A 54,471-nucleotide genomic window follows, 5' to 3' on the forward strand; every position below is an offset into this window, starting at 1 on the left:
ACCGCGGCCGGGAAGGCATGTGGTCATGGGTGGCTCACCGAGTCACCGGTGTCCTCATTTTCTTCTTCCTGTTCGTGCATGTCCTCGACACCGCTCTCGTCCGCGTCTCCCCGGAGGCGTACGACGATGTCGTGGCTACCTACAAGACACCGATCGTCGCGCTCCTCGAGTACGGCCTGGTCGCCGCCATCCTCTTCCACGCGCTCAACGGCCTGCGCGTCATCGCCGTGGACTTCTGGTCGAAGGGTCCCCGCTACCAGAAGCAGATGCTCTGGACCGTCGTCGGCGTCTGGGTCGTCCTGATGGTCGGGGCGCTCTACCCGGTCCTCGGCCACGCCGTCCGTGAACTGTTCGGGAGCTGACGCCAGACATGTCTGACACCACGCTTGAGAAGTCCGGAACGTCCGGTGTGGGCCCCGTCGAGGGCGTGTCGCTCTACGACGCCGACAACCCCGCCCCGGTCATCGAGGCCCCGCGCAAGCGGACCTCCAAGACCCCGCGCTCGACCCGCGGCAACTTCGAGATGGCCGCATGGCTCTTCATGCGCCTGTCCGGTGTCGTCCTCGTGGTCCTCGTCCTCGGTCACCTGCTGATCCAGCTGGTGCTCGACGGCGGTGTCTCGAAGATCGGCTTCGCGTTCGTCGCCGGCCGCTGGGCCTCGCCGTTCTGGCAGGTCTGGGACCTGCTGATGCTGTGGCTCGCGATGCTGCACGGCGCCAACGGCCTGCGCACGGTCATCAACGACTACGCCGAGCGCCCGAACACGCGTCTGTGGCTCAAGGGCCTGCTGTACACCGCCACGGTGTTCACCATCCTTCTGGGCACGCTGGTGATCTTCACCTTCGACCCGAACATCCGCTAAAGCCGAGGCGACCCACGTGAAGATTCACAAGTACGACACCGTCATCGTCGGCGCGGGCGGCGCCGGCATGCGCGCGGCCATCGAGTCGACGAAGCGCAGCCGCACCGCCGTGCTCACCAAGCTCTACCCCACGCGTTCCCACACGGGCGCCGCGCAGGGCGGCATGGCCGCCGCGCTCGCCAACGTGGAGGAGGACAACTGGGAGTGGCACACCTTCGACACCATCAAGGGCGGTGACTACCTGGTCGACCAGGACGCCGCCGAGATCCTGGCGAAGGAGGCCATCGACGCAGTCCTCGACCTGGAGAAGATGGGCCTGCCGTTCAACCGCACGCCGGACGGCACCATCGACCAGCGCCGCTTCGGCGGTCACTCGCGCAACCACGGCGAGGCGCCGGTCCGCCGGTCCTGCTACGCCGCGGACCGCACGGGCCACATGATCCTCCAGACCCTCTACCAGAACTGCGTCAAGGAGGGTGTGGAGTTCTTCAACGAGTTCTACGTCCTCGACCAGATCATCGTCGAGGAAGACGGGGTCAAGAAGAGCGCGGGCGTCGTCGCCTACGAGCTGGCGACCGGCGAGATCCACATCTTCCAGGCGAAGGCCGTGGTCTACGCGTCCGGCGGCACCGGCAAGTTCTTCAAGGTGACCTCGAACGCGCACACGCTCACCGGTGACGGCCAGGCGGCCTGCTACCGGCGCGGTCTGCCGCTCGAGGACATGGAGTTCTTCCAGTTCCACCCGACCGGCATCTGGCGCATGGGCATCCTTCTCACGGAGGGCGCCCGCGGTGAGGGCGGCATCCTCCGCAACAAGGACGGCGAGCGCTTCATGGAGAAGTACGCGCCGGTCATGAAGGACCTCGCGTCCCGTGACGTCGTCTCCCGCTCCATCTACACGGAGATCCGTGAGGGCCGCGGCTGCGGTCCCGAGGGCGACCACGTCTACCTCGACCTCACGCACCTGCCGCCGGAGCAGCTGGACGCCAAGCTCCCGGACATCACCGAGTTCGCGCGCACCTACCTCGGCATCGAGCCCTACACGGACCCGATCCCGATCCAGCCGACCGCGCACTACGCCATGGGCGGCATCCCGACGAACGTCGAGGGCGAGGTCCTCGCGGACAACTCGACCGTCGTTCCCGGTCTGTACGCGGCGGGCGAGGTGGCCTGCGTGTCCGTGCACGGCGCCAACCGCCTCGGCACGAACTCGCTCCTGGACATCAACGTGTTCGGCCGCCGCGCGGGCATCGCCGCCGCCGAGTACTCCGCGAAGAACGACTTCGTCGAGCTCCCGGAGAACCCGGAGGAGCTGGTCGTCGGCCTCGTCGAGCAGCTGCGCGACGCCACCGGCACCGAGCGGGTCGCCGAGCTCCGCAAGGAGCTGCAGGAGACCATGGACGCCAACGTCATGGTGTTCCGCACGGAGCAGACGATCAAGACGGCGGTCGAGAAGATCGCCGAGCTGCGCGAGCGCTACAAGAACGTGTCCATCCAGGACAAGGGCAAGCGGTTCAACACCGACCTCCTGGAGGCCATCGAGCTGGGCAACCTGCTCGACCTGGCCGAGGTCATGGCGCAGTCCGCGCTCGCCCGCAAGGAGTCCCGCGGCGGTCACTACCGCGAGGACTACCCGAACCGCGACGACGTCAACTTCATGCGCCACACCATGGCGTACCGCGAGGTCGCCGACGACGGCACGGACTCGATCCGGCTCGACTACAAGCCGGTCGTCCAGACCCGCTACCAGCCGATGGAGCGTAAGTACTGATGGCTACCCCGACGATGGACAAGCTGGAGGCCCTCGAGGCCGACTCCACGTCCTCCCACCTGATCACGGTCACGTTCCGGATCCGCCGCTTCAACCCCGAGGTCTCGGCGGACGCCACGTGGGAAGACTTCCAGCTGGAGATCGACCCCAAGGAGCGCGTCCTCGACGGTCTCCACAAGATCAAGTGGGACCTGGACGGCTCGCTCACGTTCCGCCGTTCCTGCGCACACGGCATCTGCGGCTCGGACGCCATGCGCATCAACGGCAAGAACCGCCTTGCCTGCAAGACCCTGATCAAGGACGTCAACCCGGCCAAGCCGATCACGGTCGAGCCCATCAAGGGCCTGACGGTCCTGAAGGACCTGGTCGTCGACATGGACCCGTTCTTCCAGGCGTACCGCGACGTGATGCCGTTCCTGGTCACCAAGGGCAACGAGCCGACGCGCGAGCGTCTGCAGTCCGCCGAGGACCGCGAGCGCTTCGACGACACGACCAAGTGCATCCTGTGCGCCGCCTGCACGTCCTCGTGCCCGGTGTTCTGGAACGACGGCCAGTACTTCGGCCCGGCCGCGATCGTCAACGCGCACCGCTTCATCTTCGACTCGCGTGACGAGGCGGGCGAGCAGCGCCTGGAGATCCTCAACGACAAGGACGGCGTGTGGCGTTGCCGCACCACGTTCAACTGCACGGACGCCTGCCCGCGCGGCATCGAGGTCACCAAGGCGATCCAGGAGGTCAAGCGCGCGCTGATCACGCGTCGCTTCTGATCGCGCCGTAGTTCGTACGACACCGTGGGCCCCCGGACGGCCGAAGAAGTGACCGTCCGGGGGCCCACGCATGCGCGCCTGCGCCCGCCCGGGGACCGCCGACCTAAGCTGACGGAATGTCAGACAACCAGTCGGTCGGCCTGTCCGTTGACCAGCCCGTCGCCCCCTTCACCGCCCCGTCCACCGGGCACTCGACCGAGGTGCTCGGCTTCGACCACGTCCTCTTCCCCGTCGGCGAACTCGCCGAGGCCGTCGGCTTCTACGAACGCGCCGGGTTCCCCGTGGCGTTCCGCCTCGACGAGATCGGCCTGGCGATCCTGAAGGCCGGCAAGGAGACCCCCGGCGTACTGCTGCGCGTCGAGGACGGCATCGGGCACCGCCCGCCGCCGTGGCCCACGCCGCGGGTGTGGCTGGAGGTCCCGGACGCCCGCGAGAAGGGCAGGGCCCTCACGGCCGTGGGCATCGAGCCGCTCACCGGACCGTTCTCCGTCGCCACGGGGTGGACCGTGGAGATCGCCGACCCGTGGGGGAACGTCGTCGGCTTCACGGACTATCGCAAGCGGCCCGAACTGGCGCGGGCGTAGCGGCACCGGCTCGGCTCACCGCGTCCACCACGTGGCGGGCGCACGAGGCGTGGCCGGGCGCCGTGGTCGCGGGGAGCGTCAGCGCCGTATCAGCGCCCAGACCGTCTTGCCCTGACTGCCGCGCCGCCACACGCCCCACGCGTCCGCGAGCGTGTCGAGCAGGCGCAGGCCGCGGCCGCCCTCGTCGTCCTTGCCGACGTCCGCACGCATCTCGGGTCCCGCCGGGCCCTCGTCGGTCACCTCGATGAAGCACGCCCCGTCGGCGAGCACCGTCACCGCGACCTCGAACTCCCGCTCCACGGAAGGACCGTGGAGGATCGCGTTCGTCGCGAGCTCCGACACGAGGAGCACGGTGTCGTCGAACGCCCCGCGCTCCGCCGTGTGCCCCCAGGCCGACAGATGCTCGCGCACCCGGGTCCGGGCGAGCGGCACGGACGCCGGGTGCGGTGGCAGCCGGAAGGCATCACGTCGCAGCAATCCTCGTTCCCCCTCCGGCACGGCACGCGTCAAGAACCGCACATGCATCCGACATCAAATGCTGCGCAGAGAAACCGAACAGTGTCACTGCGTCACCCCTCGGCCCGCCCGTATCCGGCCAGGTCCGAACCAACTGCCCCCGGAGGAGCGGCATTTCGCAGGTCCGGCCTGGTGGGAGCGGGCGCGGGTCCCGGAGCCGGGCGCTCAGGCCCGGCGGGACGCCAGTTCCACGACCGTGATGTCCGACGGCGCCCCGACCCGCACCGGCGGCCCCCAGGCACCCGCGCCGCGCGTCACATAGAGCTGGGTGTCGCCGTACCGCTCAAGACCCGCGAGCGTCGGATTGGCCAGGTCCGCGATGAAGTTGCCCGGCCACAGCTGGCCGCCGTGGGTGTGGCCGGAGAGCTGCAGGTCGACCCCGTGCTCGACGGCGTCATGGATGACGACGGGCTGGTGGGCGAGGAGCACGGAGGCCCGTGAGCGGTCCCGGTCGCCGAGCGCCTTGGCGAAGTCGGGCCCCTTCCCCTCGCTCTCGCCCGCCACGTCGTCGACCCCGGCGAGATCGAAGCCGGGCAGTTCGGTGCGGGCGTTCTGCAGCGGCCGCAGACCGAGCTCACGCACATGCTCGACCCACTGCTCGGCCCCGGAGAAGTACTCGTGGTTGCCGGTGACGAAGAACGCCCCGTGCCGCGCCCGCAGCCCGGCGAGCGGCGCGGCGGCCGGACGGAGGTCCTCGACGCTGCCGTCCACCAGATCGCCCACGACGGCGATCAGGTCGGGCTGCGTGGAGTTGATCGTGTCGACCACGCGCCGGGTGAAACCGCTGCCGAGGATCGGCCCGAGGTGGATGTCGCTGACCACGGCGATCCGGAACCCGTGCGCCGCACGCGGCAGTTTGGCCAGCGGCACGGTGACCCGCTTCACCTTGGGGCCGCGCAGCACGCCGTACGCCCCGTAGCCGACGGTCCCCGCCGCGACGGCCGCGGCGGTCCCGCCGACGACACGGGACACGAAGAGCCGCCGCGAGGGCGCGGGACGCACGACGGGGGCGGGCTCTTCGGGAACGGGGTCTTGGGAGACGCCCTCTGCGGAGACGTCCTCTACGGAGGCGGCGTCTTCGGAAGTGCCCTCTACGGAGACGTCGTCCTTGGAGGTGCCCTCTACGGAGACGTCCTCAGCCCGGGCGACCCACCGCCGCACCAAGGGACGCACCGCCTCCCCCACGACCAGTGCGAGCACCAGGTAGAGGAAGAGCGCCATCCACAGGAAGCCGGGCCAGGCGAGCACCCGCTGGAGCCAGAACGGCGCGCCGGCCCGCTCCGTCACGAGCGCCGCGAACATCACGACCGGCGCGGCCACGACGACCACCGTCCCCAGGCGCCGCGCGAAGGAGCCGGGGGTGGTGGTGTCCCGCACGAGGCGACGCCACACGTACCAGTGAAGTCCCGCGAAAGCGGCGAGGACGGCGAGGCCCGCGAGGACCATGAGGGCGATCACGGCTATGACGTTCTGCGCAAGGCACGCACTCCACGGAACCCGATGGTCCCCACCACCGTCCCCAAGACAAAGGAGACAACGGCGAGCGTCAGGTGCACCCAGAAGTACCCGGTCGGGTTGTCCGCATCATCGAAGGCCAGCCCACTGCCGTCCTTCCAGAGGTTCTTGACGAAAGTGATCCAGATGAACCAGCTCCACACCCCGAAGGCGAGCAGGAACCAGGAGACCGGTCGGCTGAGCTTCATGCGTTCAGTATCGCGAGGCTTCTCCGCGCACCGCCGCCGGGGTGGGGCGGACGGGACACAGCGCACCTCGGCGACGACTTCCACAGCGGCGCCATGTACGTTCTCGTCCGTGCCTGCCTTGAAAAAGACCACCTTCTTGGTCGCTTCCGCCGCATTGTTGTCCATGTCGACCGCGGCGCCCGCGCTCGCGGACGGTAAGCCGGGAGAGGACAAGGGCCAACCGAAGCCCCCCGCCAAGATGTCCACCGTCGGCGGTGCCCAGCTGGGCCGGCCGGGCACCCAGGTGAAGCTCAGGGCGGGCGCGCCGGTGCTGCCCAAGAAGCTGTCGGGGCGCTCCTGGATCGTCTCGGACGCGGAGTCCGGCGAGGTCCTTGCCTCGCACAACGCGCACTGGCGGCTCCCCCCGGCGAGCACCCTCAAGATGCTCTTCGCAGATACGGTTCTCCCGAAGTTCCCGAAGACGCAGAAGCACAAGGTCGAGCTCTCCGACCTGGCGGGCATCGGCGCGGGCAGCAGCATGGTCGGCGTCAAGGAGAACGAGACGTACTCCGTTCACGACCTGTGGCTCGGCGTCTTCCTCCGCTCGGGCAACGACGCGGTGCACGTCCTGTCCGCGATGAACGACGGCGTCCCGCAGACCGTCAAGGACATGCAGGAGCACGCCGAGGACCTCCAGGCGCTCGACACCCACGTGGTCTCCCCGGACGGCTACGACGCCAAGGGCCAGGTCTCCTCCGCGTACGACCTGACGCTGTTCGCCCGCTCCGGGCTGCAGAAGAAGGACTTCCGCGAGTACTGCTCGACGGCCACCGCCAAGTTCCCCGGCGAGACCAAGAAGGTCACGAAGGGCAAGGACAAGGGCAAGAACAAGCGCGAGTCCTTCGAGATCCAGAACACCAACAAGCTGCTCACCGGCGCCATGGGCGTCAGCCCCTACAAGGGCATCGCGGGCGTCAAGAACGGCAGCACCACGAACGCGGGAAACACCTTCACCGGTGTTGCCGAGCGCAACGGCAAGGTGCTGCTCGTCACCGTCATGAACCCCTCCTCCGGAGAGCCGCACGCGGTCTACCAGGAGACCGCGCGGCTCTTCGACTGGGGCTTCGCGGCCGCGGGCAAGGTCGACCCGGTGGGTGAGCTCGTCGCGCCGAAGGGCGCGGGCGGCGGCTCGGGCAAGGGCGCTCCCGGCAGCGGCGGCGCGGGCAAGGGGGCCGCGGCCGAGAACGCGGCGCACTCCTCCGACGACGGTTCGAGCGGCATGGGCGTCGCGCTCGGCGTGACGGGCGGCGTGCTCGCGGTGCTGGCCGCGGGCGTCTTCGTGATCAGGCGTCGGCTGCCGCTGCCCGGCCAGGCGGGTCGCCGCGCTTCACGGGACTGACACCGACCTCTCCGGAGGGTGTTCCTTCAGAGGCCGTCTCTACGGAGGCGGCCTCTTCGGTTTCCTCGCCCGATGCCTCTTCCTTGTCCGACTTGTCCGATGCCTTGCTCGTCGCCTTGCTCGTCGCCGTCCAGGCGGCGCAGAACAGCAGCAGCTTCGCGGTGAAGTTGATCCACAGGAGCAGTGCGACGGGCACTCCGAAGGCGCCGTACATGCTCTTCGCCGCGACCCCCTTCATATAGCCGCCGAGCAGCAGCTTGAGCAGCTCGAACCCGGCCGCGCCGATCAGCCCCGCGGTGAGGAGATCGCGCCGGTGCGGCTGGACCCCGGGCAGCAGCGTCAGGACGTAGAGCAGCAGCAGGAAGTCCGCGAGGACGGCGATCGCGAAGGCGACGACCTGGAGCAGCACCGCGCCCCAGCCCCGCTCGTCGATGCCGAGCTGGTCGGCGGTCCAGCCGACGGCGGTCGACGCGAGCGCGGAGGCCACGACCGACGCGAGGCCCGCGCCGCCGAGCCCGATGAGCACCCCGGCGTCCTTGAGCTTGCGCAGGAACGGGTTCTCCTCCTTGTCCGCCAGCTCCCAGACGGCCCGCAGGCACTCCCTTATCGAGCCGACCCAGCCGATGCCGGTGACGAGCAGCAGGGCGCCCGCGACGAGTCCGACGGTGCCCGCGTTGGCGACGAGGGCGTCCAGGTCCAGCTGGTCGGAGATGCCGGGGACCTGCTCGGAGATCTTGTCCTCCAGCTTGTTCTGCTGCTGCTTGGAGAGCGTCGCCGCGGCGATCGCGGCGGCGACGGTGAGCAGCGGGAAGAGCGCGAGGAAGCTGATGAACGTCATGGCCGCGGCGAGGCGGGCCCAGTGCACGCGGTCGAGCCGCTCGTAGGAGCGCCACGCGTGCGTGCGCATGCCCCGCTCGACGAGCGGCCCGATCCCGGGCAGTTTCTTCAGCCAGTCCATGACGCCTCCCTGCCCGCAGTCCTGCCCGATGTCCGGAAGACCAAAGTCCGGGTACCCCAAAACCGCAGAACAGTGGCGAATGCCATACCGACTCCCGCTCCGGAGACGGTGTCCGCGCGCGGCGATGTGAAGCCGAGTCCGTAGTGGGACACGGCGATGCACAGGAGCTGCACCAGGGCTCCCGCGATGTTGACGGCGAAGAAGACCCCGTACTGGCGCAGCCGCGACACCTCCGCGGTCCTGCGCCGGTAGGTGCCGAGCGCGTTGCCCGCGTACGCCACCGAGCAGCCCGCCACGAAGGACAGCGCCTTGGCGGTCAGCGGGTCCATGCCGACGGGTCCGCGCAGCCATACGAAGAGGCCGAGATCGGCGGCGTACGCGCAGATCCCGGCGGCGGCGAAGCCGAGCAGTTCGGGCCCGAGCGCCCGCAGCCGTTCCCGCAGGGCGGTCCATGGGGTTCTCAAACTCACCAGTCCGCGACGGCGAGGCCGTACATCGCGAGCCACACCAGGCCGATCACGGCGAGCGCCCGGTCGCGCAGCACGACGTCCTCGGGCTCGCCCGCCGTGCCCCGGTCGGCGAAGACGGCGTAGCGCAGGATCGCGAGGATGAAGGCCGCCATGGACAGCTGACGCCAGGGCAGCAGGCTGCCGTTGGCGGTGCCGCCGCTCTCCATGGCCCACAGGCAGTACGCGAGGACGGCGACCCCGGCGGCCAGCTGCCACACGAAGCGGAGGTAGCCGGTGGTGTACTCGGTGAGCAACGCGCGCGTGGCACCCAGTTTTTCGGAGCTCGCGGCCATCTGGACGGCTTCGGAGTAGCGCTTGGCGGAGACCATGAAGAGCGCGCCGAAGCCCGTGGTGATGAGGAACCAGCGCGAGAGCGGAATGCCGAGCGCGAGGCCGCCGATCATGGCGCGCATCAGGAAGCCGGTCGTCACGATCGTCAGGTCGACGACCAGGACGTGCTTGAGGCTGACGCAGTAGGCGAGTTGCATGCCGACGTACGCGGCGAGGAGCGCGGCCGTCAGCGGGGTGCACAGCGCGGCCGCCACGACGGGCGCGAGGACCGCAAGGAGCCCTCCTACGGCGTACGCGACGGACACCGGCACCTGTCCGGCCGCGACCGGCCTGCGGCACTTGGTGGGGTGCGCGCGGTCGGCGTCGGCGTCGCGCGCGTCGTTGATCAGGTAGACGGCGGACGCGGCGGCCGTGAACAGCACGAAGACGATCGCGAGTTGGCTGAGCGCATGGCGCGAGAAGAGCTCACCGGCGGCCGCGGGAGCCGCGACGACCAGGACGTTCTTCACCCACTGGCGGGGCCGTGCGGTCTTCAGGAGGCCGAGCGGCAGGCTGACGGGTCCCGGCTTCGGCTGCTGGGGCGGACGGGGTCGTTCCAGGACGGCGGAACGTTCAGGCATCGGTACGTCCTCCGTTCATCCAGACGGCTCCCGCGCGCGCGGTCAGCGCTCCGAGCGCCGCGCCCGCGGCCACGTCCGTCGGGTAGTGGACGCCGACGACCATCCGGGAGACGCACATGGCGGCGGCCAGCGGCGGGACGAGGTGGGCGCCGACCGGGCGCAGCGCGCCGTACGCGACGGCTGCGGCGGCCGCCGAAGTGGCGTGCGAACTGGGGAAGGAGTGCCGGCCCGAGGTGCGCACCAGGGGCACGACACCGTGCCGGCTGACCGGTCGCGGGCGGCGGACGATCTGCTTGACGCCCATGCTGGCCAGATGGGCGGCGACGGTCAGTGCCGTGCCGCGGAGCCAGGCGCCGCGCCGCTCGCGGTCCACGTAGGCGCCCGCGAGCCCGGCGGCGATCCAGAGTGCGCCGTGCTCGCCGCTCCAGGACAGGGCGCGCGCGGCGGCCGCCACGCGCGGATTCGCACCGCAGTCGCGCAGGGCCGACAGCAACCTGTGGTCCATGTCGTGCATGTGGCCTCTTTTTCGAAGACATGTCGAGAGCTGGGCATCTCGACTCTTCTAGGCAACCCCCCAATATTTACGGCAATGTTGGGTGACACTCCATCAATCACCCATTTCGGTGAGGAGATTGACGATTAGGAGCAAAGCTCCCCAGTACGGGCGATACTGTCGCTTTCATGCCTGTCGACTCCCCCACCGACTCCCTCGCCGCCCCCCTGACCAACTCCCCTGCCGCCCCCGCCCCCGCGGCCGCGTCCGACACCGTGTCCGTGTCCGGCTGGGGCCGCACCGCCCCGACCACCGCCCGGCTCGTCCGACCGCGCACACAGGACGAGGCCGTCGCCGCGGTGCGCGACTGCGGGGAGCGGGGCGGCATCGCCCGGGGTCTCGGGCGTGCCTACGGAGACGCGGCACAGAACGCGGGCGGCGCCGTCTTCGACATGACGGGCCTGGACCGCGTGCACGCCATCGACGCCGACGCGGGCACGGTCGTCTGCGACTCCGGCGTCTCGCTGCACCGCCTGATGGAAGTCCTGCTCCCCCTCGGCTGGTTCGTGCCCGTGACACCGGGGACCCGCTATGTGACGGTCGGCGGGGCCATCGGCGCCGACATCCACGGCAAGAACCACCACGTGTCGGGGTCGTTCTCCCGCCATGTCCTGGCCATGGACCTGCTGACCGCCGACGGCACGGTCCACACGGTCACGCCCGGCACCCCCCTGTTCGACGCCACCGCGGGCGGCATGGGCCTGACCGGCATGATCCTTTCGGCGACCGTCCAACTCCAGCCGGTCGAGACGTCCTTGATGAGCGTCGACACGGAACGCGCCACCGATCTCGACGACTTGATGGCTCGCCTCACCGCCACCGACCACCGCTACCGCTACTCGGTGGCCTGGATCGACCTCCTCGCGCGCGGCACGGCCATGGGGCGCTCGGTCCTGACCCGCGGCGACCACGCGCCCCTTGACGCACTCCCGGACCGGGCACGCGCGCGTAGAGCCCCTCTTGCGTTCCGCCCCGGACAGCTGCCCGCCGCCCCCTCCTTCGTGCCCGAAGGCCTGCTCGGCAAGGCGTCGGTGGGCCTCTTCAACGAGCTCTGGTACCGCAAGGCGCCCCGCTCCCGCACCGGCGAGCTGCAGAAGATCTCCACGTTCTTCCACCCCTTGGACGGCGTCCCGCACTGGAACCGCATCTATGGACGCAGCGGCTTCGTGCAGTACCAATTCGTCGTCGGATACGGCAAGGAGGAGGCCCTGCGCCGCATCGTGCGGCGCATCTCGGAGCGCGGTTGCCCGTCCTTCCTCGCCGTGCTCAAGCGCTTCGGAGAGGGCGATCCGGGCTGGCTCTCCTTCCCGATGCCCGGCTGGACCCTCGCCCTCGACATCCCGGCGAACCTGCCGGGCCTCGGTTCCTTCCTCGACGAACTCGACGAGGAGGTGGCCACCGCCGACGGCCGCGTCTACCTCGCCAAGGACTCACGGATGCGGCCCGAGATGCTCGCCGCGATGTATCCGCGGCTCGACGACTTCCGCGCCCTGCGGGCCGATCTCGACCCGCGCGGCGTGTTCCGCTCGGACCTCTCCCGCCGCCTCGCCCTCTAGGAGACCGGTACTCATGAAAGACGCCTTCGGCACCCCCCAGTCCCTGCTCGTCCTCGGCGGCACCTCCGAGATCGGCCTCGCCACCGCGCGCCGCCTCGTGGCCCGCCGCACCCGCACGGTGTGGCTTGCCGGGCGGCCTTCGCCGGACCTGGAGAAGGCCGCTGCCGGGCTGCGCGACATGGGCGCGGACGTGCGCACCGTCGCCTTCGACGCCCTCGACTCCGAGTCCCACGAGGAGTCCCTCGGCAAGATCTTCACCGAGGGCGACATCGACATGGTGCTGCTCGCCTTCGGGATCCTCGGCGACCAGGCGCGCGACGAGGACGAGCCGCTCTCCGCGGTGCGGGTCGCGCAGACCAACTACACCGGCGCGGTCTCGGCAGGCCTTGTCTGCGCGCGGGCCCTGCAGTCCCAGGGACACGGCTCCCTGGTGGTGCTGTCCTCGGTGGCGGGCGAGCGGGCCCGCCGCTCGAACTTCATCTACGGCTCCAGCAAGGCCGGCCTCGACGCCTTCGCCCAGGGCCTCGGCGACGCGCTGCACGGCACCGGGGTGCACGTCATGGTCGTCCGCCCCGGCTTCGTGCGCTCCAAGATGACGGCGGGCCTCGCGGAGGCCCCCATGGCGACCACTCCGGACGCAGTGGCGGAAGCCATCGAGACGGGCCTGCGGCGGCGCTCGGAGACGGTGTGGGTGCCGGGGGCACTCCGGTTCGTCATGTCGGCGCTGCGACACGCACCGAGGCCGGTGTTCCGACGGCTGCCGGTCTAGGGGCTGCTCCGGAGGTCAGTTCTCCGGGGTCCGGCTCTTCGGCGACTCGTACGTGGCGATCGCGGGCAGAACCACGGCGGCGCATGGATTCCCCCCAGCACGATCTGCCGGGGGCGGCCCCCGTCAGCGAGCGGGCAGCGTACCCCGGGCCGCCGGGGCCGGGGCCTGAGGGGGCACGAGGGGGCCGCCGAAGACGAACTCGCGCAGCTTGCGCCAGACGCCGTCGGCGCCCTGCTCGTACAGGGCGAAACCGGTGCAGGGCCACTCGGCCTCGTACTCCGAGAGCTCCGCGTACGCCCGGTCCATCGCCTCTTCGGAGATGCCGTGCGCCACCGTGACGTGCGGGTGGTACGGGAACTGCAGCTCGCGCGCCATCGGTCCCGACGCGTCCCGCACCCGCTCCTGCAGCCAGGAGCAGGCCGAGCCGCCCGCCACGACCTGCACGAAGACGACGGGCGAGAGCGGCCGGAAGGTGCCCGTCCCCGAGAGCCGCATGGGGAAGGGCCGCCCGGCCGCCGCGACGGACACGAGATGCGCCTCAACCGCGGGCAGCGCGGCTGCGTCCACCTCAGTGGGCGGAAGCAGGGTCACGTGCGTGGGGATGCCGTGCGCCGCGGGGTCCCCGAAGCCCGCGCGCCGCTCCTGGAGCAGGCTGCCGTGTGGCTCCGGGACCGCGATCGACACACCGATCGTTACGGTCCCCACGTCGTACTCCTGTCGTCGTGTTGGTGGGCAGGGGTGCGCTGCCGGGCAGCGCGGGTGCGGTTGTCGTGCTCGGTCCGGTGGGGCTCAGTGCTTGGCGGGCAAAAAGCCCACCTTGTCGTACGCCTGCGCGAGCGTCTCCGCGGCGACGGCACGTGCCTTCTCCGCGCCCTTGGCCAGGATCGAGTCGAGCGTCTCCGGGTCGTCCAGGTAGGCCTGGGTGCGGTCCCGGAACGGGGTCACGAACTCGACCATGACCTCGGCGAGGTCGGTCTTGAGCGCACCGTAGCCCTTGCCGACGTACTTCTGCTCCAGTTCCGCGATACCGGTACCGGTGAGCGTGGAGTAGATGCTGAGGAGGTTGCTGACGCCGGGCTTCTCCGCCGCGTCGTAACGGATCACCGTGTCGGTGTCGGTGACGGCGCTCTTGACCTTCTTGGCCGTGGCCTTGGGCTCGTCGAGGAGGTTGATCAGGCCCTTCGGCGTGGACGCCGACTTGCTCATCTTGATCGACGGGTCCTGCAGGTCGTAGATCTTCGCCGTCTCCTTGAGGATGTACGGCGACGGCACCGTGAAGGTCTCGCCGAAGCGGCCGTTGAAGCGCTCGGCGAGGTCACGGGTGAGCTCGATGTGCTGGCGCTGGTCCTCGCCGACCGGGACCTCGTGGGCCTGGTACAGCAGGATGTCCGCGACCTGCAGGATCGGGTACGTGAACAGGCCGACGGAGGCGCGGTCGGCACCCTGCTTGGCGGACTTGTCCTTGAACTGCGTCATCCGGGAGGCCTCGCCGAAGCCGGTGAGGCAGTTCATCACCCAGGCGAGCTGGGCGTGCTCGGGGACATGGCTCTGTACGAAGAGCGTGCAGCGCTCCGGGTCGAGACCGGCGGCGAGCAGCTGGGCGGCCGCGAGCCGGGTGTTGGCGCGCAGCTCGGCGGGGTCCTGCGGAACCGTGATCGCGTGCAGGTCCACCACCATGTAGAAGGCGTCGTGGGACTCCTGCAGCGCCACCCACTGGCGGACCGCGCCGAGGTAGTTGCCGAGGTGGAACGAGCCTGCGGTGGGCTGGATTCCGGAGAGCACGCGGGGTCGATCAGAGGCCATGTCGCCCATTCTCTCAGGTGACTCTCATAGCTCGGAAACAGGTGGGTGACGGGTGGGAACCAACGCGTGACCCCAAGGCCGCCGCCCAGCGGGCGACGGCCTTGGGGTCCTTGGGGTCCTTGGGGTCCTTGGGGCGGGAGGTCAGTCCGTCGGCAGGCCGGGGGCCGGATGGGCGGCCATGAGTTCGGACACCTCGGACCTGATCTTCGTCAGGGCGGCCTCGTCCCCGGTGCCCGCCGCGGCGACGCCACGGTCGATCCAGTCGGCGACGGTCGCCATGTGCTCCGTGCCCAGGCCGCGCGAGGTGAGGGAAGGGGTGCCGATGCGGACGCCCGAGGGGTCGAAGGGCTTCCTCGGGTCGAACGGCACCGTGTTGTAGTTCACGACGATCCCGGCCCGGTCCAGGGCCTTGGCGGCGACCTTGCCCGGAACGTCCTTGGGGGTGAGGTCCATCAGGATCAGGTGGTTGTCGGTGCCGCCGGAGACCAGGTCGAAGCCGCGGGCGAGCAGGGCGTCGGCGAGGGCCTTGGCGTTGTCGACGACCGCGTGGGCGTAGTCACGGAAGGAGGGCTGGGACGCCTCGTGCAGGGCGACCGCGATGGCCGCGGTGGTCTGGTTGTGCGGGCCGCCCTGCAGACCGGGGAAGACCGCCTTGTCGATGGCCTTGGCGTGCTCCTCACGGGCCATGAGCATCGCGCCGCGCGGGCCGCGCAGGGTCTTGTGGGTGGTCGTGGAGATCACATCGGCGTGCGGCACCGGCGAGGGGTGGGCGCCACCCGCGATGAGTCCCGCGATGTGCGCGATGTCGGCGACGAGGACGGAGCCGATCTCGCGGGCGATCTCGGCGAACGCGGCGAAGTCGATGGTGCGGGGCAGCGCGGTGCCACCGCAGAAGATCAGCTTGGGGCGTTCCTTGAGGGCGAGGTCGCGGACCTCGTCGAGGTCGACGAGACCGGTGTCCTGGCGTACGCCGTACTGCACGCCGCGGAACCACTTGCCGGTGGCGGACACGCCCCAGCCGTGGGTGAGATGGCCGCCCATCGGCAGGGCCATGCCCATCACCGTGTCGCCGGGCTCGGCGAAGGCGAGGTAGACGGCGAGGTTGGCCGGGGAGCCGGAGTAGGGCTGGACGTTGGCGTGCTCGACGCCGAAGACGGCCTTGGCACGGGCGATGGCCAGGCGCTCGACGGGGTCGATGTTCTGCTGGCCCTCGTAGTAGCGGCGGCCCGGGTAGCCCTCGCTGTACTTGTTCTGCAGGACGGTGCCCGAGGCCTCGAGGACCGCGCTGGAGACGTAGTTCTCGCTGGGGATCAGCCGCAGGGTGTCGGCCTGGAGCTGTTCCTCGGCGTCGACGAGCGCGGCGAGTTCGGGGTCGGCGGCCGTCAGCGCGGGATGGCCCGGCCGAGGGGTGTTGCGGCGGGAAGAAGAGGGAGTCATGGCGTCCTTCCGGGGGCGAGCGGTGAGTGTCCGTCGTGGTCCCGGGGTGCCCAGGCGGTCGGCACCTCGAAGGTTCTGCCTCGCACGGCTTCCTCGGGGTCCGTTCCCCGTGCGCCAGTCGCCGTGCTGTAGGGGTCACGATAGCTGGCACGCCGACACGGCATGTTTCTTCGTCCAGGATGCGAGCGACGATAGAAATTGGGCGCCACACCCGCCTCACACCGCACGACGAACGGAGACCCCGTGTCGACCACGCAAGCTTCCTTCGCGTCATCGCCGTCGTCATCGACCACCGAGGAGCTCATCGCCTCGGCCGAGTCGCACAGCGCCCACAACTACCACCCGTTGCCCATCGTGGTCGCCTCGGCCGAGGGCGCCTGGATGACCGACGTCGAGGGGCGCCGCTACCTCGACATGCTCGCCGGTTACTCCGCGCTCAACTTCGGGCACGGCAACCGCCGTCTGATCGATGCCGCCAAGGCCCAGCTCGACCGCGTGACGCTCACCTCGCGGGCCTTTCACCACGACCGGTTCGCGGAGTTCTGCACGCGCCTGGCCGAGCTGTGCGGCAAGGAGATGGTGCTGCCGATGAACACCGGCGCGGAGGCGGTGGAGACCGCCGTGAAGACCGCCCGGAAGTGGGGGTACCGCGTCAAGGGCGTGCCGGACGGGCGGGCGAAGATCGTCGTGGCGGCCGACAACTTCCACGGCCGGACCACCACCATCGTCAGCTTCTCCACGGACGAGGACGCGCGGGCGGACTTCGGGCCGTACACCCCGGGATTCGAGATCGTGCCGTACGGCGATCTCGCGGCGCTGCGGGCCGCGGTCACGGACGACACCGTGGCGGTGCTCCTTGAGCCGATCCAGGGCGAGGCCGGAGTGCTCGTGCCGCCGCCCGGATATCTGGCGGGTGTCAGGGAGTTGACCCGCGAACGCGGCGTGCTGTTCATGGCGGACGAGATCCAGTCGGGGCTCGGCAGGACGGGGCGGACGTTCGCGTGCGAGCACGAGGGCGTGGTGCCGGACGTGTATGTGCTCGGCAAGGCGCTTGGCGGCGGGGTCGTGCCGGTGTCGGCGGTGGTCGCCGACGCCGATGTGCTCGGGGTGTTCAAGCCGGGCGAGCACGGGTCGACGTTCGGCGGCAATCCCCTTGCCTGTGCGGTGGCGTTGGAAGTGATCGATCTCCTCTCGACCGGCGAGTTCCAGCAGCGGGCCACGGAGCTGGGCGAGCATCTGCACGCCGAGCTGCGGCTGTTGACCGGCGCGGGCAAGGTCACGGAGGTACGCGGGCGCGGGCTGTGGGCGGGCGTCGACATCGCGCCGTCGTACGGCACGGGACGAGAGGTCTCGGAGAAGCTGATGGACCGCGGGGTGCTGGTCAAGGACACGCACGGGTCGACGATCCGGATCGCTCCGCCGTTGGTGATCAGCAAGGAGGACCTGGACTGGGGGCTCGACCAGTTGCGGGGAGTGCTGAGCTAGCACTGCTTCTGGGCGGTCAGCCTGTTTGGGGTGTTCCACCCGCTTAGGGGCTTTCTGGCCGCTTCGGGACCTTCGGCCCTGGCGTGCCGCTCCCCCTCCCCCTAGCTTTGCTTCTCTTTTGTCCGCATTGGTGAAGCTGTACGGGGTGGGGTTCTGTGGGGGTACGTCCGTGGCATTGGGTGGCGTTGGTGGCGGGGGCCTTGCTCCTCTTCGTCGGCTGCCAGTTCGTGTTCGATGACCAGGACAAGACGCCGCAGCGCATCAAGGACGGCACCGCCGATCTCGAACTGACCGTCACCGGGCGGCCGACCCCGGAGACGCTTGCCGTCATCGAGAAGGCCCTGGTGCGGCTGAAGGACCGCGACGCCGACGGTCTCGCCGATCTCGCCGAGGACGACGAAGGGGCCGCGAAGACGGCCGGGGGCTGGGTGGAGAAGTGGGGGGACGCCGCGCAGAAGCCGGTCGTCGTGGACTTCGACGACGACTCGATCGGCACCTGGATCACCGAGCTCAAGTTCGAGGGGGAGCGAAAGCCCCTGCTGATCGACCTCAAGCACAAGGGCGGGGGCAAGGGGGACCCCGACCGTGAGATCGGCGTCATCATGAGGCCCGGCTACTACGACCACGGCTGACCGGGGCCGTCGACCGCCTGCGGAACGGCGGTGGAGGCGGCCTCGAAGGCGGTGTCGAAAGCGGTGTCGAAAGCGGTGTCGAAGGCGGTGTCGAAGGCGGTGTCGAAGGCGGTGTCGCCCAGGGTCGTGCGGATGCGTCGCGTGGCGCGGTCGACGTCCTTGCGTTCCGCGGGCGGCAGGGGCGCGCCTTCCGCCGCGCGGATCGCGGCGGCGGTGCCGAGCAGTCCGGCGGCCTCGGTGTGGCCCGCGTGGTCGTCCGCCAGGGAGCGGGCGCCCGCGAGGCCCTCCAGGGCGAGGGCAACGGCGCGTCCGTCGCCCGTCGTGCGGGCCACGGCAAGGCCCTCGCGGTGGAGTTCCGCCGCGCGCGGGGCGTCGCCGCGCTGCTCGGCGACGTAGCCGAGCTGGGCCAGGACCAGGGCCGTGCCGGAGTCGACGCCGAAGCGGCGGTTGAACTCCAGCCACGGCAGCAGGAGTTCCTCGGCCGTGTCCAGGTCGCCGCGGTGGCGGGCGCCGATGGCGAGGCCCGTCTCCGCGAACTGCTGGGCGGGGCGGTGCGACTGGCGCTCGGCGAGCTCCGCGGCGCGCCGGTGGTGGTCCGTGGCGGCCCGGTCGTCGCCGGTCAGGAGCGCGAGCCTGCCCAGGCGGGAGAGGCGGAAGGAGAGGTCGGTCCAGAGTTCGAGTTCCTCGGCGCCGCGCAGACCGTCGCGCTGGAGCCGGGCCGCCCCGTCGTAGTCGGCGGCGATCTCGGCGAGCACGCCGAGCTGTTCGGACGCCTGCAACTGGCCCCAGCGGTCGCCGAGTTCGGCGAAGAGGGCGGCGCTGCGCGTGGCGTCGGCACGCAGCGCCACGAGGTCACCGCGGTAGAGGGCGCGGGTGGCCCGGGTGGACAGCGTGGCGGCCTCGCCCCAACGGTCGCCCGCGGCCCGGAACTCCGCGAGCAGCGCGTCGACACGGGCGGCCTCGCGCGGCGTGCGGTCGAACCCGCACCGCGCGAAAGCGAGCAGCCAGCGGGAGCGGGCGTCGGCGGGGGTGGTGGACTCGCGCTCACAGGTGTTGCCGTGCGCGCAGGCCTCCTCGCCGGTCAGCAGGGCGAAGGCGGCGTGGGCGGAGGCGGCGGCGGTGCGGGCCGGGGCCTCGGTGCCCGCGGCGCTCGGCTCCCCCTTCGGGGTCGGGGTCGGGGTCGGGGTCGGGGTCGGGGTCGGCGGCAGGCTCAAGGCCAGGCCCAAGGAACGCATGGCTTCACGGAGACGGCCGCGCAGGAACCAGTACCAGGTCTGGGCGTTGACGAGACGCAGGGCCGTCGCGGCGTCGGCGTCCGCGGCCGACCACTCCAGCGCGGCGCGCAGGTTCACCGCTTCGCGGTCGAGCCGCCGCAGCCAGCTCCGTTGCTCGGGGCCGTGCAGGGCGGCGGCGCCGCGTTCGGCGAGGTCGGCGAAGTGCTGGGCGTGGCGGCGGCGCAGCGCGGTGGTCTCGGCCGCCTTGTCGAGGCGTTCGAGGCTGTAGGCGGTGACGGATTCGAGCATGCGGTAGCGGATTTCGGGGGCGTCGCTCGGGGCGGTCGAGGTGGTCGGGGTGATCGGGGCGGTCGAGGTGGCCGGGACGCCTGGGGTGTTCGGGGTGCCCGGGGTGTTCGGGGTGCCCGGGGTGCCCGGGATCGTTGCCGGGGCGAGGAGGGAGCGGTCCACCAGGCGGGTGACGAGGTCGAGGATGTCGTCGTCTTCCGCAGACGTCTGCTCGTCTGACGTCTGCTCGTCTGACATCTGCTCGTCTGATGCCTGCCCGTCAGACGTCTGCTCGTCTGACGCCTGCCCGTCAGACGCCTGCTCGTCTGACGCCTGCTCGTCTGACGCCTGCTCATCTGACGCCTGCCCGTCAGACATCTGCCCGTCAGACAACTGGCCCTCAGACATCCGCCCCTCAGACGACTGCCCCTCAGGCAACCGCCCCGCAGACAACCACTCCGCAGACATCCGCCCCTCAGACAACCGCCCCTCAGACAACCACCCCTCCCCCCAAGCCCCCCGCAGCACCCCCTCCGCGCTGTCCAGCGTGAACCCGCCGTCGAATACGGCGAGTCGGCGCAGGGTCCGCCGTTCCGGTGGGGTGAGGAGTTCCCAGCTCCAGTCGATCATCGCGCGCAGGGTGCGCTGGCGGGCCGGGGCGTCGCGGCGGACCTGGTTGAGGAGGCGGAAGCGGTCGTGGAGGCGGTCGGCGAGGGCGTGCACGCCGAGGGCCCGTACGCGGGTGGCGGCGAGTTCGACGGCCAGGGGGATGCCGTCGAGGCGGCGGCAGATGAGGGCGGCGGCCTCGCGGTTTCCGTCGTCCAGGGCGAAGCCGGGCGCGGCGGCCGCGGCGCGGGCCGCGAAGAGCCGGAGCGCCTCGTCCTCGCCGAGCGGGGCGACGGCTTCCAGGGTTTCGCCGGAGAGGGCGAGCGGCTCCTGACTGGTGGCGATGACGCGTATGTGAGGTGTGTGGCGCAGGAGTTGGGCGGTCAGGTCGGCCGCGGCGCCCAGGACGTGTTCGCAGTTGTCGAGGACCAGGAGGAGCCGACGGCCCGCGAGGGCCCGCCCGAGCCGCTCGGCCGCGGCGTGCCCGGACGCCGCGGCCCCCGCCCCCGCTCCCGCCCCACGCCCGGTCGCCCCCGACGGATCCGCGGGCGCGTCGTCGCGGATGCCCAGCGCCGCAGCCACCACCGACGTGACCGCCGACGCCACCGCCGACACCTCCTCGCCCCGCGTCCCCGCGAGTTCCGCGAGCCAGATGCCGTCGGGGAAGTCGTCCGCCAGGCCCGCCGCCGACTCCAGGGCGAGGCGGGTCTTGCCGACGCCGCCGGGCCCGGTGAGGGTGACGAGGCGTCCGGATGAGATGAGGCCGCGTACGCGCGTGACTGCGTGTTCGCGGCCGACGAGGCCGGTGACCTGCGCGGGCAGGTTCGTGAGGGGCCGCCGTTCCGCGACGGGCGCGATCGGCGCGGCGGAGCCGCCCCCGCGCGGCGCCGCCAGCTCCGCGTCCTGGCGCAGTATCGCCTCGTGCAGCGCGGCGAGTTCGGGGCCCGGATCGATGCCGAGTTCGTCGGCGAGGCGCAGCCGCAGGTCGCGGTAGGAGTCCAGGGCCTCGGCCGGGCGGCCGGAACGGTACAGGGCGCGCAGGTGGCTGGCCCGCAGCCGTTCGCGGAGGGGCTCGCGGGCGACCAAGGGCGCCAACTCGTCGGCCAGCAACGCGTGTTCGCCGAATTCGAGGCGGAGTTCGGCCAGCACCTCCTGGGCGGTGAGCCGCTGCTCTTCGAGGCGCGAGGCCGCATCCCGTACGAACGCGGCGTCGCGGAAGTCGGCGTACGCGGGTCCGCGCCACAGCGCCAGCGCGTCGGTCAGGAGCGACGCCTTCGTACGAGGATCAGCGCCTGACCCGTACGTTCCGGCCCCGGCCGCGCCCGCCCCGTACGCACGCGAAGTCAGCGCCGTGAATCGCGCGGCGTCCACGTGGTCGTGCGGCACCCGCAGCTCGTACCCCGCGGGGCCGTACGCGACCAGGCCCCGGCCGCCCGGCTCCGCCGCTTCGAGGGTGCGGCGCAGCTGGGAGACCTTCGTCTGGAGGGAGTTGGCGGGCGAGGCCGGGGGCCTGTCGCCCCACAGGTCGTCGACCAGGGTGTCCACCGGGACCGGGCGGCCCGCCCGCACGAGGAGCGCGGCGAGCAGGGCGCGCACCTTGGGCTCCGGGGCGGGCGCGATCTCCCCGTCCTCCGTGCGCACCGTCAACGGGCCGAGCACCTCGAATCGCATGGGGCCACGTTAATCGCCTGGTCATCCGGTACGCCGTGCGGCCGGACGCTCCCGCTGACCAGCCGCCGTACGACCCCCCGCACGACCTCGTACGCCACCCGGCCGTCCCCCGTGCGTGGACCGTCAGCGTTCCGTGCGCGCCCCCGGGCACGGTGATCCCCGTGACGGCGCCCCCGCGGTCACGGAGCAGCACGCGAACAGCACCCGAACAGCAGAACACCAGAAGACGAGAACACGAGAACACGAGATTCAAGGAGTCATCATGACCATCTCCCGGGAGATCCGCCTCGCCGCCCGCCCCACCGGCGAACCCACCGCCGCCGACTTCGAGTTGGCCACCGCCGAGGTCCCCGAGCGGCTCGGTGCGGGGCAGCTGCTCGTGCGCAACACCTGGATGTCGGTCGACCCGTACATGCGGGGCCGCATGGACGACGCGCCGTCGTACATCGCGCCGTTCCAGCTGGGCGCCCCGCTGGAGGGCAGTGCGATCGGTGAGGTCGTCGCGTCCGCCTCCCCCGACGTTCCGGTCGGCGCGACGGTCACGCACTTTCTCGGCTGGCGGGAGTACTCCGTGGTCGACGCCGCCGTCGCGACGGTCGTCGACACCTCGCTCGCCCCCGCCGACGCCTATCTCGGCCCGCTCGGCGCCACGGGCCTGACCGCGTACGCCGCGCTGACCCGCACCGCCCCGGTGCGCGAGGGAGACGTCGTCCTCGTCTCCGCCGCGGCCGGCGCGGTCGGCAGCGTCGCCGGGCAGATCGCCCGTGAGCTGGGCGCGTCCCGGGTGATCGGCTCGGCGGGCGGCCCGGCGAAGACGAAGAAGCTCCTCGACTCCTTCGGGTACGACGCGGCCGTCGACCACCGCGCGGGCGGCCTGTCCGAGCAGCTCGCGCAGGCCGCACCCGACGGCGTCGACGTCTATCTCGACTCGGTCGGCGGCGACCACCTGGAGGCCGCGATCGACGCGATCCGCCCCGGCGGCCGCATCGCCCTGGTCGGCGCCATCAGCACCTACAACGCGACCGCTCCGGCGCCCGGGCCCCGCAACCTCTTTCACGCCGCCAAGCAGGAGGCGACGCTGCGCGGCATGCTCGTCACCAGCCATCTCGGCCTGTTCCCCGAGTGGATCGGCCGGGCGGCCCCCCTGCTCGCCGACGGCACCCTGCGCACCGAGCAGACCGTCGTCGACGGCATCGAGCGGGCGCCGGAGGCCTTCATCGGGGTGCTGCGCGGGGCGAACACCGGCAAGATGCTGGTGCGCATCGATGCCGGTGCCGCCGACGCCTGAGCGGTCAGCTCACCGCGACCTTGGTGACGCGGTACGTGACCTTGTACTTCCACTTGCCCATCCACGTCCCGCCCTCGAAGTCCCACGGCTTGTCACCGTTGCGGAGATCCGAGACGGGCAGGCTGAAGGTGAGCTGGCCCAGTTCGTCGTCCGGGTCGATCTTCTTCAGGACTTCCTGCGCCGCGGTGCTCGTCGTGTCGATGATCTGTTGACCGACCTGCCCCGGAGTGGGCTTGAGGTTGTTGATGGCGTTGGTCATCTCCTTGAGCGCCTGGCCGTACCTGGCCCAGTCCGCCGAGAAGTCCTCGTCGAACGCCGCGATCCCGAGGTGCACGGTTTCCGAGAGCGAGATCTCGCCCTCGAACATCACGGCCTCGCTGGGGTTGAAGGGCTTCGTCTGGTTGTCGTTGATGTCGATCGGCTTGGTGAGCACGACCTGGCGCTGCTCACCGCCGATGACACCACCCACGATGTAGAACTCGTCGCCGCCGAGGTTGTCCTCGGTGTCGTAACAGTGCACGTTGACCAGCTCGATGCGGATGCGCGCCTTGTCACTCGCCATGAATCCGGTTTCCTTCCGGTACGAATGAGCGAACGGATGGGCAATGCGCCATCAGTCTGCGGATCCGCGTACAGGGCGAACAGAATTGATTCCGGCCAGCGGGACACCGACCGGTTTATGTACAGAGAACTGAGGGGGCCGGGAAACGGCATGGCACGAGTGACACACGTGGCGCCGGGCAGAGCCGAATTCCTTTACTGGAAAGGCGGCTTCGGACGTCCTTCGGAATTCACAGAATTACATGAGGGATAAACCTTGCGTACTCGTCCGTGACGAGGCCCGACGATTCCCTGATCCCGAGCCCCGCCGCCTCGTCCTCGACGACCCACGCGCCGAGGACGACCCGGTTGCCGTCGAAGTCGGGCAGGGGCGCCAACTCCTGGTAGCAGCAGGCCTCTTCACGGACGACGGCCGGGTCTCCCGGCTCGTGCACCGTCACTCCGGCTCCTTCGCGGCCGAGCAACGGCTTGGTCACGTAGCCGCGTTCCGAAGCCAGTTCCCGCGGGCCGTCCAGGTAGGCGGGCAGCAGGTTCGGGTGGCCCGGGTACAGCTCCCACAACACGGCGAGCAGCGCCTTGTTGGAGAGCAGCATCTTCCAGGCGGGCTCGATCCAGAGCGTGGATCCGGTGCCGCCGCCGTTGTCGAGGGTCTCCAGGACGTGCGGCGCGAAGCGGTCCGTGGTCAGCCACTCCCACGGGTAGAGCTTGAAGCAACTCCGCATGAAGCGGAGCTTCTTGTCGACGAAGCGGCGTGAGAGCCGGTCCCAGCCGATGTCCTCCATGGAGATCGACTCGACGGCGAGGCCCGCCTGTTCGGCCGTTTCGCGCAGATACGCGACGGTCATCAGGTCCTCGCCGAGTTCGTCGGCGGCGGAGTGCGCGAAGTACAGGGGGCCGCCGGGCGGCAGCAGCGGGGCCTGCTTCTTCCAGGCGTCGACGAGGCGTTCGTGGAGGGAGTTCCACTGGTCGGCGCCGGGGAAGCGCTCCTCCATCCAGAACCACTGGGGGCTCGCCGCCTCGACCAGGGACGTGGGGGTGTCGGCGTTGTACTCCAGCATCTTGGCCGGGCCCGTGCCGTCGTGACGCAGGTCGAACCTGCCGTACAGGGAAGGGAGTTCGGCCCTGCGCCGCCACGCCTCGGCGACCGCGTCGGCCACCCGGGGATCCGTGATGCCGAGGTCGCCGAAGCGGTCGTGCTCGACGATGTGCGCCGCCGCCGCGAGGCACATCGCGTGCAGTTCCTCGACGACCTCCTCCAGCGCCTCGACCTCGGGGAGCGAGAAGACGTAGTACGCGCTCTCGTCCCAGTAGGGGCGCAGGGTGTCGTCGGGGTAGCGGGTGAGCGGGTAGATGAGCCCCTGGTCCTCGACGGTCCGCTGCCAGCCGGTCCGGGGTTCGATGGTGCGGCGTTCCACGTCTCAGCCGCCGCCGCTGCCGCTGCCCGAGCAGCCGAAGCCGTCGCGGTCCACGGCCTCGCTGCGGCTGAAGGTGCCGTAGTCGGCGTAGCGTCCGTCGACGTCGGCGTCGTAGTACCAGGCGGGGTCGGTGCGGCCGGACGTCTTGCCGGTGCCGTAGGAGCTCTTGCGGGACTTGCCGGTGGCACCGGTGGCACCGGACTTGCAGCTGCTGTCGCTGACGATGCGGTAGCCGTTGACGTAGTCATAGCTGTCGCGGTCCACGCAGCGGCGGTCCGGGTCGGAGCCGCAGGAGGTGAGGGCCGCGGCGAGGACACCCATGCCGCCGAGCGCGACCGTGCTGGAGCGCAGCCGCCGTGGTTGCTTCTGTGTCATGTGGTGCCGTCCCCCGGGAGCCATGCGTGGTTCGTTGTCGGCCAGTGGTTCGTTCTCGGCCAGCCGTGCGGATCGGCGATCAGCGTAGGGAAGGCCACCCCCGCCGTGTCCACCGCCTCCCCCGGATGTCCCTTGGGTCTCCTTTGACTCACCTTCCTCTACAGTCACTTCGTGTCTCTTGGGATGTTTTGCGCACTCGGTTCAGCGGTCTGCTTCGGCACCGCCTCGGTCCTCCAGGCGGTCGCCGCGCGCGCCACCGCGCCCGGCACCGGCTCCGGCGTCGACCCCGCACTGCTCCTGCGCGCCCTGCGCCAGTGGCGCTATCTCGCGGGGCTCGGGCTCGACGGGCTCGGCTTCCTGCTCCAGATCGTGGCCCTGCGCTCCATCCCGATCTACGCCGTGGGGGCGGCGCTCGCCGCGAGCCTCGCCGTCACGGCCGTGGTCGCCGCGCGCCTCCTGCACGTGCGGCTCAGCGGCGTCGAATGGGGCGCGGTGGGCGTCGTCTGCGCGGGCCTCGCCATGCTGGGCCTCGCGTCCGGCGACGAAGGCGACCGCACCGGCTCGACGGCCCTCCGCTATGTGATGCTCGGCGTCGCCCTCGCCGTCCTGCTCCTCGGCGCGGTGGCGGGCCGGCTGCCCGACCGGGGCCGGGCCCTGGCGCTCGGCCTGGGCGCGGGCTTCGGCTTCGGGGTGGTCGAGGTGACCGTACGGCTCATCGACGACGTCTCGCCCGGCGCGCTCCTGACCAATCCGGCGACATACGCCCTGCTGCTCGGCGGCGGCGCCGCCTTCCTGCTGCTCACCTCGGCCCTGCAGCGGGGCTCGGTCACCACCGCCACCGCGGGCATGGTGATCGGCGAGACGGTCGGGCCCGCGCTGGTGGGCGTGGTGTGGCTCGGCGACCGCACCCGCGAGGGCCTCGAATGGCTCGCGGTCCTCGGCTTCGCGGTGGCGGTCGCGGGCGCGCTGGCCCTCGCGCGGTTCGGCGAGGCGCCGGAACAGGGCGATGCGACCTAGGAGGTGCGCGATACAGTCGCGCGAGCGTTCCCACCCCGGGGAACGTGCGCGATCCGTCCGGCCACCTGGCCCTTCCCCCACTGAGAGCAGGTTCCGTCCATGGCATGCCGTATCAGCGAACTCGTGCTCGGCTGCCGCGAACCCGAGGTGCTCGCACGGTTCTGGTGCGAGGTCCTCGACTTCGTGGTGCTGGACCGCGAGGACGACGGAACGCTGGAGATCGGGCCGCGCGAAGGCTTCGGCGGCGCGCAGCCGACGATCATCCTCAGCCGCAGGGCCGAGCCGGAGCCCGGGAAGTCCCGGCTGCACATCGACGTCAACGCCACCGACCGCGACCAGGGCGCCGAGCTCGAACGCCTCCTGGAGCTGGGGGCGCGCCGGGCCGACATCGGCCAGACCGGCGACGAGCAGTGGCATGTGCTCGCCGACCCCGAGGGCAACGAGTTCTGCCTGCTCAAGGCCCGCCTCAACCCGCTCTGACGGCCCTGGAGCGAGGGACCGGCCGCGGGCGGCGGGGAACCGCCGGACACGGTCACGGCAGGACCCGGCACAGCGCCTCCAGCGCCCCCGCCCACGCATGCTCCGCGGGCGTCCCGTACCCCACCACCAGCGCGTCCCGCCGCCGCGCCCCCGCGAGGGGGTGACGGAAGCGGGACAGGCCCTGCACCGCGAGGCGTTCCCAGTTGGCCGCCTGGACGACGGACTGCTCGGTGCCCTGCGGGAGTTCGACGACCGCGTGGAGCCCGGCCGCGATGCCGGTGGCACGGGTCTCGGGGGCGCGTTCGGCGAGGGCGGCCACCAACTGGTCGCGGCGGTGCCGGTAGCGGAGGCGGGCGGCGCGCACATGACGGTCGTACGCACCGGACGTGATGAACTCCGCGAGCGTCAGCTGGTCGAGGACCCCGCACGACAGGCCCGCCGCGTCCTTCTCGCCGACGACCTCGTCGCGCAGCGCGGACGGCAGCACCATCCAGCCGAGGCGCAGACCGGGGGCGAGGGACTTGCTGGCCGTGCCGAGGTAGACGACGTGTTCGGGGTCCAGTCCTTGAAGCGCCCCCACAGGCTGGCGGTCATAGCGGAATTCGCCGTCGTAGTCGTCCTCCAGGATCAGTCCGCCCTCGCGCCGCGCCCAGTCGACGGCCGCGGCGCGCCGGTCGGGACTCAGTGGTACGCCCATCGGGAACTGGTGCGCGGGGGTCAGGAGCACCGCCTTCGACGCGCCCGCGCCGGACCCCAACCCGGCCGTGCACGTGCCCAGTTCGTCGAAGTCGAGCGCCGCCGTGCGCAGGCCCGCGCGGTGCAGCAGGTTCCAGTGGACGTCCAGGCCGTACGACTCCACGGTGACCTGCCGCAGTCCGCGCGTGCGCAGCACCCGGCCCAGGATCGAGAGGCCGTGCACGAATCCGGCGGTGATGACGATGCGGTCGGGGTCGGTGCGCACGCCGCGGGCCCGCGCGAGGTAGAGGGCGAGGGCCTCGCGCAGTTCGAAGCGGCCGCGCGGATCGCCGTACCCCAGCGCCTCGTTGGGGGCGGCCGTCATCGCGCGGCGGGCCGCCTTGAGCCACTCCGTACGCGGGAAGGCGGACAGGTCCGGGGTGCCGGGGGTGAGGTCGTACGTCGGCGCGCCGCCCTTCCTGCGCGGCGGCGTGGGGCGCGCGGGCGGCGTGATCACGCGCTCGGCCACGCGCGTGCCCGAGCCCTGCCGCGCGGTGAGCCAGCCCTCGGCGACCAGGTCGGCGTACGCGTCGGCGACCGTGTTCCGCGCGATGCCGAGGTCGGCGGCGAGGGAGCGGGACGACGGCAGACGGGTGCCGGGGGCGAGCCGGCCGCCGCGCACCGCCTCGCGCAGCGCGTCGGTCAGGCCCTTGCGGACACCGCTGCGGGAGGCCTCGCCGCCCGTTTCCAGGTGCAGGTCGACGCCCAGAGTGGCCCATGTTTCTCCCATGGAAATGGACCATACCTGTGGGCTACCACGACCGTAGGCTGAGCGTCATGACGACGAACGAGAGCACCACCGAGACCGCCACGGACACCACCAAGGAGTACGTCCACGAGCACACCCCCCGGCTCGCCTGGGCCCAGCAGGCCCCCGAGGTCTTCAAGGCCATGATCAAGCTCGACGCGGCCGCCCGTAAGGGCCTCGACCCGGTGATCGCCGAACTCGTCAAGATCCGCGCCTCGCAGCTCAACCACTGCGCGCTCTGCCTCGACATGCACACCAAGGACGCGCTCGCGGCGGGCGAGAGCGTCGAGCGGATCATCCAGCTCAGCGCCTGGGAGGAGTCGCGGCACTTCTACACCGCGAAGGAGATCGCCGCGATCGAGCTGACCGAGGCGATCACCGTCCTCACCGACGGATTCGTGCCCGACGACGTGTACGCGCGCGCCGCCGAGCACTTCGCCGAGGCCGAGCTCACCCAGCTCATCGCCGCGATCACCGTCATCAACGCGTGGAACCGCTTCGGCGTCGCCACCCGCCAGGTGCCGGGCCACTACAAGGCGGGGGACTTCAAGTGAGCCCTCGTACCACGCACTTGGACAAGGGCGTCGCCGGTGCGATGAGCGCGCTGAGTGCCGCCGCCAAGCAGGGGCTCGGCGACGCCGTGCTCGCCGAACTCGTGATGATGCGGGCCTCACAGATCAACGCGTGCGCGTTCTGCCTCGACATGCATGTGGACATCGCGCTGAAGAACGGCGAGACGCCCAAGCGGATCGCGCTCCTCAACGCCTGGGAAGAGGCCAGGGAGTTCTTCAGCGAGCGGGAGCGGGCGGCCCTCGCGCTGACCGAGGCGGTCACCGTGCTGACCGACGGCTTCGTGCCCGACGAGGTCTACGCGACGGCCGCCCAGCACTTCGACGAGGCCGAACTCGCCCATCTCATCGGCCTGATCAGCGTCATCAACAGCTGGAACCGGCTGATGGTGAGCCGCCGCATCGACCCCGGCGGTCCTGCATGGTGAGCCCCGTCGACACCCTGCGCGCCCTGCACCACGGCCGGGCGCCCGGCGACCCGCTGATCCTGCCGGGACCGTGGGACGCCGCGAGCGCCCGGGTCTTCGAGGAGGCGGGCAGCCCCGCGCTCGCCACGCCCAGCGCGGGGATCGCCCTGTCCCTCGGGTACGAGGACGGGCAGGTGCCGCCGAAGGAGATGTTCGCGGCGGTCGCCCGGATCACCCGGTCGGTGTCCGTTCCGGTGTCCGTGGACGCCGAGACCGGATACGGGCTCGGGGCCAAGGAGCTGGTGGACCGGCTCCTCGACGCGGGCGCCGCCGGCTGCAACCTGGAGGACTCCTACGGGGGCAAGGGCCCCACGGGTGTCCTGCGGGACGCGCGCGAACAGGCCGACTGGCTCGCGGAGGTGCGGGAGGCCGCGGGGGAGCGGCTCGTCATCAACGCGCGCATCGACACGTTCGTCCGCGGCATCACGGATCCGGAGCGGGCGGTCGAGCGGGCGCGGCTCTATGTGGCCGCGGGGGCCGACTGCGTCTACCCGATCCTCGCGCCGGTCGAGGCGATTCCCGCGCTGCGGGCGGGGATCGAGGGACCGCTGAACGTCCTCGCCAAACGGGACGGGCCCTCCCCCAGGGAGCTGGGGGAACTCGGCGCCACCCGGATCACGTTCGGGCCCGGGCTGCTCCATCGGGCCATGTCGGCCCTGCGGGAGATCACCGACGAGCTGACGTAGACGTGGAAGTGCCGGGTGTCCGCACGGACGGACACCCGGCACCGTGGGGTGTGCCTGCCTACTTGGGCAGCCACGCCTTCCACTTCGACTCGTTCTTGTCGATCCACGCCTTCGCCGCGTCCTGCGGGGACATCTTCTTGTCGGCGATCATCAGGGAGACCTCGTTCTGGTCCTCCTCCGACCACTTGAAGTTCTTCAGGAACTCCGCGGCGTCGCCGCCGTTCTTGGCGAAGTCCGCGTTGAAGTACTTCTGCAGGGGCGTGTGCGGGTAGGCGCACTTGATCGTGGCGGGGTCGGCGTCGCAGCCCTCCTTGTACTCGGGCAGCTTCACCTCCGTCATCGGCACCTTCTCGAACAGCCACTGCGGCTTGTACCAGTACGTCAGGAACGGCTTCTGCTGCTTGGCGAACTGCTCGATCTGGGTGATCTGCGCCGCCTCGGAGCCCGCGAAGACGACCTTGTAGTCCAGGTCGAGGTTCTTGACCAGGGCCTTGTCGTTCGTGACGTACGACGGGGAGCCGTCCATCAGCTGGCCCTGGCCGCCGCTCTCCGCCGTACGGAACTGGTCCGCGTACTTGTTGAGGTTCTTCCAGTCCGTGACGTCCGGGTGCTTCTTGGCGAAGTACGTCGGGACGTACCAGCCGATGTGCCCGGTCACGCCGACGTCGCCGCCGGGGACGATCGTCTTCTTGTCCTTGATGTAGCGCTGTTCCTGCTCGGGGTGGCCCCAGTCCTCCATGATCGCGTCGACGCGGCCCTGGCTGAGCGCGTCCCAGGCCGGGACCTCGTCGATCTGGACCTTGTCGACGCGGTAGCCCAGCTCGTGGTCGAGCAGGTACTCGGCGACGGCGACGTCCGCCTGGGCGCCCACCCAGGACTGCACGGAGAGCGTCACGGTCTTGGCGCCCGCCGCGTTCGCGTACGGGGACGACTGCTTGGTCATGTCGGCCTTGCCGCACCCGCTCAGGGCGAGCAGGGTTCCGGCCGCGATCACGGCGCTCAGTGCGCGCTTGCTTCCGCGTATGTCACGTACTCGCATGTCACGCCCCCTTCTTCGCGCGGCGTTCGGTGGGCTGCGTCACCCGGTCCAGCATCAGGCCGAGGCAGACGATGGCGGCGCCACCGACCAGGCCGGACGCCAGGTCGCCCTGCGCGATGCCGTACAGGACGTCGTAACCGAGCGCGCCACCGCCGACCAGACCGCCGATGACGACGACGGCGAGGACCAGGACGACCGCCTGGTTGACGGCGAGCAGCAGCGCGGGGCGGGCCAGCGGGAGCTGGACCTGGCGCAGCTGCTGCCAGTTGGTCGCGCCGAGGGACTTCGACGACTCCATCGCGGCGGGGCTGACCTGGCGCAGGCCCTGCGTGGTGATGCGGATGACGGCGGGCAGCGCGTACACGATGGCCGCGGCGACCGCGGGGGCGCGGCCGATGCCGAACAGGGCCACGACCGGGATCAGATACACGAACTGCGGCATCGTCTGGAAGACGTCGAGGACGGGCCGCAGCAGCCGTTCGAAGCGTGCGCTGCGGGCGGTCGCGATGCCGACGGCGAAGCCGATGACCATGGTGACGGCGACCGCGGCGAGGACCTGCGAGAGCGTGTCGAGGGACTTGTCCCACACGCCGAGCACCCCGATCCCGGCCATCGCGAGGACGGCGGTGAGCGCGGTCTGCCAGGTGCCGATCAGCCAGGCGAGGGCCGCGACCACGAGCAGCAGCGACCACCAGGGCATCCACAGGAGGCCGTCGCGGACCGGGTCGAGGACCCAGGTGGTGAAGTGCGCGGACCAGTCGGCGGTGCCGCCGACGACGGGCACGCCGGTGTAGATGTGGTCGACCATCCAGTCCTTGGCGGTGTTGACCGGCTCGACGATGTTCACCGTCCAGCTCTCCGGCCAGTCCAGGCGGTCGGCGTAGCGGAAGGCGACCGCGACGGCGGCGGTGACCAGGGCGGCGAGGGCCGAGCCCCGCCCGCCGGTCACCCACCAGTAGGCGCCGCCCTGCGTCTGCCGGTCGACCGGGTTGGCGCCCATGCGCTCACCGGCGGCGCTCGTCACGCGGTCGAGGACCACGGCGAGCAGCACGATCGGGATGCCCGCGGCGAGGGCCGCGCCGACGTCGACGGAGCCGAGCGCCTGGTAGACGCGGTCGCCGAGACCGGCGCCGCCGATCATCGAGGCGATCACGGCCATCGAGAGCGCCATCATGATCGTCTGGTTGAGGCCGAGGAGGAGTTCCTTGCGGGCGAGCGGGAGCCGCGCGGAGATGAGGCGCTGGCGTGCCGTGGTGCCGAGCGAGGTCACGGCCTCCATCACGCCGCCGTCGGCGCCGCGCAGGCCGAGCGCGGTGAGGCGGGCCATGGGCGGGGCGGCGTAGATGACCGTCGCGAGGACCGCGGCGGGCACGCCGACGCCGAAGATCAGGACGGCGGGCAGCAGATACGAGAAGGCCGGGAGCACCTGCATGGTGTCGAGCACCGGACGCAGCAGGCGGAAGATCCGGTCGTTGAGTCCGGCCGCGAGCCCCATGAGCGCGCCGAGCACGACGGAGGCGAGGACGGCCACGACCATCAGGGCCAGCGTCTGCATCGTCGGCACCCACATGCCGAGCAGCCCGCACAGGCCGAACGCGGCGGCGGTCAGCACCGCGAGCCGTACGCCCGCGACCCGCCAGGCGATCAGGGCGGAACCGGCGACGACACCGGCCCAGCCGCCCGCGAGGAGCACCAGGTAGACGGCGCGCACCGACAGGACGATGGCGTTGCTGATGTGCCCGAAGAAGTAGGTGAACAGCCAGTGGTTGTCGCGGTTGTCGATGATCCAGTCGGTGGTCTTGGCCAGCGGCTCGGACAGATCGACGGTGAGGGCGTCCGGCCAGGCGCCGGAGGCCCACTTGGCGTTCGCGATCGGCACGAGGATCGCCGCGGCGAGGGCGAGCAGCAGGAGCTTGCCCACGACGCGGTGACGCAGGAGCGCGCCGATTCCCGTATCTCGTACGGGACCTGAGGATGCGGTGGCGGTGGCCATCAGGCGACCACCTCGCCCTTTTCGGAGGCTGTTCCCGCGACGACGGCGAGCAGCCCCGCGTGGTCCACCACGCCCAGGCACCGCTTGCCGTCCATCACGCGCACCGGGAAGCCGGAGCGGGCGACGGCCTCGATGGCCTCGGCGACCTTGGCGTCGGGCGCGAGGGCCGCGCCGCGGGTCTCCTCGTCGGTGTCGGCGGGGCGCATGGCGCTGCGCACGCTCATCACGTCGGCGCGGGCCACGTCGCGGACGAAGTCACGGACGTACTCGTCGGCCGGGGAGCCGACGATCTCCTCGGGGGTGCCGATCTGGACGACGCGGCCGTCGCGCATCAGGGCGATGCGGTCGCCGACCCTGAGGGCCTCGCTGAGGTCGTGGGTGATGAAGACCATCGTGCGGCCCTCTTCGTCGTGCAGGCGGCAGATCTCTTCCTGCATGTCGCGGCGGATCAGCGGGTCGAGCGCGCTGAACGGCTCGTCGAACAGCAGGACTTCGGGGTCGACGGCGAGGGCGCGGGCCAGGCCCACGCGCTGCTGCTGACCACCGGAGAGCTGTCCGGGCTTGCGCTGCTCAAGACCTTCGAGGCCGACCTTCTTGACCACGTCGAGGGCCTTGGCGCGGCGCTCGGCCTTGCCGACGCCCTGGATCTCCAGGCCGTACGCGACGTTGTCGAGGACCGAGCGGTGCGGAAGCAGGCCGAAGTGCTGGAAGACCATCGCGGCGCGGTGCCTGCGCAGTTCGCGCAGGCGGGCCTTGTCCATGGCGAGGACGTCCTCGCCATCGATGGCGAGGGAGCCTGAGGTCGGCTCGATCAGGCGGGTCAGGCAGCGTACGAGGGTGGACTTGCCGGAGCCCGACAGGCCCATGACGACGAAGACCTCACCCTTCTTGACCTCGAAGGACACATCGCGCACGGCGGCGGTGCAGCCGGTCTGCTCGCGCAGTTCGGCGGGGCTCAGGCCGTGCAGCGAGGTGTCGGACGGTATGCGCTCCGCCTTGGGGCCGAAGACCTTCCAGAGGTTCTTGACGGCGAAGACGGGTCCGTCGCCGGACGTCGGCTCGGTCGTGTCCGTGGTGGTCACGGTGGCCTCGCTCATCGGCTGTCACCGCCAAGGATCTCGGCACATTTCTCCCCGACCATGAGTACTCCGATCATCGGGTTCACGGCGGGCATCGTCGGGAAGACGGATGCGTCCGCGATACGGATTCCTGCCATGCCCCGGATCTTCAACTCCGGGTCGACCACCGCGAGTTCATCAGTGGAAGCACCCATTCGGCAGGTGCCCGCGGGGTGGTAGACGGTGTGCGCGGCCTTGCGCACGAGCTCGCTGATCTCGGCGTCGTCGGTGACCTCGGGGCCGGGGAACACCTCGCGCTTGAGCCACTTCTTGAAGGGCTCGGCCTCGGCGACCTTCCGCGCCAGCTTGATGCCGTCGACGAGGGTCTGCCCGTCGTAGTCGCCCTCGTCCTCGAAGTACTTGAAGTCGAGCGCGGGCTTCACCTCGGGGTCGGCCGAGGTGAGGTAAAGGCGGCCGCGCGCACGGGACTTGGGGATGTTCGGGGTCATCGAGACGCCGTGCTCGGGGCGCTCGTAGCCGAGGCGCTCCGGGTTGTCCGTGAACGGGATCTGGTAGAAGTGGAACATCAGGTCCGGGCCCTTGTGCTCCGGGTCCCGCTTCACGAACAGACCGGCGTCCGAGTCCATCGCGGAGTTGCCGGGGATCGGCCCGTTGGTCTCCCAGACGATGACCGACTCGGGGTGGTCGATGAGGTTCTCGCCGACGCCCGGCAGGTCGTGCACGACCGGGATGCCGAGGGCTTCGAGGTCCTTCTTCGGGCCGATGCCGGAGTGCATGAGCAGCCGCGGCGTGTCGACGGCACCGGCGCAGACGAGCACCTCGCGGCGGGCGGTCAGGAGCTTCTCGGCGCCGTCCTTGGTGCGGATGTGGACGCCGCGGGCGGTCTTGCCGTCGAGCTCCAGCTTGGTGGCCCAGGTCTCCAGGAACAGGTGGAGGTTCGGGCGGTCACCGGCCTCCATGTGGGGGTGCAGGTAGGCGACCGAGGCGGAGGAACGCTTGTTGTTCTCCGGGTGGTACGACAGGTCGAAGAAGCCGACGCCCTCGTCGAAGGGCTTGTCGTTGAAGCCGACGACCTCCGGGACGCCGAGGGCGGTCTTCGTCGCCTCGACCCAGTCGGTGGCGATCTGGTTCTGGTCCTTCTTGGCGACGCGCACGATGTTGTTGCGCAGCTTGCCGAAGAAGGGGTCCATGGCCTTGGCGCCCCAGCCGGTGGCGCCCGCCTCTTCCCACTCGTCCCAGTCGGAGGGCAGCGGCTTGAAGGAGATCAGGGTGTTGTGCGACGAGCAGCCGCCGAGCACCTTGGCGCGGCTGTGCAGGATGTGCGAGTTGCCGCGCGGCTGCTCCGTGGTGGTGTAGCCGTAGTCGAGGTCGCCGCCGAGCAGGCCGAGCCAGCGGCGGAGCGTGAGGACGTCCTCACGGTCGATGTCGCTGGGGCCGCCCTCGATGACGGCGACGGTGACGTCCGGGTTCTCGGTGAGGCGGGACGCGATCACCGATCCTGCGGTGCCGCCACCGACGATGACGTAGTCGTACTCGGTCTGGTCAGACATGCGTGCGTGCTCCTCTTCCTGCGAGGTCGTGCCAAGGTGCTTGCGCGTAATGAGCGGGGGGTGCTTGAGCGCTTTGCGGGGGGGGGTGCGGTGGTGCGGGGGCTTGAATGTGCGTGCGCGGGGCGGGAGTTGCCGCCCCGCGCTGCCCTGCGTGCCGGGATCGGCACGCGCCGGTGATCAGCCCGCGAACCAGCGGACCGGCTGTGGCGCCAGGTTCTGGTAGATGTGCTTGGACTCGCGGTACTCGGCGAGCCCGGCGGGACCGAGCTCGCGCCCGACACCGCTCTTGCCGAAGCCGCCCCACTCCGCCTGCGGCAGGTAGGGGTGGAAGTCGTTGATCCAGATGGTGCCGTGGCGCATCCGCCGGGCCATGCGGCGGGCGCGGCCCGAGTCGGTGGTCCACACGGCGCCGGCGAGACCGTACTCGGTGTCGTTGGCGAGCGCGACGGCCTCGTCCTCGGTGCGGAAGGTCTCGACGGTGAGCACCGGGCCGAAGACCTCTTCGCGTACGACCTTCATCTCGCGGTGGCACTGGTCGAGCACGGTCGGCTCGTAGAAGTACCCCTCGGCGGGCCGGATCTCGCTGGGTTCGGGGCGCTTGCCGCCGGAGCGCAGCACCGCGCCCTCCGCCAGGGCGGACGCGACGTACATCTCGGTCTTCTCGCGCTGCTGCTGCGAGACGAGCGGACCGCACTCGACACCCTCTTCGGTGCCGCGGCCGAGCCGGATCTTCGCGGCCCTGCGGGCGAGTTCGGCGACGAACCGCTCGCGCACGGACTCCTCGATGATGAGGCGGCCACCGGCGGAGCAGACCTGCCCGCTGTGGATGAAGGCGGCGTTCAGGGCCTGGTCGACGGCGGTGTCGAAGCCCTCTTCGGTGGCGCAGGCGTCGGCGAAGACGACGTTCGGGTTCTTGCCGCCGAGTTCGAGGGCGACCTTCTTGACGCCGAGCGCCGCGGCCTGGGCGACCTTGGTGCCGGAGACGAGGCCACCGGTGAAGGAGACCAGGTCGACGTCGGGGTGGTCGGACAGGCGGGCGCCGACGGTGTGGCCGGGCCCGGTCACGATGTTCGCGACACCGGCGGGCAGGCCCGCCTCGACGAGCAGCTCGATCAGCGCGACCGTCGTCAGCGGAGTGACCTCACTCGGCTTGATGACGAAGGTGTTGCCCGCCGCGAGGGCCGGGGCGATCTTCCAGCTGGCCTGCAGGAGCGGGTAGTTCCAGGGCGTGATCATCGTGCAGACGCCGACGGGCTCGTGCACGACGACGCTGTGGATGTCGTCGGACCCGGCGTCGACCACCCGGCCCGCGCCCTCGCCGATCACCAGGTCGGCGAAGTAGCGGAAGGCGTCGGCGACGCAGTCCACGTCGACCCGGCCCTCTTCGAGGGTCTTGCCCGCGTCGCGGCTCTCCAGGAGACCGATCTCCTCGCGGTCGCGTACGAGCAGGTCGGCGACCCTGCGCAGCAGTGCGGCACGCTCGGCGACGGGCGTGGCCGGCCACTCTCCGTCATCGAATGCCCGGCGCGCGGCGGCGATGGCCGCGTCGGCGTCCTCGGTCCCGCCCTCGGCGATCAGCGCGAACGGCTTGGCATCTGCCGGGTCGAGGATCTCGCGGGTGGCGCCGGAGGCGGCCTTGCGCCACTCTCCGCCCACATGGATGGTCTGTTGTGCGGACACGTCCCGTTTGCCTTCCGTTCCTGTCATTTGCCCCGCCTGTCACTCGCGGTAGCCGGGTGCACCTGCCCTGAGGTGGAGAAACCATGCGCATCCCGTGGCCGAAAGTGCGCTGTGTCACTGCGAGTGCGGGCACCCGGGGCGAAACGTACGCTCGATGCATGGTTTGTCACCGGAGGTGACGTTATGAGTGGAATGTCCAGGAAGCGTCTGGCGGGAGGCGCGGCATGCTGCGCCGCCGCCCTCCTCATCCTCCCCGCATGTTCGTCGGACGGCGACAGCAAGGACGAGACCGGCGCCACCAAGACCGGCGCCACAAGCAGCGCCGACAGCGGCAGCGACGGCGGCTCGGACAACGGCGTCGCGGAGCTGAGCGCCCAGGAGATCTCCGACAAGGCGAAGCAGGAACTGCTCGACGCCAAGTCCGTGCACATCTCGATGAGGGCGACGGGCGCGGACGCCACAGCGGACGCCACAAAGGGCCCGGCCGCGGACTCCGACGACCCGACGTCCATGGAGCTCACCCTCGACCGCGACGACAACTGCACCGGCACCATGAAGATGGCGAACGGCGCCACGCTGGAGCTGGTCAAGCGCGGCGACAAGGTGTGGATGAAGCCGGACGAGACGTTCTGGAAGACGCAGGTGCCCGGCGGCGAGGGCGAGGCGGCAGCCGAGCTCTTCAAGAACCGCTACATCCACGGCAGCACGAGCGACGCGATGCTCAAGGAGGTCTCCGGCGTCTGCGACCTCGGCAAGATCCAGAAGGAGATCGAGGACGACGCGGACGACGACACGAAGTCGCTGAAGAAGGGCGAGCCCACGAAGGTCGACGGCGCCGGCGCGATCCCCCTGACCGGCAGGGACGACGGCAAGGAGACCACGCTGTACGTCGCCACCGAGGGCAAGCCCTACCTGCTCAAGGCGGTGGAGAAGGGCGACGGCGACGACACGACGACGACCTTCTCCGACTACGACAAGCCGGTCCCGGCGAAGACGCCCTCGGCGGACGAGTCGGTGGACGTCTCCAAGCTGCAGGAACAGCTGCAGCAGGTGTGACCCCGCGGGTACGGGTCAGCGGGCCTCGTCGGCCTCGTCGTCGGCGGGCTCGTCGGCGGCCGTGAGGCCCGCCAGCCACAGGGGCATCAGCCAGTGCACGACGAAGACGCTGAACAGGACGGGAAAGACCAGCCCTTCGATCTCAAGACCCGCGAGGCCCGCGCCACCCACGGCGACGGTGACGGACAGGAGCAGCCACATCATCACGTACTGGGCGCGGGCGGCCACCCGGTTCTTCTCGGCGCGCTGCCGCTCGTCCAGGGCGTGCGCCCGCAGTTCGAGCAGGCCACGGGTCGCGCCGTTGATGACGCCGGTCGCCACGCACCACGGCAGCATGACGCCGAGCGTCCCGACCGTCGCCCAGCGCTCGTCGCCGAGCACGGAGTAGAGCCAGCACGCGATGCCCGCCGCGGTCAGCACGATGTGCGCGACGACCACGGCACGGCGGCGGGCCGCGGTCGCGTACAGCGGCGCGCCCTCGCGGCGGTTCATGAGCGCGTACATCCGCCGGTCGTAGCCCGTCATGGGGCGCTCGTCGGTCTTCATCACTGGTTCCTCCCGTAGACCTGATCCGTGAGCGGGCGAAACGGTTCGAGGGAGAACAGCGCCTCGACCGGCAGCTCGAAGTACTTCGCGATCTTCAGCGCGAGGTCGAGGCTGGGGTTGTACTGCCCGCGCTCGATGTAGCCGATGGTCTGGTAGTGGGCCCCCACCGCCTCGGCCAGGCTCTGACGCGACACCTTCCGCTCGGCGCGCACCATCGCCAACCTGTTGTGCACTTGCTCGCTCATGTATAAGAAGTACTACATTCGTGAGTACGGCAGCAACAGCCATGAAGGAGCGGGGAAACGTGTTCGGCACCAAGCGGGAACTGATGGTGATCACCCTTCGCGACACGGAAGCGGTCGCGGACGAGCTGCGCGAGGCGCTCGCGACGGCCGACGAGAGGGAACGCCCCGGCCTGGAGCGCGCGGCGGCGCTCCTCGCGCGCACGGCCGCCGTCCCGGACGCCGAGGTGCGCGGCCGCTGGGTCCTGCGCCACCTCGCCGCCGCCGGGCACACGGGTCCCGCCGACTCGGTCCACGCGGTCAAGGCGCTGCGCCAGGCGGAACCGGGCCTGAGCCTGGCGACGGCGGTGCGGCTGACCAAGGAGGCGGCGGCGCTGCAGTCCCCTCAGACCCCTCGCTCCTGAGCCGCCAGCAGATCCCGCGCGCACCCCCGCAGCCACGCGTGGGCCGGGTCCGCGTCATGGCGCGGGTGCCAGGCCATGGCCAACGGGAGGGGCGGCAGGTCCACCGGGACCTCGAAGGTGACCAGGCCGAGGGCCTCCGCGAGAGGGCGGGTCCACGACGCGGCCAGGCCCACCAGGTCGGTGCGCAGCAGCACGAACACGGACGACGAGAACGTCGCCATGCTGCCCACCACCCGTCTGCCCAGACCGAGTTCGGCGAGCGCGGCGTCCAGCGGACCGGAGAGCCGCCCCCGGCGCGAGACGGTCACATGGTCGGCCGCCGCGAACCGACGCACCGTCAACTTCCCCTTCAGCAAGGGGTGTCCGGGCCGCGCCATGCCGATCATCCGGTCCTCGCGGACCGCCTCCACCCGCACCTCGGGCGCCGTCGTGTCGATCACGCCGAGCTCCAGATCGGCGGTGCCCTGCCGCAGCATGGGTTCGTCGACATGGCTCTCGCCCAGGAAGCGGAGCCGTACGCCGGGGGCCTCGTCGGCGGCGCGGGCGAAGAGTTCGGGGCCGTACGCGGCGGCGATCGCGTCGGAGCCGAGGATCGTGAGGGTGCGGGAGACGGTCCGCAGATCGACCGCGCCCGGCCCGGCGAAGAGCGCGCGGGCCCGCTCCACCACCGCGCTCACCTCCGCCTGCACGGCGAGTGCGTGCGGTGTCGGCACCATCTGGCGGCCCGCCCTGACCAGCACGGGATCCCCCAGGGCCTTGCGGATGCGGCCGAGGGTGCGGCTCATCGCGGGCTCCGACAGGTGCAGTCGGCGGGCCGCGCCGGACACGCTCTGCTCGTCGAGCAGGACGTCCAGGGCGAGCAGCAGATTGAGATCGAGCCCGGAGCTGCCGGATTGCGCCACACGCATCAACCCCTTGTGAAAGTTGCACTGGAAAGCAAGTCAGGGTCGAGCCTACGGTGACAGGGCACCCCCACCACGACGCTCCCGAGGAGGAGCCTTGCCCTCGCCTGCCCTGAAGCCGCCGACACCGTCCGCACCCCCGGACTCCCCCCGGCCCGCCCCGTCCCCGCTGAAGCGCTCGACGCTGTTCACCCTCTGTGCCTGCGTCCTCGTCGCACAGGGCATGGTCGCCGCCATCAACCTCCTTGTCCCGCAACTGAGTTCGTCGGGACTGCACCCTTCGTCCAGCGAACTCCTGTGGACGGTCGACGCCTACGTCATCGTCTTCGCGGGGCTCCTCATCCCGGCCGGTGCGCTCGGCGACCGGTACGGCCGCAAGGGCGCGCTGCTCACCGGGCTCGGCCTCTTCGCCGCGGGCGCGACCGTCAGCGCGCTCGCCGTGTCCCCCGCGATGCTGATCGCGGGACGCGGCGTCTCCGGCGCGGGCGCCGCGCTGATCATGCCCGCGACCATGTCGATCCTGATGCGCGTGGCACCCCAGGAGGACCGGCCGCGCGCCGTCGCCTCCTGGACGCTCGCCGCCGGACTCGGCGGCCTCGTGGGCAACCTCGGCGGCGGGCTCGTCGGCCAGTACCTGTCCTGGCGCGCGCTGTTCTGGGTGGTGATGCCGCTCGCCGCGCTGCTCGCCGTCGCCGTGGCCCGCACGACTCCCCGTACGGACAAGACGGTCGGGGACCGGGCGCCGTCCCTCGACCCGCTCGGCACGCTCCTGCTCACCGGCGGTCTGCTCGCGCTGCTCTTCGGCATCATCGAGAGCCCGATGCACGGCTGGACGTCCACCCGCATCCTGGCCGCCTTCGCGCTCGGCGCGGCCCTCGTCGCCCTCTTCGTCGCGCACGCCCTGCGCTCGCGCGCCCCGCTCTTCGACCCGCGGGTCTTCGCCACGCCGCGGCTGCGCGCCGCGACCCTCGGCACGGCCGCGAGCTTCTTCGGCCTCTTCTCGCTCTTCTACGTCAACTCGCAGTACCTGCAGTACGAGAAGGGGTACGGCGCCGCACGCGCGGGCCTCGCGATCATCCCGCTCACCATCGGCATGGTGTTCGTGCCCAAGCTCGCCGCGCGCTGGTCGGGCCCGCCGCGCGTGATCGCGGGCGGCGGCCTGCTCCTGATCGGCCTCGGCCTGCTCGGCGCGTCCACCGCGAACGGCTCGACGCCCTATGCGGTCTACGCCTGCTGGCTCCTGGTCATCTCGGCGGGCACGGGCCTGTGCATGCCCACCCTCACACTGAGCGTCGTCGGCTCGCTCCCGCCCCACCAGGCGGGCCTCGGCTCCGGCCTCAGCACCTCCGCGCGCGAGGTCGGCGCGGCACTGGGCGTGGCCGTCACCGGCACGACCCTCGCCTCGCACACCTCGGGCGGCTTCGCGGGCGGCATGGCGGCGGCGCTGCGCATCGTGGCACTCGTGGTGATCGCCGCGGCGGCCCTGGTCGCACTGGGCTACGGCACGACGCGGAAGAAGTGAGGCCCCCACAGAAACGCGACCGCCCCGGCAGCAGCTGCCGGGGCGGTCGCGCAAAAGCAGTACGACTCAAGCGAGTTCGGCTCAGATGAGGCCGAGACCGCGCACGGCCTCGCGCTCCTCGGCGAGCTCCTTGACGGACGCATCGATGCGCGCACGCGAGAACTCGTTGATCTCAAGGCCCTGGACGATCTCGTACTTGCCGTCCTTGGTGGTGACGGGGAAGGACGAAATAAGCCCCTCCGGAACCCCGTACGAACCGTCCGACGGGATACCCATCGAGGTCCAGTCGCCCTCGGCGGTGCCGTTGACCCACGTGTGGACGTGGTCGATGGCGGCGTTGGCGGCGGAGGCGGCCGACGAGGCACCACGGGCCTCGATGATCGCGGCACCGCGCTTGGCGACGGTCGGGATGAACTCGTCGGCGAGCCAGGCCTGGTCGTTCACGACCTCGGCGGCGTTCTTGCCCGCGATCTCCGCGTGGAAGACGTCCGGGTACTGGGTGGCCGAGTGGTTGCCCCAGATGGTGAGCCGCTTGATGTCGGCGACCGACGAACCGGTCTTCTTCGCGAGCTGCGACAGGGCGCGGTTGTGGTCCAGGCGGGTCATCGCGGTGAAGCGCTCGGCCGGTACGTCCGGAGCGGCGGCCTGCGCGATGAGCGCGTTGGTGTTGGCCGGGTTACCGACCACCAGCACCTTGATGTCGTCCGCGGCGTGGTCGTTGATGGCCTTGCCCTGCGGCTTGAAGATGCCGCCGTTGGCCTCCAGGAGGTCACCGCGCTCCATGCCCTTGGTGCGGGGCCGGGCGCCGACGAGGAGGGCGACATTGGCGCCATCGAACGCGACATTCGGGTCGTCGCTGATCTCGATCGAGTTCAGCAGCGGGAAGGCGCAGTCGTCGAGCTCCATGGCGGTGCCCTCGGCGGCCTTCAGCGCCGGCGTGATCTCAAGAAGGCGCAGGTTGACCGGCACGTCCGCGCCGAGCAGGTGGCCCGAGGCGATGCGGAAGAGCAGCGCGTAGCCGATCTGGCCGGCCGCGCCGGTGACGGTGACATTCACGGGAGTGCGGGTCATGGCGATCTCCGTAAGACAGCTGGCGGTGGGGGTCCCTGTCCTTCGTACGTGGATCCCCTGGTTCCTGGATCCCCGCCGACGCCTCGTCGAGTCCTCGATCGCCTCTCGATGATCGATCTCTTGGCATCAAGAGAGATCCGCCGTCAGGCTATCGCGCCCCGACCACCCCTGGCCCCCGGGTCGGTGTGGCCCGGCCCACAGCTCACCCCCGGGGGCGGCCGCCACCTCGGGAGAGGGAGTGTGGCGGCCGCCGTGGGGGTGTGACCACTCCCGTGGGGGTACGGTGCGCCTGCCCTCCGGGGGACGGGTCATTCCCCTCCGCCCCCGCCTTTTTCCCCCCCCACACCTCCCCCGCAGGTCAGTCCGCCTGCACCGGGCTTACGCCTCCGTTCGCGACCACCGGCGACGTGGGCTGTGCCCACCCGTGCCGCCCAGCGGCACGATTGCCCACAGCGGCGGCGGCGCGGCCTCCGGCGGCGCTGGGGTGGGTGGGGGAGGTGGCGGCATCCCCCACGCACCCCCGGCCTGCGGGAGGGAAGGGGGAGGGACTCACCCACCCCCGGGCCCGCAGGAGAAGCAGAGCAACCCCCACCGCCCGGCACCCGCAAACGCTCGCGAGGGGACGTGGGGGTATGTGCGCACGGAGCACCTCGACCCACCCTGACGGCAAACACTGACGGAGGCACAAACCACGGGATAGCGAGTACGCACATACCCCCGCGGCCCCGCCCCACAGCCGAACCCAAGGCGAAAGCGCAGGCGAAAGCGCAGACGACGACGCCTACCCCGTGCACCCCGTCCGCCCAGACCTCAGCGTCGCGCAAGCCTTCGCCGCCGTACCGCTCTCAGCCGCCACCATCGGCGTATACGCGTCGAAGTCCTCGTCCACCGTGCCGTTCTGCTTGGCCCCGGCTCCCCCGCCCGACCCGGTGATCGTCACCTCGTCCCCCGGCGCCGCCTGCGTGATCCGCGCCCACGCGGCCCCGCACACCTTGCTGTACCGCACCTCGACGAGCGTCTTGCCGATCGTGGCCCGCGACGTCGTCTTGGCCAACTCCCCGCCGCACCCCATGTTCTCGGGATCCTTGCCCGCACAGTCCTTGCCGCTGCACTCGACCCCCGCGGGCAGATTCGCATCGCTGGTGGTCGGCGCGACCGTCGGCTTCGCGTCGTCGCCCTTGTCGTCACCGCCGCGCGTCAGCAGAACCGCCGCCGCTATGACGACGAGCGCACCGACGACCCCCGCAAGGAACATGGTCAGCTTCCGACGCCGCCGCTGCCCGTCCGGAGACGGATCGGCACCCGAAGGACCCCCCACACCACCGGCACCGGCACCGGCACCGGCAGGAGCAGAGGCCCCCCGCCCACCCCCACCAACACCAACACCAACACCAAAGGCCGACGCGGAGACATCCCCGTACGAAGAGGAAGAAGCCCCATAAGCCCCCTGAGGAGACCCCTGCGGAGACCCCTGAGCCGCCCCCTGAGGCGGCACAGTCGGCGAGGCGACGGGCGGCACCGTCGGCGACACCCCCGCAGGACCGGCGATCCCGGTCGCGCTCCCGAGCCCCCCGGCCCCATTGCGCGCCGCGCCACTCCCGCCCCCGCCCTTGGGCGTCTTCGGCGCCTTCGGCGCCTTGGTCGGATGCGGCCCCAACTCCCCGAGCGCGGCCCGCGCCTGGGAGATCCGGATCGCCTGCATGGTCATGTCGTGCCGCATCTCGGAGCGGCTCCAGGCGCGCTCCGCGAGCTCCCACATGGTGATGAGGTGCACGGGCGGCGTCCCGGTCACCTCGGCCAGCGCGACGATCGCACCCTTCGGCGCGAGCAGCCGCCCGTTCAGATAGCGCTCCCACGACGTCTTGCTGTAGCCGGTCCTGTCCGACACGGCCGCGATGCTCAGACCGCTGCGGTCGACGAGCCTGCGCAACTGGTTGGCGAACTCCCTGACCTCCGGGTCGAGCTCGTCCGGTAGCGCCTTCCAACGAGGCATGTGCTCCCCCTATTCCCCCCGTACGTGCCTGTCCTGCCCCCGCTCGTGCACCTTGCCGTCATCCCGTTCTGGACTACCCAGAGGGATGCGCAAAGCCAGGATGTCAGTTCCCGGAGTGGGGGCGCACGGGAGCACTTCGGGCCACTGGCGTGCACCGTCGCACCCTCTGCGACCCGTGTTCCGGCCCCGCGGCCCCGCGGTCCGTGGACCAGTGTCCCACCGCCGTCCCGCCCCACGGTGCGGAACCCCTGCTAGCGGCCCGGGACGTCCCAAAGCTTCCCGATTGCGGGAGTTGACCCTTTTTCCGTGGCTCGCGGCACGTCAGGATCGAGACAGTCAGCGCACCACTAGGGGGATCAGATGCGCAATACCAGGAGCAGGTCGAAGCGGCTGCTCATGACGGCGGTGGCCGTGACGGCGGGGGCCGGCATCGCACTGGGCGGGACCGCGTCGCTGGCGCAGGCGACAAGCCCGCACGTCGTGGACGGCAAGGGCGCCGCGTACAACGACTGGGGCGACGAGGGCGACCTCTCGCGGTGGAGCCACTCCGACAGCAACGCCACCCGGCTGTGGCAGTCCGTCCTGTACGCGGACGGGGCGAAGTGGAAGGACAGCAACGGCCAGCGGCACGCGTTCACGAAGTGGGACATCGACGGCCGCTTCGGCAAGAAGACCGAGTCGGCGACCCGCTACTGGCAGCAGAACGAGGACCTGGAGGACGTCGACGGCATCGCGGGCAAGGAGACGTTCGGCGCCGCCGACGACTTCCTCGACGGCCCGAGCAACAGCGGCTCGGTGACGTACAGCGGCTACAACCACAACGTCACGTTCAAGCGGATCAACGGCACGTACTACGTGAAGGTGTACGGCCAGTGGAAGCAGGCGTCGTACGACTGGCGCAGCTGATCACCGCTCCGCACGAGCACCACAGGAGCCACCCCCAGGGGGACCGTCGCGCCCGTCGACGGTCCCCCGCCCGCGCCCGCCTCACACCCCCCACCTCGCCGCGCCTCACCGCGCAAGGACCCACAGCAGCCCGACGAGCAGCACGCCGATGACGACGAACGCGCCACAGGCGACGAGCCGCCAGGGCAGGGACCGCACCGCACCGCCGCGCGGCGGTGCGCCCGGCTCCGCCGGGGCAGGCAGTTCCCACCAGGGCAGGGTGGGCTCCTCACCGCCCCCCTCGCGCCGGGGCACCTCATCCCGTACGACGCCCTGGGCCTCCACCCCGCCCCGCGGCCAGGCCCGGACGGCCAACTCCCAGCGCACACCGAGGAGTTCGCAGTCGGCGCCCGCCACCCGGCACAGCGCGGCGACGGCCTGCCGGGGCGGTGGCTGCTGGGCGTTGAGATAGCGCTGCCAGGAGGACTTGCTGTACGCGGTCCGCTCCCCGAGCGCGACGAGGCTGAGCCCCGTCCGGTCCTTGAGCAGCCGCAGCTGCTCCACGAAGTGCAGCACCTCAGGCGGGAGCCCCTCCGGCAGCGGCTGCCAGCCAGTACCCATGCGCACCCCCCAGCGCGACCCGCTTTGCCGAAGTGACGGCGGCCGAACCGCGATTGGTTCCTTCCGGCTCCGTCACAGAGTTCGGACCAGGGCCGTTGCACGCCCCGCACACCGTTGCGGAATGGTCACCTCCGTGCCACAGGGACCGGCCATCCCTTGAACGCGGTTGGCGGGTCCATGACGCTGGATCCCGAGCGGAACGCACCGCTTACATCGGCCGATTCCCACCGGAACCGGCCTCCTGAACGGCGGCGCTCGTCCTCCCACGGGGGAGAGGACGGGCGCCGCCTCGCGCTGTCCCCCGCAGGTCGCCCCCTCATGCCGCACCGGGCGCCGCTTCCCACGAAAGGGTCGAAGAGGCGCGCCCCGGCCGCGTTCTCCGGCTCGGGACCGCCGGTGATCGGCAGAGTCTGTGAGGCAACGGAACGCACCTCACGAAGGGAACCGGACATGGCGTACGGCACGCGCATCGCCGGCGGCATCCTCGCCGCCTCCGCCCTCCTCGGCACCGGCATCGCGACGGCCCCCGCGGCACCGGCGGCCACACCGAAGGCGACCACCCCGACGGCAGCCGCTCCGGCCGCAATTCGGGGCACGGCCCCGGACTGCGTGAAGCGGGACGTCATCAAGCACAGGAAGTACGTGAAAGTGACCAATCTCTGCGGCCGGGCCATGCATCTGAAGGTCGTCATCGACTGGGGCAGCGACTCGCCGTGCCTCACGTACCAGCACGGCGAGCAGTGGGAGTGGAACTGGGGCCGCGGCTCCTACGGCAAGGTCGTCACCTGCTGACCCACCGCCGCACGGCACCCCGCACCGCCCTCAACTCCCGGGCGTCACAAGCCCCGTCTCGTACGCCACCACGACGGCCTGCGCCCTGCTGTCCAGGTCGAGCTTGCTCATCGTGCGGTTGAGGTGCGTCTTGACGGTGGCCTCGCTGATGTAGAGGCGCTCGGCGATCTCCGCGTTGGTCAGGCCGCGCGCGATCAGTTTCAGGACCTCGATCTCGCGCAGGGTCAACGCCTCCAGATCCGGCGGCGGTTCACCGCCCGAGTCGCCGGTGCCCGCCGTCTGCCGCGCGAACGCCTCGACGAGGCGGCGGGTCACGCTGGGCGCGAAGAGCGCGTCACCGCCGCCGACCGCGGCCACCGCGGCGAGCAGCCGCTCGGGCCCGGAGTCCTTGAGCAGGAACCCGGAGGCTCCCGCGCGCAGCGCCCCGTACACGTACTCGTCGAGGTCGAAGGTGGTCAGCACCAGGACCCGCGGGGCCGGTTCGGGGGCCTGCGCGAGGATCTCCGCGGTCGCGGCGATGCCGCTCATGCCCGGCATCCTGATGTCCATCAGGATCACGTCGGGCCGGGTCTGCGCGGCGAGTTCGACCGCTTCCGCGCCGTCGCCCGCCTCACCGACGACCTCGATGCCGGGCGCGGCACGGAGGAGCCCCACCAGGCCCGCGCGGATGAGGAACTGGTCGTCGACGACGAGCACCTTGATGCAGCCGGTCATCCGGTCATTCCGTAGCGTCGTCCCCCTGCGCTGCGGCCCGCGCCGAGGTCGGCAGGGTGAGTCGCACGGCGAACCCTCCCTCGCTCAGCGGGCCGATGCTGATCGTCCCGCCGTAGAGCTTGGCCCGCTCCCGCATCCCAAGCAAGCCATGCCCGCTACCGGCGCGTACTCTGTCCGGAATCCCCCCCTCTCCGCCGGACGGCGCGGTGTTGGTGACGGCCACCTCGATGTGGTGGCGCCGGTAGACGAGTTCGACGGTCGCCTCGGCGCCTCGGGCGTGCTTCAGGACGTTGGTCAGCGCCTCCTGGACCACGCGGTACGCGCAGAGTTCGACACCGGGCGCGACGGCCCGGGGCGTGCCGGTGACGCGCAGTTCGACGGGGACTCCCCCCGCGCCCACCCGCTCCACCATCTCCGCGAGGCGGGCCAGGCCCGGCATGGGCGCCTCGGGGGCGTCGGACCCGTCGTCGCCGTCCTCGGAGCGCAGCACGCGCAGCATGCGGCGCAGCTCTTCGAGGGCCTCGCCGCTGGTCCCCGAGATGGTGCCGAGCGCGGCGTGCGCCGTGCCGGGGTCGGAGGTGAAGACGAACCGCGCGAGGCCCGCCTGCACGGATATCACCGACATGTGGTGGGCGACCACGTCGTGCAGTTCGCGGGCGATCCGGCCGCGCTCCTCGGCGACCTCGCGCCGGGCCCGCTCGTCCTGCTCGCGCTTCAACTGCCGGGCCAGTTCGGCCGATTGGCGGGCGACGTAGCCGAAGCGCCACAGCACGAGCGCGAAGCCGACGGCCTGGCCGACGACGGACGCCATCACGGCGTCCTCGCTGATCAGCCCGGCGTAGATCCAGACGGCGCACATCAGTCCCGCGCAGGGCAGCGAGATCCGGACGGGCCGCAGGGACGCGACCGTATAGACGGCGATCATCGGCCCGAAGCTGGTCACGACGGGCCAGTAGCCCTCGGTGACGTACACGATGCAGGCCAGATGCACGGCGAGCAGCACCGTGAGCGGCGCCCTGCTGCGGAAGACGACCGGCAGACAGGCGAGGGCCACCCACACATAGCCCCTGGCGTCGAGTTCGGGCCAGCCCTGCTTCACGGACTCCTGCCCGAGCAGCACGGCCACCGTGGTCAGGGCGACCGCGATGAGCGCGTCGACGACGAGGGGGCGGATCCGCATCGCCGCAGCGTAGCCCGCGTTCGGGCGGTGGAACGTCAACCAGCGGCGGTACCGCGAAAGTTGTAGGAACCGCGCGGCTACCGCGCAGGGTGACCAGAACCTCAACCCGACGTGGGACGACGCCCGTTGGGCAGGTCCGTAATTTCGTGTCCAGCACCACGGCGCCGACCGACCACCGGCGCCTTCGGACCACGGACCGACGGGGGACCCAACGGGGGGACCCGGCCCGTGGCCACGAAAGGAACATCATGATCACACGCAAGCGTCTCGCTCTCGCCTCGGCGACCGTGGCCCTCGGCAGCGGGCTCGTGCTCGGCCCGGCGGCCGCCGCCTTCGCCGACGCACCGCAGACCCGCACTTCCGGCTCCAGCACCACCCTGGCCTTCGAGTGCCACTACAAGAACGGCGTCGGTCTGTACTGCGGACACACCACGAGGAACGACTACGCCGACTACGGAGACAGCGGCAAGGGCGTGATGGAGATCCAGGACCTCATCAAGCAGACGACGGACTACGGCTACCTGAAGGTCGACGGCCAGTTCGGCAAGAACACCCGCTCCGCCGTCAAGTGGTTCCAGAAGAACTACATGGGTGACAACACGCCCGACGGCATCGTCGGCCCGAAGACCTGGAAGGCGCTGCGCGCCAAGTAGCGCGGCCGCCGCAACAGCCGCCTGAACGACGGTGGCCCGTCCTACCCGGGGGAAGGACGGGCCACCGTCACGCGTGCGCGGCGCCCCGCGCCGGACACCGGCTCAGATCGTGTAGTGCAACGTGTCGTCCAGGAACGGAATCTCCACCCACGGCTTCGGCTGCGCCATCATCGCGAGCAGCACGATCGCGACACCGAGCACGCCGTACGTGACCATGTCCGTGAACCGCGAGCGCACCGCGAGCATCCCCACGTCCGGCAGCATCCAGCGCAGCACGGCGCCGCCGATGAGCGCGAGACCGACCAGTATCGTGCCGAAGCGGAACACGTCGAGCGCGGTGAGCAGCAGCCCGAGCCCGACCGTGCAGACCACGCTGAGCAGCGGCCACTGCCGGGCCGGTGCGGGCGCGTCGCCGGGCGCCGCCCGGCCGCCGCCCTCGGGCCGCGCGGTGTCCCGCGTGCTGTATTTTCCGGGGGGATTCCCCCCAGACCCCCCGCGCGGGAAGCGGCGCGACACCTTCCGCGCCCGCCCGTCCGGCCCCGGCGCGCTGACCGCGCCCTTGGCCCGTGCGTCCCCCGGAACCCGCCCCGGGTCAGATCCTGCACTCATGGCGCCTCGTCCCTTTCCCGGTCAGCCCGCGGCGCGTTCGGCCGCCTCGACGACGTTCACGAGGAGCTGGGCGCGGGTCATCGGGCCCACGCCGCCCGGGTTCGGGGAGATCCACCCGGCGACCTCGGCGACGCCCGGGTGGACATCGCCGACGATCTTGCCGTTCTCGTCGCGCGAGACACCGACGTCCAGGACGGCGGCGCCCGGCTTCACGTCCTCGGGCTTGATCAGATGCGGCACGCCCGCCGCGGCGACGATGATGTCGGCCCGCCTCAGGTGCGCGGCCAGGTCACGGGTGCCGGTGTGACACTGCGTGACGGTGGCGTTCTCGGACTTGCGGGTGAGCAGGAGCGGCATGGGCCGGCCGATGGTCACGCCGCGGCCGACGACGACGACCTCGGCGCCCTTGATCTCCACGTCGTGCTGCCGGAGCAGCCGGATGATGCCGTACGGCGTGCAGGGCAGCGGCGCCGGCTCGTCCAGGACGAGACGGCCGAGGTTCATCGGGTGCAGGCCGTCGGCGTCCTTGCCCGGGTCCATGAGTTCCAGGACGCGGTTCTCGTCGATGCCCTTGGGCAGCGGGAGCTGGACGATGTAGCCGGTGCAGGCCGGGTCCTCGTTGAGCTCGCGGACGACCGCCTCGATCTCCTCCTGGGAGGCGGTGGCGGGCAGTTCGCGCTGGATGGAGGCGATGCCCACCTGCGCGCAGTCACGGTGCTTGCCCGCGACGTACTTCTGGCTGCCCGGGTCGTCGCCGACCAGGACGGTACCGAGTCCGGGCGTGACGCCCTTCTCCTTCAGGGCCGCCACGCGGGCGGTCAGTTCGGACTTGATCGCGGCTGCGGTGGCCTTGCCATCGAGAATCTGGGCGGTCATGCCCCCATCTTCCCGGATGAGCCCCGCCCGGTACCAATCAGGGCACTCCCCCGGCCCCACCGCCGTTGCGCCGCTGATCAGCGAGGTTGCACTTGCACAACACATACGGAATGCGGCTGGACAAATAAGCCATGGCTAAAGAACGATATGCGGCACAGTGCCGCGGGCAGTGTCGGGGGGACGGACCGCATCTGTAGAACTTCCTCCGTGGTGCGCCGCGTCGTCCCCAGCACTACCCGACGGAGGAAGACCGCCATGAGTTACGGCGACCCGAACAACCCATACGGGCAGCCGCCCCAGCAGCCCCCGGCCGCTCCCGGGTACGGCTACCCCCAGCAGGGCCCGCCCGGCGTTCCCCCGCAGGGCTACGGCTACCCCCAGCAGCCCGCCTACCCCGGCTACCCGGGCGGCAACATGATGCAGCAGTCGATGCCGGGACTCCTGGTCACCGCGCGCGTCTTCCTCTTCCTGATCTCCGCGGTGCAGATCCTGGCGGCCATCGGCTACCTCTACGGCGCCGCGATCGCCAACGACGTCTCCGACAGCGCCGACGAGTTCGGGTTCAACGACGCGGGCGACTTCGGTGACGCGGCCGCCGGCGTCTTCGTCGTCATCGCGCTCATCGCCGCGGGCCTCGCCGCCCTGTCGATCACGCTGGGCGTGAAGTTCGGCCGCGGCGGCCAGGGCGTACGGATCACCACCGTCGTGTACGGCGCGCTGGGCGGCGTCGTCGGCCTCATCGGTCTCTTCATCGGCCTCGACTCCGGTTTCGCGACCGCCATCATCGGCCCGCTCATCTGGGTCGTCTTCGCCGTCATCATCACGATCGCCCCGGTCGTGCCGAGCGGCACCGCGTGGTTCAACCGCCCGCGCTACTGAGCGAGTCGGGCGTCTTTGCGCCATTCACCGCCAAGGGTCGTACCTCTCCTGTGAAGGAGGGTTACGGCCCTTACTCGTCCCCCTATCGTGTGCGGCGTAACGGCTGCGAAGAACGGGGGACGGAGCCTTGTACAGCATCATCGTCGTGCCGCCAGGACCGCCGGACGCACCGGGCGGCCCCGCATCCCCGTTCCGGCTCGGCCCCGGCGACCGGCTCGCCTTCGGCAGGGCCGCCGAACACAACGACCTGCGCATCGACCACGAAGGGGTCTCCCGCACCGCGGGCGAGATCACCGCGCAGGGCGCCTTCTGGATCCTGAGCAACCTCAGCGCCCACCAGACGTACGTGGTGGAGAACCCGGAAGGCGCGGGCGAGCACATCAAGGTCGGCCCGGGGCGCCTGGACGCCCCGGTGCCCTTCGAGTTCTCCAGGGCCGTCCTGCCCGCCGCCGGTGACCTGCTGCACTTCGAGATGTGGGCGCCGCGCCACGACGTCCTGCGGGACGGCCCCGGCACGGCGGGCGCGACCACCCGCCCGTCCTTCTCCGTCGACCGCACCAAGCGGTACTTCGCGGTGCTCGCCGCCCTGTGCGAACCACGGCTGCGCGGCGCCCCGCACGCGCCGCTGCCCACCGTCGACCAGGTCGCGGAGCGGCTGCGCCCCGGCTGGCCGTCGGCGAGCCGCGCCACCGTGCAGTGGAACATCGACTACCTGGCGGTCAAGCTGCGCCTCAAGCCCGCCCCGGAGGCGGCGGATCCGGGACCGCGCCTGAACGGCAAGAAGGAGTCCCTGGTCTCGCTCGCGCTCCGCTTCGACCTCGTGCGCGAGGACGACCTGGTGGTACTCGCGGCGCCCCGGAGCGGGCTGCGCCGATGACCGGCGACAGCTACGCCGTCGAGGTGCCCAAGGGCTACCGCGTCGGCGCGTGGAGCGTGCGCGAGCCCCTCGCGACCGGCGCGTTCGGCAGCGTCTACGCCGTACGGCGCGCCACCCCCGCCGACGGCCTGCCGGGGACCGCCGCGCTGAAGTTCCTGCCGACCGGCCTGCGCACCCCGCGCCAACTGACCCATCTGCGCGAACTGGCGGTCCGCGAAGTGGAGTTGCTGCGCAGAGTGCAGCGGCCCCGCCTGGTCAGGCTGTACGAGACGCTGACGGTGGACGACCCGGCGCATCCCGCGCTCGACGGCGCCACCGTCCTCGTACTGGAAAGGGCGGAAGGCTCCCTCGCCGCCCTGCTCGACCTGCCCGAGCCGCATCCCGCGGGGCCCGCGCTGCTCGCGCAGGTCTGCGAGGGGCTGCACCAGCTGCACGAGGCGGGCTGGGTGCACGGCGACCTCAAGCCCGCCAACGTCCTGCTGATGAAGGACGGTTCGGTGCGCCTGACCGACTTCAACATGGCCGCCGAACTGGAAGGCACGCACGCCTACACGCCCGCCTTCGCCACCCCCGACTACACCCCGCCCGAACTCCTCTGGTCCGAGATAGGCGAACGCGGCCGCCAGATCCGCCCCACCGCCGACACCTGGGCCTTCGGCGTCCTCGCCCACCAGACCCTCACCGGCACCTTCCCGCTCCCCGGCGGCACCCCGTCGGCCCGCAGGGACGCCACGATCCGCTACGCCCGCGGCACCGACGAACTACGCCTGTCCCCCGAACTCCCCGACGCATGGCGGCAGATCGTCACCGACTGCCTCGCCCCGACCCACGAGGCACGCGCCGCGCACGGCACGGAGGCGCTGCTGCGGCGCGCGGAGCGGGCGGCGGGCTCGTCCCGCTCCCCGAAACTCCCCCGCCTGCGCCCGCGCCGCGTACGCCCCCTGCCGCTCACGGCGGGCGTGCTCGCGGTCGCCCTCCTCGCGACGGGCGGCGC

At 71.1% G+C, this 54,471-nt stretch carries 54 protein-coding genes, 2 pseudogenes and 1 riboswitch (2 of these 57 running past the window's edge); of the genes and pseudogenes, 26 read left to right on the plus strand and 30 right to left on the minus strand.

What is annotated here, in order from left to right; translation table 11 throughout:
* The 5 genes from sdhC to ACFWZ2_RS10210 all read left to right on the plus strand — a co-directional run.
* On the plus strand, positions 1-362 hold the 3' portion of the coding sequence (gene sdhC / locus ACFWZ2_RS10190; protein WP_384544331.1) for a succinate dehydrogenase, cytochrome b556 subunit. Its footprint begins 19 nt before the window's first position; the window shows 362 of its 381 coding nt (coding positions 20-381); its start codon lies off the left edge, out of view; it ends in the stop codon at positions 360-362.
* An 8-nt stretch (positions 363-370) separates the two neighbouring features.
* Complete coding sequence (locus ACFWZ2_RS10195; protein ID WP_384544333.1) at positions 371-862, plus strand: succinate dehydrogenase hydrophobic membrane anchor subunit; 492 nt, start codon at positions 371-373, stop codon at positions 860-862.
* A gap of 16 nt (positions 863-878) precedes the next feature.
* A complete protein-coding gene (gene sdhA, locus ACFWZ2_RS10200) occupies positions 879-2,633 on the plus strand; it encodes a succinate dehydrogenase flavoprotein subunit (protein WP_384544335.1) in 1,755 nt (584 codons plus the stop codon).
* Positions 2,633-3,400, plus strand: coding sequence for a succinate dehydrogenase iron-sulfur subunit (locus ACFWZ2_RS10205; protein ID WP_384544337.1), 768 nt, complete (start codon positions 2,633-2,635; stop codon positions 3,398-3,400). Before sdhA ends, ACFWZ2_RS10205 begins: the two co-directional genes overlap by 1 nt.
* A gap of 116 nt (positions 3,401-3,516) precedes the next feature.
* Complete coding sequence (locus tag ACFWZ2_RS10210; protein WP_384544339.1) at positions 3,517-3,984, plus strand: VOC family protein; 468 nt, start codon at positions 3,517-3,519, stop codon at positions 3,982-3,984.
* A 78-nt stretch (positions 3,985-4,062) separates the two neighbouring features.
* Here the strand turns inward: ACFWZ2_RS10210 and ACFWZ2_RS10215 are convergent, their stop codons facing one another.
* From ACFWZ2_RS10215 to ACFWZ2_RS10225, 3 genes are all read right to left on the minus strand, one after another.
* On the minus strand, positions 4,063-4,461 hold the full coding sequence (locus ACFWZ2_RS10215; protein WP_384544341.1) for an ATP-binding protein: 399 nt from the start codon (positions 4,459-4,461) through the stop codon (positions 4,063-4,065).
* Between the two features lie 204 nt (positions 4,462-4,665).
* Entirely contained in the window at positions 4,666-5,946 is a 1,281-nt protein-coding gene (locus tag ACFWZ2_RS10220; protein ID WP_384544540.1) for a metallophosphoesterase, read from the minus strand.
* 14 nt (positions 5,947-5,960) lie between these two features.
* Complete coding sequence (locus ACFWZ2_RS10225; RefSeq protein WP_055566125.1) at positions 5,961-6,203, minus strand: SCO4848 family membrane protein; 243 nt, start codon at positions 6,201-6,203, stop codon at positions 5,961-5,963.
* A gap of 163 nt (positions 6,204-6,366) precedes the next feature.
* Here ACFWZ2_RS10225 and ACFWZ2_RS10230 point away from each other — a divergent pair, with 163 nt between their 5' ends.
* Positions 6,367-7,581: a D-alanyl-D-alanine carboxypeptidase family protein gene (locus ACFWZ2_RS10230; RefSeq protein WP_384544343.1), complete on the plus strand. Its 1,215-nt coding sequence runs from the start codon at positions 6,367-6,369 to the stop codon at positions 7,579-7,581.
* On the opposite strand, the gene ACFWZ2_RS10235 is transcribed toward ACFWZ2_RS10230, so the two are convergent.
* Genes ACFWZ2_RS10235 through ACFWZ2_RS10250 form a run of 4 tightly spaced genes read right to left on the minus strand, consistent with a single transcriptional unit; the run spans position 7,526 to position 10,473 of the window.
* Positions 7,526-8,539 carry a YihY/virulence factor BrkB family protein gene (locus ACFWZ2_RS10235; protein WP_384544345.1) on the minus strand — a complete coding sequence of 338 codons (1,014 nt, stop codon included), beginning with the start codon at positions 8,537-8,539 and terminating at the stop codon, positions 7,526-7,528. The two genes, ACFWZ2_RS10230 and ACFWZ2_RS10235, sit on opposite strands and share 56 nt — an antisense overlap.
* Positions 8,527-9,009, minus strand: a complete 483-nt coding sequence (locus ACFWZ2_RS10240; protein WP_384544347.1) for a GtrA family protein — start codon at positions 9,007-9,009, stop codon at positions 8,527-8,529. The genes ACFWZ2_RS10235 and ACFWZ2_RS10240 overlap by 13 nt, the downstream gene beginning before the upstream one ends.
* Complete coding sequence (locus tag ACFWZ2_RS10245; protein WP_384544349.1) at positions 9,006-9,959, minus strand: decaprenyl-phosphate phosphoribosyltransferase; 954 nt, start codon at positions 9,957-9,959, stop codon at positions 9,006-9,008. The genes ACFWZ2_RS10240 and ACFWZ2_RS10245 overlap by 4 nt, the downstream gene beginning before the upstream one ends.
* Positions 9,952-10,473, minus strand: a complete 522-nt coding sequence (locus ACFWZ2_RS10250; RefSeq protein ID WP_384544350.1) for a phosphatase PAP2 family protein — start codon at positions 10,471-10,473, stop codon at positions 9,952-9,954. The genes ACFWZ2_RS10245 and ACFWZ2_RS10250 overlap by 8 nt, the downstream gene beginning before the upstream one ends.
* A gap of 167 nt (positions 10,474-10,640) precedes the next feature.
* Between ACFWZ2_RS10250 and ACFWZ2_RS10255 the strand changes: the two genes are divergently transcribed.
* Both ACFWZ2_RS10255 and ACFWZ2_RS10260 read left to right on the plus strand, forming a co-directional pair.
* The gene (locus tag ACFWZ2_RS10255) at positions 10,641-12,068 is read left to right on the plus strand and encodes an FAD-binding protein (RefSeq protein ID WP_384544352.1); all 1,428 of its coding nucleotides are present in this window, start codon (positions 10,641-10,643) and stop codon (positions 12,066-12,068) included.
* Positions 12,069-12,081: 13 nt separating this feature from the next.
* Positions 12,082-12,837, plus strand: coding sequence for a decaprenylphospho-beta-D-erythro-pentofuranosid-2-ulose 2-reductase (locus ACFWZ2_RS10260; RefSeq protein WP_384544354.1), 756 nt, complete (start codon positions 12,082-12,084; stop codon positions 12,835-12,837).
* A 123-nt stretch (positions 12,838-12,960) separates the two neighbouring features.
* Here the strand turns inward: ACFWZ2_RS10260 and ACFWZ2_RS10265 are convergent, their stop codons facing one another.
* The 3 genes from ACFWZ2_RS10265 to glyA form a co-directional block, all read right to left on the minus strand.
* Positions 12,961-13,542, minus strand: coding sequence for a 2'-5' RNA ligase family protein (locus tag ACFWZ2_RS10265; protein ID WP_384544356.1), 582 nt, complete (start codon positions 13,540-13,542; stop codon positions 12,961-12,963).
* An 84-nt stretch (positions 13,543-13,626) separates the two neighbouring features.
* Entirely contained in the window at positions 13,627-14,640 is a 1,014-nt protein-coding gene (gene trpS / locus ACFWZ2_RS10270; RefSeq protein ID WP_384544358.1) for a tryptophan--tRNA ligase, read from the minus strand.
* Between the two features lie 141 nt (positions 14,641-14,781).
* Entirely contained in the window at positions 14,782-16,077 is a 1,296-nt protein-coding gene (glyA, locus tag ACFWZ2_RS10275; RefSeq protein ID WP_384544360.1) for a serine hydroxymethyltransferase, read from the minus strand.
* A gap of 41 nt (positions 16,078-16,118) precedes the next feature.
* Positions 16,119-16,209: riboswitch (ZMP/ZTP riboswitch) on the minus strand.
* A 111-nt stretch (positions 16,210-16,320) separates the two neighbouring features.
* Here glyA and rocD point away from each other — a divergent pair.
* The 3 genes and pseudogenes from rocD to ACFWZ2_RS10290 form a co-directional block, all read left to right on the plus strand.
* Positions 16,321-17,562, plus strand: a complete 1,242-nt coding sequence (rocD, locus tag ACFWZ2_RS10280; protein WP_384544362.1) for an ornithine--oxo-acid transaminase — start codon at positions 16,321-16,323, stop codon at positions 17,560-17,562.
* A 188-nt stretch (positions 17,563-17,750) separates the two neighbouring features.
* Positions 17,751-18,194, plus strand: a complete 444-nt coding sequence (locus ACFWZ2_RS10285; protein ID WP_384544364.1) for a hypothetical protein — start codon at positions 17,751-17,753, stop codon at positions 18,192-18,194.
* A 1,707-nt stretch (positions 18,195-19,901) separates the two neighbouring features.
* Positions 19,902-20,030 (plus strand): annotated as a pseudogene (locus tag ACFWZ2_RS10290) (Cys-every-fifth RiPP peptide CefA); the annotation flags it as partial.
* Positions 20,031-20,212: 182 nt separating this feature from the next.
* Here the strand turns inward: ACFWZ2_RS10290 and ACFWZ2_RS10295 are convergent.
* Positions 20,213-21,973: pseudogene (locus tag ACFWZ2_RS10295) on the minus strand (BTAD domain-containing putative transcriptional regulator); the annotation flags it as partial.
* A gap of 262 nt (positions 21,974-22,235) precedes the next feature.
* Here ACFWZ2_RS10295 and ACFWZ2_RS10300 point away from each other — a divergent pair.
* Positions 22,236-23,261 (plus strand): NADP-dependent oxidoreductase, encoded by a 1,026-nt coding sequence (locus tag ACFWZ2_RS10300; RefSeq protein WP_384544366.1) that lies wholly within the window; start codon positions 22,236-22,238, stop codon positions 23,259-23,261.
* 4 nt (positions 23,262-23,265) lie between these two features.
* On the opposite strand, the gene ACFWZ2_RS10305 is transcribed toward ACFWZ2_RS10300, so the two are convergent.
* From ACFWZ2_RS10305 to ACFWZ2_RS10315, 3 genes are all read right to left on the minus strand, one after another.
* Positions 23,266-23,823: a hypothetical protein gene (locus tag ACFWZ2_RS10305; protein ID WP_384544368.1), complete on the minus strand. Its 558-nt coding sequence runs from the start codon at positions 23,821-23,823 to the stop codon at positions 23,266-23,268.
* A 229-nt stretch (positions 23,824-24,052) separates the two neighbouring features.
* A complete protein-coding gene (locus ACFWZ2_RS10310) occupies positions 24,053-25,237 on the minus strand; it encodes a glutathionylspermidine synthase family protein (protein WP_384544370.1) in 1,185 nt (394 codons plus the stop codon).
* Positions 25,238-25,240: 3 nt separating this feature from the next.
* On the minus strand, positions 25,241-25,612 hold the full coding sequence (locus ACFWZ2_RS10315; protein ID WP_384544372.1) for a hypothetical protein: 372 nt from the start codon (positions 25,610-25,612) through the stop codon (positions 25,241-25,243).
* A gap of 183 nt (positions 25,613-25,795) precedes the next feature.
* Between ACFWZ2_RS10315 and ACFWZ2_RS10320 the strand changes: the two genes are divergently transcribed.
* Both ACFWZ2_RS10320 and ACFWZ2_RS10325 read left to right on the plus strand, forming a co-directional pair.
* The gene (locus ACFWZ2_RS10320) at positions 25,796-26,629 is read left to right on the plus strand and encodes a hypothetical protein (RefSeq protein WP_384544542.1); all 834 of its coding nucleotides are present in this window, start codon (positions 25,796-25,798) and stop codon (positions 26,627-26,629) included.
* 99 nt (positions 26,630-26,728) lie between these two features.
* Positions 26,729-27,109, plus strand: a complete 381-nt coding sequence (locus tag ACFWZ2_RS10325; protein WP_384544374.1) for a VOC family protein — start codon at positions 26,729-26,731, stop codon at positions 27,107-27,109.
* Between the two features lie 52 nt (positions 27,110-27,161).
* On the opposite strand, the gene ACFWZ2_RS10330 is transcribed toward ACFWZ2_RS10325, so the two are convergent.
* On the minus strand, positions 27,162-28,574 hold the full coding sequence (locus ACFWZ2_RS10330; protein WP_384544376.1) for a PLP-dependent aminotransferase family protein: 1,413 nt from the start codon (positions 28,572-28,574) through the stop codon (positions 27,162-27,164).
* Between the two features lie 47 nt (positions 28,575-28,621).
* On the opposite strand from ACFWZ2_RS10330, the gene ACFWZ2_RS10335 reads away from it, so the two are divergent.
* From ACFWZ2_RS10335 to ACFWZ2_RS10345, 3 genes are read left to right on the plus strand one after another with little or no spacing between them, the layout of a single operon-like run.
* The gene (locus ACFWZ2_RS10335; protein WP_384544378.1) at positions 28,622-29,146 is read left to right on the plus strand and encodes a carboxymuconolactone decarboxylase family protein; all 525 of its coding nucleotides are present in this window, start codon (positions 28,622-28,624) and stop codon (positions 29,144-29,146) included.
* A 41-nt stretch (positions 29,147-29,187) separates the two neighbouring features.
* A complete protein-coding gene (locus tag ACFWZ2_RS10340; RefSeq protein ID WP_384544544.1) occupies positions 29,188-29,589 on the plus strand; it encodes a carboxymuconolactone decarboxylase family protein in 402 nt (133 codons plus the stop codon).
* Entirely contained in the window at positions 29,583-30,314 is a 732-nt protein-coding gene (locus tag ACFWZ2_RS10345) for an isocitrate lyase/phosphoenolpyruvate mutase family protein (RefSeq protein ID WP_384544380.1), read from the plus strand. Before ACFWZ2_RS10340 ends, ACFWZ2_RS10345 begins: the two co-directional genes overlap by 7 nt.
* Before the next feature lie 58 nt (positions 30,315-30,372).
* Here the strand turns inward: ACFWZ2_RS10345 and ACFWZ2_RS10350 are convergent, their stop codons facing one another.
* The 5 genes from ACFWZ2_RS10350 to ACFWZ2_RS10370 all read right to left on the minus strand — a co-directional run bounded on the left by ACFWZ2_RS10350 (position 30,373) and on the right by ACFWZ2_RS10370 (position 37,682).
* Entirely contained in the window at positions 30,373-31,353 is a 981-nt protein-coding gene (locus tag ACFWZ2_RS10350) for an ABC transporter substrate-binding protein (protein ID WP_384544382.1), read from the minus strand.
* Between the two features lies 1 nt (position 31,354).
* Positions 31,355-33,346 (minus strand): ABC transporter permease, encoded by a 1,992-nt coding sequence (locus ACFWZ2_RS10355; RefSeq protein ID WP_384544384.1) that lies wholly within the window; start codon positions 33,344-33,346, stop codon positions 31,355-31,357.
* Positions 33,346-34,443, minus strand: a complete 1,098-nt coding sequence (locus tag ACFWZ2_RS10360) for a glycine betaine/L-proline ABC transporter ATP-binding protein (RefSeq protein ID WP_384544386.1) — start codon at positions 34,441-34,443, stop codon at positions 33,346-33,348. Before ACFWZ2_RS10360 ends, ACFWZ2_RS10355 begins: the two co-directional genes overlap by 1 nt.
* A complete protein-coding gene (locus tag ACFWZ2_RS10365) occupies positions 34,440-35,975 on the minus strand; it encodes a GMC family oxidoreductase (RefSeq protein ID WP_384544388.1) in 1,536 nt (511 codons plus the stop codon). The genes ACFWZ2_RS10360 and ACFWZ2_RS10365 overlap by 4 nt, the downstream gene beginning before the upstream one ends.
* Positions 35,976-36,152: 177 nt before the next feature.
* The gene (locus ACFWZ2_RS10370) at positions 36,153-37,682 is read right to left on the minus strand and encodes an aldehyde dehydrogenase family protein (RefSeq protein ID WP_384544390.1); all 1,530 of its coding nucleotides are present in this window, start codon (positions 37,680-37,682) and stop codon (positions 36,153-36,155) included.
* A 165-nt stretch (positions 37,683-37,847) separates the two neighbouring features.
* Here ACFWZ2_RS10370 and ACFWZ2_RS10375 point away from each other — a divergent pair, with 165 nt between their 5' ends.
* Positions 37,848-38,711, plus strand: a complete 864-nt coding sequence (locus ACFWZ2_RS10375; protein WP_384544392.1) for a hypothetical protein — start codon at positions 37,848-37,850, stop codon at positions 38,709-38,711.
* A gap of 15 nt (positions 38,712-38,726) precedes the next feature.
* Here ACFWZ2_RS10375 and ACFWZ2_RS10380 read toward each other — a convergent pair whose 3' ends face one another.
* Complete coding sequence (locus tag ACFWZ2_RS10380; protein ID WP_384544394.1) at positions 38,727-39,257, minus strand: hypothetical protein; 531 nt, start codon at positions 39,255-39,257, stop codon at positions 38,727-38,729.
* Positions 39,257-39,502 carry a helix-turn-helix transcriptional regulator gene (locus ACFWZ2_RS10385; RefSeq protein ID WP_055699457.1) on the minus strand — a complete coding sequence of 82 codons (246 nt, stop codon included), beginning with the start codon at positions 39,500-39,502 and terminating at the stop codon, positions 39,257-39,259. Before ACFWZ2_RS10385 ends, ACFWZ2_RS10380 begins: the two co-directional genes overlap by 1 nt.
* A 41-nt stretch (positions 39,503-39,543) precedes the next feature.
* Between ACFWZ2_RS10385 and ACFWZ2_RS10390 the strand changes: the two genes are divergently transcribed.
* Entirely contained in the window at positions 39,544-39,903 is a 360-nt protein-coding gene (locus tag ACFWZ2_RS10390) for a hypothetical protein (RefSeq protein ID WP_384544546.1), read from the plus strand.
* Here ACFWZ2_RS10390 and ACFWZ2_RS10395 read toward each other — a convergent pair.
* Positions 39,885-40,811 (minus strand): LysR family transcriptional regulator, encoded by a 927-nt coding sequence (locus tag ACFWZ2_RS10395; RefSeq protein WP_384544396.1) that lies wholly within the window; start codon positions 40,809-40,811, stop codon positions 39,885-39,887. The two genes, ACFWZ2_RS10390 and ACFWZ2_RS10395, sit on opposite strands and share 19 nt — an antisense overlap.
* A 106-nt stretch (positions 40,812-40,917) precedes the next feature.
* Here ACFWZ2_RS10395 and ACFWZ2_RS10400 point away from each other — a divergent pair, with 106 nt between their 5' ends.
* Entirely contained in the window at positions 40,918-42,327 is a 1,410-nt protein-coding gene (locus ACFWZ2_RS10400) for an MFS transporter (RefSeq protein ID WP_384544548.1), read from the plus strand.
* Between the two features lie 81 nt (positions 42,328-42,408).
* Here the strand turns inward: ACFWZ2_RS10400 and ACFWZ2_RS10405 are convergent, their stop codons facing one another.
* On the minus strand, positions 42,409-43,398 hold the full coding sequence (locus ACFWZ2_RS10405; protein WP_384544398.1) for a malate dehydrogenase: 990 nt from the start codon (positions 43,396-43,398) through the stop codon (positions 42,409-42,411).
* Positions 43,399-44,179: 781 nt separating this feature from the next.
* Positions 44,180-45,391 carry a helix-turn-helix domain-containing protein gene (locus ACFWZ2_RS10410; protein ID WP_384544400.1) on the minus strand — a complete coding sequence of 404 codons (1,212 nt, stop codon included), beginning with the start codon at positions 45,389-45,391 and terminating at the stop codon, positions 44,180-44,182.
* Positions 45,392-45,751: 360 nt separating this feature from the next.
* Between ACFWZ2_RS10410 and ACFWZ2_RS10415 the strand changes: the two genes are divergently transcribed.
* Positions 45,752-46,297, plus strand: a complete 546-nt coding sequence (locus ACFWZ2_RS10415; RefSeq protein ID WP_384544402.1) for a peptidoglycan-binding protein — start codon at positions 45,752-45,754, stop codon at positions 46,295-46,297.
* Positions 46,298-46,402: 105 nt separating this feature from the next.
* Here the strand turns inward: ACFWZ2_RS10415 and ACFWZ2_RS10420 are convergent, their stop codons facing one another.
* Positions 46,403-46,897, minus strand: coding sequence for a helix-turn-helix domain-containing protein (locus ACFWZ2_RS10420; protein WP_384544404.1), 495 nt, complete (start codon positions 46,895-46,897; stop codon positions 46,403-46,405).
* A gap of 450 nt (positions 46,898-47,347) precedes the next feature.
* On the opposite strand from ACFWZ2_RS10420, the gene ACFWZ2_RS10425 reads away from it, so the two are divergent.
* Positions 47,348-47,689, plus strand: a complete 342-nt coding sequence (locus tag ACFWZ2_RS10425) for a hypothetical protein (protein ID WP_384544406.1) — start codon at positions 47,348-47,350, stop codon at positions 47,687-47,689.
* A gap of 30 nt (positions 47,690-47,719) precedes the next feature.
* Here the strand turns inward: ACFWZ2_RS10425 and ACFWZ2_RS10430 are convergent, their stop codons facing one another.
* The gene (locus ACFWZ2_RS10430; protein WP_384544408.1) at positions 47,720-48,403 is read right to left on the minus strand and encodes a response regulator; all 684 of its coding nucleotides are present in this window, start codon (positions 48,401-48,403) and stop codon (positions 47,720-47,722) included.
* 4 nt (positions 48,404-48,407) lie between these two features.
* On the minus strand, positions 48,408-49,583 hold the full coding sequence (locus ACFWZ2_RS10435; RefSeq protein ID WP_384544410.1) for a sensor histidine kinase: 1,176 nt from the start codon (positions 49,581-49,583) through the stop codon (positions 48,408-48,410).
* A 248-nt stretch (positions 49,584-49,831) separates the two neighbouring features.
* Here ACFWZ2_RS10435 and ACFWZ2_RS10440 point away from each other — a divergent pair, with 248 nt between their 5' ends.
* Positions 49,832-50,236 (plus strand): peptidoglycan-binding protein, encoded by a 405-nt coding sequence (locus tag ACFWZ2_RS10440; protein WP_384544412.1) that lies wholly within the window; start codon positions 49,832-49,834, stop codon positions 50,234-50,236.
* Between the two features lie 102 nt (positions 50,237-50,338).
* On the opposite strand, the gene ACFWZ2_RS10445 is transcribed toward ACFWZ2_RS10440, so the two are convergent.
* Both ACFWZ2_RS10445 and ACFWZ2_RS10450 read right to left on the minus strand, forming a co-directional pair.
* A complete protein-coding gene (locus tag ACFWZ2_RS10445; protein ID WP_384544414.1) occupies positions 50,339-50,845 on the minus strand; it encodes a DUF3017 domain-containing protein in 507 nt (168 codons plus the stop codon).
* A 21-nt stretch (positions 50,846-50,866) separates the two neighbouring features.
* The gene (locus tag ACFWZ2_RS10450) at positions 50,867-51,721 is read right to left on the minus strand and encodes a bifunctional methylenetetrahydrofolate dehydrogenase/methenyltetrahydrofolate cyclohydrolase (RefSeq protein ID WP_384544416.1); all 855 of its coding nucleotides are present in this window, start codon (positions 51,719-51,721) and stop codon (positions 50,867-50,869) included.
* 255 nt (positions 51,722-51,976) lie between these two features.
* Here ACFWZ2_RS10450 and ACFWZ2_RS10455 point away from each other — a divergent pair, with 255 nt between their 5' ends.
* From ACFWZ2_RS10455 to ACFWZ2_RS10465, 3 genes are all read left to right on the plus strand, one after another.
* Positions 51,977-52,600 carry a hypothetical protein gene (locus ACFWZ2_RS10455; RefSeq protein WP_384544418.1) on the plus strand — a complete coding sequence of 208 codons (624 nt, stop codon included), beginning with the start codon at positions 51,977-51,979 and terminating at the stop codon, positions 52,598-52,600.
* A 127-nt stretch (positions 52,601-52,727) separates the two neighbouring features.
* On the plus strand, positions 52,728-53,477 hold the full coding sequence (locus ACFWZ2_RS10460; protein WP_384544420.1) for an FHA domain-containing protein: 750 nt from the start codon (positions 52,728-52,730) through the stop codon (positions 53,475-53,477).
* On the plus strand, positions 53,474-54,471 hold the 5' portion of the coding sequence (locus tag ACFWZ2_RS10465) for a protein kinase (RefSeq protein ID WP_384544422.1). It continues 535 nt past the right edge of the window; only the first 998 of its 1,533 coding nucleotides appear in the window; it begins with the start codon at positions 53,474-53,476; its stop codon lies beyond the right edge, outside the window. The genes ACFWZ2_RS10460 and ACFWZ2_RS10465 overlap by 4 nt, the downstream gene beginning before the upstream one ends.

It is taken from the genome of Streptomyces sp. NPDC059002 (assembly GCF_042740435.1).
Taxonomy (GTDB): domain Bacteria; phylum Actinomycetota; class Actinomycetes; order Streptomycetales; family Streptomycetaceae; genus Streptomyces.

Bases quoted from the DNA above. Each gene is read 5' to 3' on its own strand.
- ACFWZ2_RS10425 (WP_384544406.1), top strand. From the start codon at position 47,348: ATGGCGTACGGCACGCGCATCGCCGGCGGCATCCTCGCCGCCTCCGCC.
- trpS (WP_384544358.1), bottom strand. From the start codon at position 14,640: ATGGCCTCTGATCGACCCCGCGTGCTCTCCGGAATCCAGCCCACCGCA.
- ACFWZ2_RS10195 (WP_384544333.1), top strand. From the start codon at position 371: ATGTCTGACACCACGCTTGAGAAGTCCGGAACGTCCGGTGTGGGCCCC.
- ACFWZ2_RS10235 (WP_384544345.1), bottom strand. From the start codon at position 8,539: ATGGACTGGCTGAAGAAACTGCCCGGGATCGGGCCGCTCGTCGAGCGG.
- ACFWZ2_RS10375 (WP_384544392.1), top strand. From the start codon at position 37,848: ATGTCCAGGAAGCGTCTGGCGGGAGGCGCGGCATGCTGCGCCGCCGCC.
- ACFWZ2_RS10245 (WP_384544349.1), bottom strand. From the start codon at position 9,959: ATGCCTGAACGTTCCGCCGTCCTGGAACGACCCCGTCCGCCCCAGCAG.
- ACFWZ2_RS10420 (WP_384544404.1), bottom strand. From the start codon at position 46,897: ATGGGTACTGGCTGGCAGCCGCTGCCGGAGGGGCTCCCGCCTGAGGTG.
- ACFWZ2_RS10350 (WP_384544382.1), bottom strand. From the start codon at position 31,353: ATGCGAGTACGTGACATACGCGGAAGCAAGCGCGCACTGAGCGCCGTG.
- ACFWZ2_RS10225 (WP_055566125.1), bottom strand. From the start codon at position 6,203: ATGAAGCTCAGCCGACCGGTCTCCTGGTTCCTGCTCGCCTTCGGGGTG.
- ACFWZ2_RS10315 (WP_384544372.1), bottom strand. From the start codon at position 25,612: ATGACACAGAAGCAACCACGGCGGCTGCGCTCCAGCACGGTCGCGCTC.
- ACFWZ2_RS10390 (WP_384544546.1), top strand. From the start codon at position 39,544: ATGAAGGAGCGGGGAAACGTGTTCGGCACCAAGCGGGAACTGATGGTG.
- ACFWZ2_RS10255 (WP_384544352.1), top strand. From the start codon at position 10,641: ATGCCTGTCGACTCCCCCACCGACTCCCTCGCCGCCCCCCTGACCAAC.
- ACFWZ2_RS10435 (WP_384544410.1), bottom strand. From the start codon at position 49,583: ATGCGGATCCGCCCCCTCGTCGTCGACGCGCTCATCGCGGTCGCCCTG.
- ACFWZ2_RS10365 (WP_384544388.1), bottom strand. From the start codon at position 35,975: ATGTCTGACCAGACCGAGTACGACTACGTCATCGTCGGTGGCGGCACC.
- ACFWZ2_RS10360 (WP_384544386.1), bottom strand. From the start codon at position 34,443: ATGAGCGAGGCCACCGTGACCACCACGGACACGACCGAGCCGACGTCC.
- ACFWZ2_RS10320 (WP_384544542.1), top strand. From the start codon at position 25,796: ATGTTTTGCGCACTCGGTTCAGCGGTCTGCTTCGGCACCGCCTCGGTC.
- ACFWZ2_RS10355 (WP_384544384.1), bottom strand. From the start codon at position 33,346: ATGGCCACCGCCACCGCATCCTCAGGTCCCGTACGAGATACGGGAATC.
- ACFWZ2_RS10405 (WP_384544398.1), bottom strand. From the start codon at position 43,398: ATGACCCGCACTCCCGTGAATGTCACCGTCACCGGCGCGGCCGGCCAG.
- ACFWZ2_RS10410 (WP_384544400.1), bottom strand. From the start codon at position 45,391: ATGCCTCGTTGGAAGGCGCTACCGGACGAGCTCGACCCGGAGGTCAGG.
- ACFWZ2_RS10450 (WP_384544416.1), bottom strand. From the start codon at position 51,721: ATGACCGCCCAGATTCTCGATGGCAAGGCCACCGCAGCCGCGATCAAG.
- ACFWZ2_RS10330 (WP_384544376.1), bottom strand. From the start codon at position 28,574: ATGGGAGAAACATGGGCCACTCTGGGCGTCGACCTGCACCTGGAAACG.
- ACFWZ2_RS10205 (WP_384544337.1), top strand. From the start codon at position 2,633: ATGGCTACCCCGACGATGGACAAGCTGGAGGCCCTCGAGGCCGACTCC.
- ACFWZ2_RS10300 (WP_384544366.1), top strand. From the start codon at position 22,236: ATGACCATCTCCCGGGAGATCCGCCTCGCCGCCCGCCCCACCGGCGAA.
- ACFWZ2_RS10210 (WP_384544339.1), top strand. From the start codon at position 3,517: ATGTCAGACAACCAGTCGGTCGGCCTGTCCGTTGACCAGCCCGTCGCC.
- ACFWZ2_RS10370 (WP_384544390.1), bottom strand. From the start codon at position 37,682: ATGACAGGAACGGAAGGCAAACGGGACGTGTCCGCACAACAGACCATC.
- ACFWZ2_RS10445 (WP_384544414.1), bottom strand. From the start codon at position 50,845: ATGAGTGCAGGATCTGACCCGGGGCGGGTTCCGGGGGACGCACGGGCC.
- ACFWZ2_RS10395 (WP_384544396.1), bottom strand. From the start codon at position 40,811: ATGCGTGTGGCGCAATCCGGCAGCTCCGGGCTCGATCTCAATCTGCTG.
- glyA (WP_384544360.1), bottom strand. From the start codon at position 16,077: ATGACTCCCTCTTCTTCCCGCCGCAACACCCCTCGGCCGGGCCATCCC.
- ACFWZ2_RS10380 (WP_384544394.1), bottom strand. From the start codon at position 39,257: ATGAAGACCGACGAGCGCCCCATGACGGGCTACGACCGGCGGATGTAC.
- ACFWZ2_RS10325 (WP_384544374.1), top strand. From the start codon at position 26,729: ATGGCATGCCGTATCAGCGAACTCGTGCTCGGCTGCCGCGAACCCGAG.
- ACFWZ2_RS10340 (WP_384544544.1), top strand. From the start codon at position 29,188: ATGAGCGCGCTGAGTGCCGCCGCCAAGCAGGGGCTCGGCGACGCCGTG.
- ACFWZ2_RS10335 (WP_384544378.1), top strand. From the start codon at position 28,622: ATGACGACGAACGAGAGCACCACCGAGACCGCCACGGACACCACCAAG.
- ACFWZ2_RS10430 (WP_384544408.1), bottom strand. From the start codon at position 48,403: ATGACCGGCTGCATCAAGGTGCTCGTCGTCGACGACCAGTTCCTCATC.
- ACFWZ2_RS10260 (WP_384544354.1), top strand. From the start codon at position 12,082: ATGAAAGACGCCTTCGGCACCCCCCAGTCCCTGCTCGTCCTCGGCGGC.
- ACFWZ2_RS10220 (WP_384544540.1), bottom strand. From the start codon at position 5,946: ATGGTCCTCGCGGGCCTCGCCGTCCTCGCCGCTTTCGCGGGACTTCAC.
- ACFWZ2_RS10305 (WP_384544368.1), bottom strand. From the start codon at position 23,823: ATGGCGAGTGACAAGGCGCGCATCCGCATCGAGCTGGTCAACGTGCAC.
- ACFWZ2_RS10455 (WP_384544418.1), top strand. From the start codon at position 51,977: ATGAGTTACGGCGACCCGAACAACCCATACGGGCAGCCGCCCCAGCAG.
- ACFWZ2_RS10415 (WP_384544402.1), top strand. From the start codon at position 45,752: ATGCGCAATACCAGGAGCAGGTCGAAGCGGCTGCTCATGACGGCGGTG.
- ACFWZ2_RS10440 (WP_384544412.1), top strand. From the start codon at position 49,832: ATGATCACACGCAAGCGTCTCGCTCTCGCCTCGGCGACCGTGGCCCTC.
- ACFWZ2_RS10250 (WP_384544350.1), bottom strand. From the start codon at position 10,473: ATGCACGACATGGACCACAGGTTGCTGTCGGCCCTGCGCGACTGCGGT.
- ACFWZ2_RS10230 (WP_384544343.1), top strand. From the start codon at position 6,367: ATGTCGACCGCGGCGCCCGCGCTCGCGGACGGTAAGCCGGGAGAGGAC.
- ACFWZ2_RS10345 (WP_384544380.1), top strand. From the start codon at position 29,583: ATGGTGAGCCCCGTCGACACCCTGCGCGCCCTGCACCACGGCCGGGCG.
- ACFWZ2_RS10385 (WP_055699457.1), bottom strand. From the start codon at position 39,502: ATGAGCGAGCAAGTGCACAACAGGTTGGCGATGGTGCGCGCCGAGCGG.